The 54,508-nt window shown below is 74.5% G+C and carries 55 protein-coding genes (2 of these 55 cut by a window edge); 25 read left to right on the top strand and 30 right to left on the bottom strand.

What is annotated here, in order from left to right:
* Positions 1–1,515: the 5' portion of a N,N-dimethylformamidase beta subunit family domain-containing protein gene (locus tag AMK13_RS29720; RefSeq protein ID WP_074004850.1), read on the bottom strand. Its footprint begins 81 nt before the window's first position; 1,515 of the gene's 1,596 nt are visible here — the first part of the coding sequence; it begins with the start codon at positions 1,513–1,515; its stop codon lies beyond the left edge, outside the window.
* A 406-nt stretch (positions 1,516–1,921) separates the two neighbouring features.
* On the opposite strand from AMK13_RS29720, the gene AMK13_RS29715 reads away from it, so the two are divergent.
* Positions 1,922–3,823 carry an APC family permease gene (locus AMK13_RS29715; protein WP_074004849.1) on the top strand — a complete coding sequence of 634 codons (1,902 nt, stop codon included), beginning with the start codon at positions 1,922–1,924 and terminating at the stop codon, positions 3,821–3,823.
* A gap of 61 nt (positions 3,824–3,884) precedes the next feature.
* Here AMK13_RS29715 and AMK13_RS29710 read toward each other — a convergent pair whose 3' ends face one another.
* Positions 3,885–4,154: a GlsB/YeaQ/YmgE family stress response membrane protein gene (locus AMK13_RS29710; RefSeq protein WP_049651509.1), complete on the bottom strand. Its 270-nt coding sequence runs from the start codon at positions 4,152–4,154 to the stop codon at positions 3,885–3,887.
* 271 nt (positions 4,155–4,425) lie between these two features.
* Here AMK13_RS29710 and AMK13_RS29705 point away from each other — a divergent pair, with 271 nt between their 5' ends.
* Positions 4,426–4,791, top strand: coding sequence for a hypothetical protein (locus tag AMK13_RS29705; protein ID WP_049651510.1), 366 nt, complete (start codon positions 4,426–4,428; stop codon positions 4,789–4,791).
* A 60-nt stretch (positions 4,792–4,851) separates the two neighbouring features.
* Here AMK13_RS29705 and AMK13_RS29700 read toward each other — a convergent pair whose 3' ends face one another.
* Together AMK13_RS29700 and AMK13_RS29695 are read right to left on the bottom strand one after the other, a co-directional pair.
* Complete coding sequence (locus AMK13_RS29700; protein WP_198959464.1) at positions 4,852–5,652, bottom strand: HEAT repeat domain-containing protein; 801 nt, start codon at positions 5,650–5,652, stop codon at positions 4,852–4,854.
* Between the two features lie 96 nt (positions 5,653–5,748).
* Positions 5,749–6,459, bottom strand: a complete 711-nt coding sequence (locus AMK13_RS29695; protein ID WP_074004979.1) for a TetR/AcrR family transcriptional regulator — start codon at positions 6,457–6,459, stop codon at positions 5,749–5,751.
* A 140-nt stretch (positions 6,460–6,599) separates the two neighbouring features.
* Between AMK13_RS29695 and AMK13_RS29690 the strand changes: the two genes are divergently transcribed.
* Positions 6,600–7,799: an FAD-dependent monooxygenase gene (locus AMK13_RS29690; protein ID WP_074004848.1), complete on the top strand. Its 1,200-nt coding sequence runs from the start codon at positions 6,600–6,602 to the stop codon at positions 7,797–7,799.
* A 40-nt stretch (positions 7,800–7,839) separates the two neighbouring features.
* Here the strand turns inward: AMK13_RS29690 and AMK13_RS29685 are convergent, their stop codons facing one another.
* Entirely contained in the window at positions 7,840–9,828 is a 1,989-nt protein-coding gene (locus tag AMK13_RS29685) for a hypothetical protein (protein ID WP_158077758.1), read from the bottom strand.
* A gap of 93 nt (positions 9,829–9,921) precedes the next feature.
* Between AMK13_RS29685 and AMK13_RS29680 the strand changes: the two genes are divergently transcribed.
* From AMK13_RS29680 to AMK13_RS29670, 3 genes are all read left to right on the top strand, one after another.
* Entirely contained in the window at positions 9,922–10,986 is a 1,065-nt protein-coding gene (locus AMK13_RS29680) for a substrate-binding domain-containing protein (RefSeq protein ID WP_074004846.1), read from the top strand.
* 266 nt (positions 10,987–11,252) lie between these two features.
* Entirely contained in the window at positions 11,253–11,879 is a 627-nt protein-coding gene (locus AMK13_RS29675) for a CBS domain-containing protein (protein WP_241853098.1), read from the top strand.
* 162 nt (positions 11,880–12,041) lie between these two features.
* Entirely contained in the window at positions 12,042–12,692 is a 651-nt protein-coding gene (locus AMK13_RS29670) for a beta-glucanase (RefSeq protein ID WP_074004845.1), read from the top strand.
* A 40-nt stretch (positions 12,693–12,732) separates the two neighbouring features.
* Here the strand turns inward: AMK13_RS29670 and AMK13_RS29665 are convergent, their stop codons facing one another.
* A complete protein-coding gene (locus AMK13_RS29665; RefSeq protein ID WP_143204660.1) occupies positions 12,733–13,281 on the bottom strand; it encodes a hypothetical protein in 549 nt (182 codons plus the stop codon).
* Positions 13,282–13,433: 152 nt separating this feature from the next.
* On the opposite strand from AMK13_RS29665, the gene AMK13_RS29660 reads away from it, so the two are divergent.
* Positions 13,434–13,814, top strand: a complete 381-nt coding sequence (locus tag AMK13_RS29660) for an SHOCT domain-containing protein (protein ID WP_074004843.1) — start codon at positions 13,434–13,436, stop codon at positions 13,812–13,814.
* 117 nt (positions 13,815–13,931) lie between these two features.
* On the opposite strand, the gene AMK13_RS29655 is transcribed toward AMK13_RS29660, so the two are convergent.
* Positions 13,932–14,342: an organic hydroperoxide resistance protein gene (locus AMK13_RS29655; RefSeq protein ID WP_074004842.1), complete on the bottom strand. Its 411-nt coding sequence runs from the start codon at positions 14,340–14,342 to the stop codon at positions 13,932–13,934.
* Positions 14,343–14,589: 247 nt separating this feature from the next.
* Here AMK13_RS29655 and AMK13_RS29650 point away from each other — a divergent pair, with 247 nt between their 5' ends.
* From AMK13_RS29650 to AMK13_RS43065, 3 genes are all read left to right on the top strand, one after another.
* Positions 14,590–15,063, top strand: a complete 474-nt coding sequence (locus AMK13_RS29650) for a MarR family winged helix-turn-helix transcriptional regulator (protein WP_074004841.1) — start codon at positions 14,590–14,592, stop codon at positions 15,061–15,063.
* Between the two features lie 325 nt (positions 15,064–15,388).
* Positions 15,389–15,961, top strand: a complete 573-nt coding sequence (locus AMK13_RS29645; RefSeq protein WP_049658113.1) for an RNA polymerase sigma factor — start codon at positions 15,389–15,391, stop codon at positions 15,959–15,961.
* Complete coding sequence (locus AMK13_RS43065) at positions 15,958–16,797, top strand: hypothetical protein (protein ID WP_143204659.1); 840 nt, start codon at positions 15,958–15,960, stop codon at positions 16,795–16,797. Before AMK13_RS29645 ends, AMK13_RS43065 begins: the two co-directional genes overlap by 4 nt.
* Before the next feature lie 70 nt (positions 16,798–16,867).
* On the opposite strand, the gene AMK13_RS29635 is transcribed toward AMK13_RS43065, so the two are convergent.
* The 3 genes from AMK13_RS29635 to AMK13_RS29620 all read right to left on the bottom strand — a co-directional run bounded on the left by AMK13_RS29635 (position 16,868) and on the right by AMK13_RS29620 (position 20,097).
* Positions 16,868–17,536: a GAP family protein gene (locus tag AMK13_RS29635; RefSeq protein WP_074004840.1), complete on the bottom strand. Its 669-nt coding sequence runs from the start codon at positions 17,534–17,536 to the stop codon at positions 16,868–16,870.
* Between the two features lie 276 nt (positions 17,537–17,812).
* Complete coding sequence (gene argG, locus AMK13_RS29625) at positions 17,813–19,225, bottom strand: argininosuccinate synthase (protein ID WP_049652841.1); 1,413 nt, start codon at positions 19,223–19,225, stop codon at positions 17,813–17,815.
* Positions 19,226–19,437: 212 nt separating this feature from the next.
* On the bottom strand, positions 19,438–20,097 hold the full coding sequence (locus tag AMK13_RS29620) for a rhomboid-like protein (RefSeq protein ID WP_241853085.1): 660 nt from the start codon (positions 20,095–20,097) through the stop codon (positions 19,438–19,440).
* A gap of 241 nt (positions 20,098–20,338) precedes the next feature.
* On the opposite strand from AMK13_RS29620, the gene AMK13_RS29615 reads away from it, so the two are divergent.
* A complete protein-coding gene (locus AMK13_RS29615; RefSeq protein WP_074004839.1) occupies positions 20,339–21,160 on the top strand; it encodes a rhomboid-like protein in 822 nt (273 codons plus the stop codon).
* On the opposite strand, the gene AMK13_RS29610 is transcribed toward AMK13_RS29615, so the two are convergent.
* From AMK13_RS29610 to AMK13_RS29570, 9 genes are all read right to left on the bottom strand, one after another.
* Positions 21,121–22,008 carry a YhjD/YihY/BrkB family envelope integrity protein gene (locus AMK13_RS29610; protein WP_079272594.1) on the bottom strand — a complete coding sequence of 296 codons (888 nt, stop codon included), beginning with the start codon at positions 22,006–22,008 and terminating at the stop codon, positions 21,121–21,123. The genes AMK13_RS29615 and AMK13_RS29610 overlap by 40 nt on opposite strands.
* 271 nt (positions 22,009–22,279) lie before the next feature.
* Positions 22,280–22,660, bottom strand: a complete 381-nt coding sequence (locus AMK13_RS29605) for a VOC family protein (RefSeq protein WP_074004838.1) — start codon at positions 22,658–22,660, stop codon at positions 22,280–22,282.
* A gap of 101 nt (positions 22,661–22,761) precedes the next feature.
* Entirely contained in the window at positions 22,762–23,919 is a 1,158-nt protein-coding gene (locus tag AMK13_RS29600; protein WP_241853084.1) for a methyltransferase, read from the bottom strand.
* A 284-nt stretch (positions 23,920–24,203) separates the two neighbouring features.
* Positions 24,204–25,106 (bottom strand): STM4011 family radical SAM protein, encoded by a 903-nt coding sequence (locus tag AMK13_RS29595; RefSeq protein WP_074004975.1) that lies wholly within the window; start codon positions 25,104–25,106, stop codon positions 24,204–24,206.
* A gap of 11 nt (positions 25,107–25,117) precedes the next feature.
* Positions 25,118–26,452, bottom strand: coding sequence for an STM4012 family radical SAM protein (locus AMK13_RS29590; protein ID WP_074004837.1), 1,335 nt, complete (start codon positions 26,450–26,452; stop codon positions 25,118–25,120).
* A complete protein-coding gene (locus AMK13_RS29585) occupies positions 26,449–27,291 on the bottom strand; it encodes an STM4013/SEN3800 family hydrolase (RefSeq protein ID WP_107418892.1) in 843 nt (280 codons plus the stop codon). The genes AMK13_RS29590 and AMK13_RS29585 overlap by 4 nt, the downstream gene beginning before the upstream one ends.
* Before the next feature lie 29 nt (positions 27,292–27,320).
* Positions 27,321–28,445: an STM4014 family protein gene (locus AMK13_RS29580; protein WP_074004835.1), complete on the bottom strand. Its 1,125-nt coding sequence runs from the start codon at positions 28,443–28,445 to the stop codon at positions 27,321–27,323.
* A 16-nt stretch (positions 28,446–28,461) separates the two neighbouring features.
* On the bottom strand, positions 28,462–29,403 hold the full coding sequence (locus AMK13_RS29575) for an STM4015 family protein (RefSeq protein ID WP_049652830.1): 942 nt from the start codon (positions 29,401–29,403) through the stop codon (positions 28,462–28,464).
* 82 nt (positions 29,404–29,485) lie between these two features.
* On the bottom strand, positions 29,486–30,463 hold the full coding sequence (locus AMK13_RS29570; RefSeq protein ID WP_074004834.1) for an STM4015 family protein: 978 nt from the start codon (positions 30,461–30,463) through the stop codon (positions 29,486–29,488).
* Between the two features lie 201 nt (positions 30,464–30,664).
* Here AMK13_RS29570 and AMK13_RS29565 point away from each other — a divergent pair, with 201 nt between their 5' ends.
* The 4 genes from AMK13_RS29565 (at position 30,665) to AMK13_RS29550 (ending at position 34,365) form a co-directional block, all read left to right on the top strand.
* Entirely contained in the window at positions 30,665–30,991 is a 327-nt protein-coding gene (locus tag AMK13_RS29565; protein WP_074004833.1) for a hypothetical protein, read from the top strand.
* A gap of 128 nt (positions 30,992–31,119) precedes the next feature.
* Positions 31,120–32,238: a DUF6745 domain-containing protein gene (locus tag AMK13_RS29560; protein ID WP_241853083.1), complete on the top strand. Its 1,119-nt coding sequence runs from the start codon at positions 31,120–31,122 to the stop codon at positions 32,236–32,238.
* Positions 32,239–32,353: 115 nt separating this feature from the next.
* Positions 32,354–33,151, top strand: a complete 798-nt coding sequence (locus tag AMK13_RS29555; protein WP_074004832.1) for a MerR family transcriptional regulator — start codon at positions 32,354–32,356, stop codon at positions 33,149–33,151.
* Entirely contained in the window at positions 33,148–34,365 is a 1,218-nt protein-coding gene (locus AMK13_RS29550) for a glycosyltransferase (RefSeq protein ID WP_074004831.1), read from the top strand. Before AMK13_RS29555 ends, AMK13_RS29550 begins: the two co-directional genes overlap by 4 nt.
* 34 nt (positions 34,366–34,399) lie before the next feature.
* Here the strand turns inward: AMK13_RS29550 and AMK13_RS29545 are convergent, their stop codons facing one another.
* The 3 genes from AMK13_RS29545 to AMK13_RS29535 form a co-directional block, all read right to left on the bottom strand.
* Positions 34,400–35,038, bottom strand: coding sequence for a VC0807 family protein (locus AMK13_RS29545; protein ID WP_049653406.1), 639 nt, complete (start codon positions 35,036–35,038; stop codon positions 34,400–34,402).
* Positions 35,035–35,697, bottom strand: a complete 663-nt coding sequence (locus AMK13_RS29540) for a TetR/AcrR family transcriptional regulator (protein ID WP_074004830.1) — start codon at positions 35,695–35,697, stop codon at positions 35,035–35,037. The genes AMK13_RS29545 and AMK13_RS29540 overlap by 4 nt, the downstream gene beginning before the upstream one ends.
* A gap of 78 nt (positions 35,698–35,775) precedes the next feature.
* Entirely contained in the window at positions 35,776–36,549 is a 774-nt protein-coding gene (locus AMK13_RS29535) for a class I SAM-dependent methyltransferase (protein WP_074004829.1), read from the bottom strand.
* A gap of 311 nt (positions 36,550–36,860) precedes the next feature.
* Here AMK13_RS29535 and AMK13_RS29530 point away from each other — a divergent pair, with 311 nt between their 5' ends.
* The gene (locus AMK13_RS29530) at positions 36,861–37,058 is read left to right on the top strand and encodes a hypothetical protein (RefSeq protein WP_074004828.1); all 198 of its coding nucleotides are present in this window, start codon (positions 36,861–36,863) and stop codon (positions 37,056–37,058) included.
* Positions 37,059–37,330: 272 nt separating this feature from the next.
* Here the strand turns inward: AMK13_RS29530 and AMK13_RS29525 are convergent, their stop codons facing one another.
* Both AMK13_RS29525 and AMK13_RS29520 read right to left on the bottom strand, forming a co-directional pair.
* Positions 37,331–37,777: a tetratricopeptide repeat protein gene (locus AMK13_RS29525; RefSeq protein ID WP_074004973.1), complete on the bottom strand. Its 447-nt coding sequence runs from the start codon at positions 37,775–37,777 to the stop codon at positions 37,331–37,333.
* A 315-nt stretch (positions 37,778–38,092) separates the two neighbouring features.
* Positions 38,093–38,584 (bottom strand): GNAT family N-acetyltransferase, encoded by a 492-nt coding sequence (locus AMK13_RS29520; RefSeq protein ID WP_074004827.1) that lies wholly within the window; start codon positions 38,582–38,584, stop codon positions 38,093–38,095.
* Positions 38,585–38,682: 98 nt separating this feature from the next.
* Here AMK13_RS29520 and AMK13_RS29515 point away from each other — a divergent pair, with 98 nt between their 5' ends.
* Both AMK13_RS29515 and AMK13_RS29510 read left to right on the top strand, forming a co-directional pair.
* On the top strand, positions 38,683–39,612 hold the full coding sequence (locus AMK13_RS29515; protein ID WP_074004826.1) for a LysR family transcriptional regulator: 930 nt from the start codon (positions 38,683–38,685) through the stop codon (positions 39,610–39,612).
* 218 nt (positions 39,613–39,830) lie between these two features.
* Positions 39,831–40,220 carry a DUF4259 domain-containing protein gene (locus AMK13_RS29510; RefSeq protein WP_074004825.1) on the top strand — a complete coding sequence of 130 codons (390 nt, stop codon included), beginning with the start codon at positions 39,831–39,833 and terminating at the stop codon, positions 40,218–40,220.
* Positions 40,221–40,366: 146 nt separating this feature from the next.
* On the opposite strand, the gene AMK13_RS29505 is transcribed toward AMK13_RS29510, so the two are convergent.
* The 3 genes from AMK13_RS29505 to AMK13_RS29495 all read right to left on the bottom strand — a co-directional run bounded on the left by AMK13_RS29505 (position 40,367) and on the right by AMK13_RS29495 (position 43,135).
* Complete coding sequence (locus AMK13_RS29505; RefSeq protein ID WP_443333958.1) at positions 40,367–41,974, bottom strand: SulP family inorganic anion transporter; 1,608 nt, start codon at positions 41,972–41,974, stop codon at positions 40,367–40,369.
* The gene (locus tag AMK13_RS29500) at positions 41,971–42,573 is read right to left on the bottom strand and encodes a carbonic anhydrase (RefSeq protein ID WP_049653421.1); all 603 of its coding nucleotides are present in this window, start codon (positions 42,571–42,573) and stop codon (positions 41,971–41,973) included. Before AMK13_RS29500 ends, AMK13_RS29505 begins: the two co-directional genes overlap by 4 nt.
* Before the next feature lie 199 nt (positions 42,574–42,772).
* Positions 42,773–43,135: a hypothetical protein gene (locus AMK13_RS29495; RefSeq protein WP_074004824.1), complete on the bottom strand. Its 363-nt coding sequence runs from the start codon at positions 43,133–43,135 to the stop codon at positions 42,773–42,775.
* 266 nt (positions 43,136–43,401) lie between these two features.
* Here AMK13_RS29495 and AMK13_RS29490 point away from each other — a divergent pair, with 266 nt between their 5' ends.
* Positions 43,402–44,163, top strand: a complete 762-nt coding sequence (locus tag AMK13_RS29490; protein WP_074004823.1) for a class I SAM-dependent methyltransferase — start codon at positions 43,402–43,404, stop codon at positions 44,161–44,163.
* A 63-nt stretch (positions 44,164–44,226) separates the two neighbouring features.
* Here AMK13_RS29490 and AMK13_RS29485 read toward each other — a convergent pair whose 3' ends face one another.
* Complete coding sequence (locus AMK13_RS29485; RefSeq protein ID WP_198959463.1) at positions 44,227–45,828, bottom strand: ABC-F family ATP-binding cassette domain-containing protein; 1,602 nt, start codon at positions 45,826–45,828, stop codon at positions 44,227–44,229.
* Between the two features lie 258 nt (positions 45,829–46,086).
* Between AMK13_RS29485 and AMK13_RS29480 the strand changes: the two genes are divergently transcribed.
* A complete protein-coding gene (locus AMK13_RS29480; RefSeq protein WP_074004822.1) occupies positions 46,087–47,001 on the top strand; it encodes an ATP-grasp domain-containing protein in 915 nt (304 codons plus the stop codon).
* A 107-nt stretch (positions 47,002–47,108) separates the two neighbouring features.
* Here AMK13_RS29480 and AMK13_RS29475 read toward each other — a convergent pair whose 3' ends face one another.
* Positions 47,109–48,443 carry an NAD(P)/FAD-dependent oxidoreductase gene (locus AMK13_RS29475; RefSeq protein ID WP_074004821.1) on the bottom strand — a complete coding sequence of 445 codons (1,335 nt, stop codon included), beginning with the start codon at positions 48,441–48,443 and terminating at the stop codon, positions 47,109–47,111.
* 473 nt (positions 48,444–48,916) lie between these two features.
* Between AMK13_RS29475 and AMK13_RS29470 the strand changes: the two genes are divergently transcribed.
* The 4 genes from AMK13_RS29470 (at position 48,917) to AMK13_RS43750 (ending at position 53,571) form a co-directional block, all read left to right on the top strand.
* Complete coding sequence (locus AMK13_RS29470) at positions 48,917–50,080, top strand: magnesium and cobalt transport protein CorA (RefSeq protein ID WP_049654602.1); 1,164 nt, start codon at positions 48,917–48,919, stop codon at positions 50,078–50,080.
* Positions 50,081–50,551: 471 nt separating this feature from the next.
* A complete protein-coding gene (locus AMK13_RS29465; protein WP_074004970.1) occupies positions 50,552–51,373 on the top strand; it encodes an SDR family NAD(P)-dependent oxidoreductase in 822 nt (273 codons plus the stop codon).
* Between the two features lie 336 nt (positions 51,374–51,709).
* Entirely contained in the window at positions 51,710–53,275 is a 1,566-nt protein-coding gene (locus AMK13_RS29460; protein ID WP_143204658.1) for a hypothetical protein, read from the top strand.
* 134 nt (positions 53,276–53,409) lie between these two features.
* The gene (locus AMK13_RS43750) at positions 53,410–53,571 is read left to right on the top strand and encodes a hypothetical protein (RefSeq protein ID WP_158077757.1); all 162 of its coding nucleotides are present in this window, start codon (positions 53,410–53,412) and stop codon (positions 53,569–53,571) included.
* An 18-nt stretch (positions 53,572–53,589) separates the two neighbouring features.
* On the opposite strand, the gene AMK13_RS29455 is transcribed toward AMK13_RS43750, so the two are convergent.
* Entirely contained in the window at positions 53,590–53,946 is a 357-nt protein-coding gene (locus tag AMK13_RS29455) for a hypothetical protein (RefSeq protein ID WP_074004819.1), read from the bottom strand.
* 123 nt (positions 53,947–54,069) lie between these two features.
* Between AMK13_RS29455 and AMK13_RS29450 the strand changes: the two genes are divergently transcribed.
* Positions 54,070–54,508, top strand: the 5' portion of a protein-coding gene (locus tag AMK13_RS29450; protein WP_049654612.1) for a helix-turn-helix domain-containing protein. The gene runs 158 nt beyond the window's last position; 439 of the gene's 597 nt are visible here — the first part of the coding sequence; its start codon is at positions 54,070–54,072; the stop codon falls past the right edge of the window.

Raw genomic sequence — 54,508 nt, 5'->3', positions numbered from 1 at the left:
GACGTTCTCGGTGACCTGGCGGACCAGGTCCCCGGCGTGCGAGTCGATGCCGTGGTCGGCCCGGCCGCCGCCGGGGCCGCGGGCCTCCAGCGCCTCGACCCAGCGCATTGTCCCGGTGGCGAACACCCCGGCCCCGCTCGGCACGGTGTAGTAGGCGGTGTCGGAGTGGGAGCGCCGGCCGTCGCACACCACGGGGGAGTGGGCGATCACCTCGATCGGGCGCGGGGTGGGGAAGCCGGTGTGCACCCGGTCGTACTCCACCCCGACCAGGTGCGGGAACGAGGCCCCCGCCGCGACGCCCGTCCCCTCGTACGCCCAGTGCCCGGGCGAGGTGACCACGTACGGGGCGTCCACCGGGTAGCCGTCGTAGATGACGCCGAGCATCGAGCTCTCCGGGTCGGCGCCCGGGCCGGTCCGGAAGTCGGTGGTCGCCGGGGCGCCCGCCTGGTGGCCCGGGTCCTGCGCCCAGGCGTCCTTGTAGCAGACCACCGTGCGGTCCGGCCCGAGGTCGGACGGCTCGAACCGGATCCGGCGGTAGCAGCAGTTGGCGCCCAGGACCGCCAGGTTGGTCCCGGCGTCGCGGGCGGCGACCACGTTGGCCCGCTGCTCGGGCGACCAGTACTCGTCGTGGCCGAGCGACAGGACGGCGCTCGCCCCGGTCAGCAGGCCGGGTTCGCGGGCCACGTCGACGCCGGTGGTGTAGGCGAGCGGCAGGCCGAGCCGTTCGGCGAGGGCGACCAGCGGCGCCTCGTAGACCAGGAACAGCCCGGCGCCGTGGTCGTAGTCGTACGGCCGGTCGAAGACGACCTTCAGCGAGCGGGTGGCCAGGCCGCCGGTCGGGCCGTTGTAGAGGCTGTAGCCGCCCCACTCGTTGTAGGCCTGCCAGGTCGCCGGGGCGCTCATCACCACGGTCCGGCCCGCGGTGCTCGCCGAGCGGACGGTGAGCGGGACGTAGCGCCGCCCGGAGCCGTCCTCGGCGTCCAGGCGCAGCAGGTAGGCGCCCTCGGGCCAGCCGGCGGTGTCCACCGCGAGGGTGCGCTGCCAGCCGGTCAGGACGGTGCGGGTCGCCGGGGCCACGTGCGGTGCGGCCTGCTTGCCGCCGGGGACGTGCTCGCGGCGCCAGACCAGCCGGGCGCGGGCGCCGTCGTACCAGCCCATCCGGTAGGCGGAGACGGTGAACGCGGCGGCGGGGGTGGAGACGTGCAGGCCGAAGGGCTCGCCGGGCAGGACGCTGACCCGGTCGGCGAAGCCCTCGATGGCGCCGTCCGGGCCGGGGTCGGTGATCTCCCAGTCGGCGTTGCCGGGGCGGGAGCGCTCGCTCGTCGGGCCGGTGTGGCCGTCGGCGGCCGGGCCGGCGGTGCCGGGTGGCGTGGACGCCGGGGCGGCCGGCGCGCCCGCCGCCCCGGCGGACGGGTGCGCGGCGGGGGCCGCATCCGGGCGACGGGGGCCGCAGGAAGTGACGGCGGCCGCCATCAGGCCCAGGCCCAGGATCCTCCGCCGACTCGGCTCCGCCACCGCTTCCTCCGTTTTTCCTGTCCCTGCCCGGTCCGTGGGCGCGCCGACCCGGCCGGTGGCGCGCTGTGCGGCGCCGGCCCGGTGCGTCGGTGCGCGCGGACATCCTCGCGTGTTCCGCGAGGTCCGTGCAGCCTGGCACACCGGACCGGGCGCGGCCGCACCCGTCTCGGGACGGCCCGCGACCGGGGAGGGCCGTACGGGCGCACCCGGGCGTGTCGGCCCGCGCGGTTGACCGGCCCCGGCGGGCCGGTCCCCTAGCCTGACCAGGCCCGCCGTCCGGCGGCCACAGGGGGTCCGGAGCCGTACGAGGCCGGCCGAGTCGTGGACAGGGGTGCCCGTGGTGTCGTCGGGGTCGGCCGAAGCAGGGGCGGGGCCGGTCACCCGGCGCGGGCGGTTCCGGGAGTGGATGCTGGAAGGCCTGGCCGACCTGGCCAAACAGCACCCCGGCCCGCACGCCGAGGCGCCGCACGAGAAGGGCCAGCGCTGGTGGCGGGTCATGTGCCTGACCGGCCTGGACTACTTCTCCACGCTCGGCTACCAGCCCGGCATCGCCGCGCTCGCGGCCGGACTGGTCTCGCCGCTGGCGACCATCGTGCTGGTGGTCGTCACCCTGCTCGGCGCGCTGCCCGTCTACCGGAGGGTCGCCCAGGAGAGCCCGCACGGCCAGGGCTCGATCGCGATGCTGGAACGGCTGCTCTCCTTCTGGCAGGGCAAGCTCTTCGTGCTCACCCTGCTGGGCTTCGCGGCCACCGACTTCATGATCACCATCACCCTGTCCGCCGCCGACGCCAGCGCCCACCTGGTGGAGAACCCGCACCTGCACAGCGCCCTGACCGGCAAGCAGGTCATGCTGACCCTGATCATGATCGCGCTGCTCGGTGCCGTCTTCCTCAAGGGCTTCAGCGAGGCGATCGGCCTGGCGGTGGTGCTGGTCGCGGTGTACCTCTCGCTGAACGTCGTGGTGGTCGCCAACGGGCTGTGGCACGTGCTCAAGGCCCCGCACGTGTTCAGCGACTGGACGCACGCGCTGACCGTGGAGCACGGCAACGCGATCGCGATGATCGGCGTCGCGCTGATCGTCTTCCCGAAGCTGGCGCTCGGCCTGTCCGGCTTCGAGACCGGCGTCGCCGTGATGCCGCACATCGAGGGCGACCCGGACGACACCGAGGAGAAGCCCACCGGCCGGATCCGCGGCGCCCGCAAGCTGCTGACCACCGCCGCCGCGATCATGAGCGTGTTCCTGATCGCCACCAGCTTCATCACCACGCTGCTCATCCCGGCCGACCAGTTCAAGGCCGGCGGCCAGGCCAACGGGCGGGCGCTCGCCTACCTCGCCCACGAGTACCTGGGCAGCACCTTCGGCAGCGTCTACGACCTGTCCACGATCGCCATCCTCTGGTTCGCCGGGGCCTCCGCGATGGCCGGGCTGCTCAACCTGATGCCGCGCTACCTGCCCCGCTACGGCATGGCCCCGCACTGGGCCCGCGCGGTGCGGCCGACCGTCATCGTGCTCACCCTGATCGCCTTCCTGGTCACCTGGATCTTCGACGCCAACGTGGACGCCCAGGGCGGCGCCTACGCCACCGGCGTGCTGGTGCTGATCAGCTCCGCCGCCATCGCGGTGACCATCGCCGCCCACAAGGCCGGGCAGCGCCGTTGGCGCACCGGCTTCGCGGTGATCGCGGGGGTCTTCCTCTACACCACGGCGGTGAACATCGCCGAGCGGCCGGACGGGGTCAAGATCGGCGCCTGCTTCATCGCGGGCATCATGCTGCTCTCGTTCCTGTCCCGGCTCAAGCGGGCCTTCGAACTGCGCGTCACCGACGTGGTGCTGGACGACGTCGCGGACCGGTTCGTCCGGGACTACACCCACCGCCCGCTGCGGCTGATCGCCAACGAGCCGAACAGCCGGGACCTCGCCGAGTACCGCGACAAGATCCACCAGATCCGGCGGGACAACGACATCCCGGCCGAGGACGACCTGGTGTTCGTCGAGGTCACCGTGCTCGACCCGTCCGACTTCGAGGCCGTGCTGACGGTCCGCGGCGAGGTGCTGCACGACCGCTACCGGGTGCTGGCGCTGGGGAGCTCCAGCGTGCCCAACGCGCTGGCCGCGCTGCTGCTCGAGGTGCGCGACCTCACCGGGCAGCAGCCGCACATCTACTTCGAGTGGACCGAGGGCAACCCCTTCGCCCAGTTCCTGCGGTTCTTCCTGTTCGGACAGGGCGAGATCGCCCCCGTCACCCGCGAGGTGCTGCGCGAGGCCGAACCGGACCGGTCCCGCCGGCCGGCCGTCCACGTGGGCTGAGCGGGCGGCCCGGCCGGCTGGTCGGCCGGGCCGCCCGGGCCGGGTGCCGGGGGTCGGTCGGTCAGCGGTTCTGGTGGGACTTCGTCCACGCGGGCGCGACGAAGGCCACCAGGGCGACGGCGAAGGCCAGTTGCAGGATGTGCCGGATCCAGTCGATGCCCGAGGTGTGGCGGACGCCGATCCAGCCGGAGACGGCGTTGCCGAGCCAGGCCCCGGCCGCGCCGAGCAGCATGGTCAGCCACCAGGGGATCGACTGCGGTCCACGCAGGATCAGTTTGGCGAGCACGCCCAGCACGAAGCCGATGAGCAGAATCCACAGGAGCTGGAACATCGCAGTCCACCTTCCGGGCGCTCCCGGGGCCGACGGCCCGGTGCGCCGAATCGCCGATGACGCGGTTCGTCCCATGATCACCCGGATCCGGCGAACGGGCATGTCGACGGGAGAGTGCGCAGGTCAGCCGCGTACCGGTGGAGTGCTACCGGCGGGGAATAGGCGAGAACGCGCCGCAGGTCGGGCCGGAAAGTCGCTGTCCGTCATCGGCTCCGCACGGATAGGAATGGGCGGGACGCGGACGCGCCGCGTCACCGAGAGGAGCCGCCCCGTGATACGCCTTCGTTCCGCCGTCCTGACCCTGGGCTGTACCGCCGCCGCGCTGACCCTGACCATGGGGACGGCCCAGGCCGCGCCCGGTGACACCAGCACCAGCTGCTCCTCCTCGCTGACGCCGGGCGGCTTCGTGGACGTCCAGTGGTGGAACAGCGCCGGCTGCGGCTCCGGTTTCACCCCGAACACCAAGAAGATCATGCAGCTCACCGGCTACCCGGTCGGCACCGTGGTCAACGCCTGCGCCTCCACCTGGCCGCCGGCCGGCTGGACGATCGTCAGCACCTACTACGGCTCCGGCTGCAACTACTCGGCGGTGCCGAGCCTGGAGAAGAACTCCTGGCAGCTCAAGCGCGTCTCCTGACGGCGGCGCACAGGCCGGCGGAGTGCTGCTGCCCGTCCGGGGCGGGCCGCCGGCCGGGGCTCAGCTCTCCCTGACCGCCTCGACGGCCCCGCGGACCAGTGGGTCCGGATCGTCCGCCAGGCCGTCCAGCAGCTCGGCGACGCCCGGGGTCGACCAGCCGCCGACGGCCCAGACCAGGTCCGTCCGCACGCCCGGGTGCGGGTGGTCGGCCAGTCGGGCGAGCAGGTCCACCGGGCCGCGGCGGCGCAGCCCGAACCAGTGCAGGGCGGTGCGCAGTTCGTACGGGTCGCCGGGTTCGCCAGCCGCCGCGATCCGGGCCAGCAGCACCGGGACGGGCGGCGGCGGGCCGTCCAGCGGGTGCGGGTGGCGCTCGCGCAGCCGGCGGCTGCCGTACTCGCCGCGGATACGGCAGCCGAGACAGGTGCAGGGCCGGGTGCCGTGGGCGTCCGGGACGTAGCGCCAGCCGGTGGCCTGCGGCACGGCGCGGACCCGGTGCACCTCGCGGGCGCCCACCGCGCGCGGCAGGAACACCTCCCAGCCGCGCGGGTCGGGCAGGGCGCCGATCCGCCGGACCGCCTCGGCGGCCCGCACCGGCCGCTGGGCGTCCTGGGCGCGGTCGCGGTAGTGCCCGGTCAGGACCTCCTGCCCGTCGTCCAGTCGGAGGTGCACCGCGACCAGTGCGCCCTTGGGGCCGAACCGGGCCAGCTCGCGCAGCCACTGGTGGGTCAGCGTGTACGAGGGCAGCACGGGGAAGCAGTACACCCCGCGTGCGCCGCCCTGGCCCCGGCTGTCGGCGCGGATCCCGGCGCGGCGGATGCGCGGCGCGTTCGCCGCGGCGGTCAGGTGCACGAACATCGCCATGGGGCGCGATCCTAGCGAGCGGCCGGGTGGCCGGCCGAGCGGTTTTCCCGGGCCTCCGGTTCCTCGCCACCGGGCGTTCCGGGACGCTGCCGCGGGTCAGGCGCCGGCCGTGCGGCGGTCGATCAGGGCGGCCAGCCCGTCCAGGATGCGCTCCAGGCCGAACTCCAGCGCCTGGTCGCGGCCGTCGGGGTCGGCCATGGCGGCGGCGACGGCCGGGAAGCGGTCGGCGTTCTCCTGGACCACGGTGCCGAGGGCGGCGAGGAGTTCGGCCTCGGGGGTGTCGGCGGGGCCGGCGGCGCGGGACTGCGCGGCGATTCCGCGCACGTGCCCGGTGAGCAGGACGGCGGCGTCCATCCGTTCGGGGCCGGTCAGCCCGTGGCCGTCGAGCGCCGCCACCACCCGCTCCAGCCAGGCGAGTTCCCTCGGACCGAGCGCCCGCGCGCCGACGGTGGCGTCCAGCAGCCACGGGTGCCTGGCGAAGGACTCGGCCAAGTGGTGAGCCCAGGCGGTGAGTTGCTCCCGCCAGTCGGCACCCTCCGGTGCGTCCGGAGGCGCGTCGACGGCCGACTCGACCATCAGGGCGACGAGTTCGGCCTTGCCGGGGACGTACCGGTAGAGCGACATCTTGGTGAAGTCGAGCAGCCCGGCCACCTTCTGCATGGAGACCGCGCCGAGCCCCTCCGCGTCGGCGAGCTCGACCCCGGCCGCGGCGATCCGCTCCAGGCTGAGGGCCGGCTTCGGCCCGCGGGTGGGTTTGGGGGCCGGGCCCCAGAGCAGCCGCACCGTGTCGTTCGCCGCCTCGGCCATCATCCGCTCCCGTTCTGGGGTTCCGTTCGGGGCTTGCCACCTGGGGGGTTGCCCTTCCCGCTCAACTGTGTCTACCGTACACAGGAACAAACAGTGTCCGCCAGACACAGTTTCACGATCCTCGGACGGAGTGGATTCCCATGAGCACCAAGGTCCTGATCTCGGGCGCGAGCATCGCCGGCCCCGCACTCGCCCACTGGCTGGGCCGGTACGGCTTCGAGGTGACCGTGGTCGAGTTGGCCCCCGCGCTGCGCGACGGCGGCCAGGACGTCGACTTCCGCGGCCGCACCCACCTGACCGTGCTGGAGCGGATGGGTGTCCTGGAGGAGCTGCGCACGCTCGGCACCGGCGGCAGTCCGATGACCTTCGTCGGCCCCGACGGGCGCCAACTGCTGCACCTGCCCGCCGAGTTCGCCGGAGGTGACCTGGAGGTCCCGCGCGGGGAGCTGGCCCAGCTGCTCCACCGGCACAGCAGCGCCCGCGCCGAGTACGTCTTCGGCGACTCGATCACGGCGCTGGAGGAGACTCCGGACGGGGTCCGGGTCGCCTTCCGGCACGGGGCGCCGCGCGAGTTCGACCTGGTGATCGGCGCCGACGGGCTGCACTCCACCGTCCGTCGGCTCGCCTTCGGCCCCGAGCAGCGCTACGTCCGCCACCTCGGCTACTACGCGGCCACCTGGCAGCTGCCCAACGACCTCGGACTGCCCATCGGCGGGGTCGGCCTCAACGTCCCCGGCCGGCTGATGTCCGTCGGCGCCGACCACCGCGACCCGAGCCGGGCCGGTGCTTTCTGCCTCTTCGCCTCGCCCGAACTGCGCTACGACCGTCACGACCCGGCGCGGCAGAAGGAACTGGTCCGGGCCGCCTTCGCGGGCCTCGGCTGGCGGGTGCCGCAGCTGCTGGAGAGCCTGGACGCCGCCCCCGAGCCGTACTTCGACTCGATCAGTCGCGCCGACGTGCCCGCCTGGTCGACCGGTCGGATCGCCCTGATCGGCGACGCCGCCTGCGGCGCGACCATCGGCGGCATGGGCACCGGGACGGCGGTGGTGGCCGCGTACGTCCTGGCGGGCGAGCTGGCCCGCGCCCGCGGCGACCACCGGGCCGCCTTCGCGCGGTACGAGCACCTCCTGCGCGGCTACGCGCAGGGCTGCCAGAAGGGCGGCGACCGCACCGGTCCGTTCCTCGCGCCGCGCACGGCCACCGGGCTGCGGTTCCGCAACGCGCTGCTCAACCGGCGCTGGGCGCTGGAGAAGATGCTGGAGCTGGGCAAGCAGGTCAGCAGCGTCGAACTGCCCGACTACGAGCGGGAGCTGTCCCGTCGGCCGCGGGCCGTGGCCTGAACGGGAGCACTCGGGGTGGAAGGGAGACGGGGCGCGGGGCTCAGTGCGGTGGGTCGATCCGGGCGCCGTTGTCGAGCAGCGCCTCCACCTGGACGGCCGCGCGGGCGGGGCGTTCGACGGCCAGGGTGCGGTCCGGCGCGGGCCGGTCGGCGGACCAGCCCGAACCCTTGACGGTGAGCCGGGTGACCCGGCGGCTGCCCGCCGCGAGCACGAACTCCGTCCCGTGCGGGGAACGCCACCAGGTCCAGGCCACGGCGTCCCGCTCGAAGCGGCCGCAGGCCCGGCCCGGTCCGCCGCCGGTGCGCTGCGCGCCGCGGGCGCCCGGCAGGACGACGGCGGTGGCCGCACTGCCCGCGCCGTCCCAGCGGTCGGCGCGCAGGCAGACCCAGGAGGCCGAGCCCGCGTTCTGCGGCAGCGGCTGGACGGCGAAGGCCCAGAGGTTCAGCTGTTTGACGCCCGGTGTGCCGTCCGGAACGGCGCAGCCGGCCCGGGACCAGGCCAGCAGCGCGTCCTGGGCGGTCGCCTCGCGCGGCTCGCGGTCGGCCTGGGCGCGGTCGGCCTGGGCTCGGTCAGGTGGTGAGCCGTCCGGCTGGGGGCGCTCCGGTGGCGGGGCGTAGGTGAGGTGTGCGGGGATCAGGCCGCCCAGGTCGGCCAGCAGGAAGGCGGACCTCTCGGCCTTCTCGGCGACCACGGGGGACGAGTGCAGCTGGAGCAGGGTGGCGCCCTGGCAGTCGGCGGGCCCGCCGGCCGGGGCCGGGGAGGTGAGGCCGTCGGGGTGCTCCAACGGGTGGGCGGGGGTGTCGGGCCGGTCGATCCGGCGGGTCTCCGCGGAGTCCACCCAGGGCGCCAGCAGGTAGCGGACGGTGGCGCCCTGACGGCGCAGGACCACCGCGCCGGCCGTGGTCGGGTCCGCGTCGTCGGCCCGGGCGAGGTCCAGGTCTCCGCTGTCCCGACCGCCCTGACCGTTCTGGCTGTCGGTGTAGCGGGCGATCCGCTCGCCGTCGGAGAACACCACCACACCGGTGCCGTCCACCGTCCCGGCGAACAGCAGGTGCGGCGCGGGCGCGGCGGGCGGACCGGCGTCCGTACCCGGCTCGGCGTGGGTCCGGCTGCCGGGCCGGGCCCAGGCGGCCAGGGCGCGGCCGAGCAGCGCGCCGTCCTCGCGCCGCTCGCCACGGGCGGGCCAGGCGGTGAAGTCGACCCGGCTGGTGTGCTGCCAGGCGTCGGGGGCGACCCGGACCAGGTGGGACGGGTCGGGGTCGGCGCCCGCGAGCGGCACCGTCGTCGGACGGCCGGGCGCCGCCGGGTGCGAACCGCCCAGCACGCCCGCCGTGGTGGTGAGGCCGAGCACGCCGACCGCGAGCGCGGCCGTCAGCGTACGGCGCCGGCGCAGCAGGTCGGTGGGCTGCACCCGGACGGCGCAGGGGTCGAAGGCGGGCGGCAGCGGATCCGGACCGGACGGCACCTGCCCGGCCACGGCCACCGCCACCGCCGGGTGCGCCACCCCGGCCTGCCGCAGCACCTCGGCGGCCCGTTCGACGCCCAGCCCCTCGACCGTCCGCAGGGCGAAGGCCGCCCTGGCCGGGGCGGAGAGCGCGGCGAGCGCGTGGTCGAGTTCCGCGTCCCCCTCGCCGCCGTGCGGGGTGAACAGCCGCAGGCCCCAGACCCGGGGCGTGAGGAGACGGGCGGCCGGGCGCGGCCGGAGCGCGGCGCGCAGCACCCGCAGGCGCAGCGCGGCGTAGGCCGGGTCGTCCGGGGCGTCCGTGCCTTCCGGAGCGTCGGAGGGCCCGGGCGCGGACGGTCGGACGGCGGTTCGGTCCGTGCGGGCCCAGCGGGTGGGCAGAGCGCGCTGGACGGCGCAGTGGGCGGCGAGCACCCGGGTGTGCCGGTCGCGGTCGGCCGGCAGCGCCAGGTAGGCGAGCCGGACCAGCCGTCGGTAATGGCGCACCAGCGAGGCCTCCGCCAGGGCCACCGGGCGCGCCGCGACATCCCGGCGCAGCGCGGCCGTGCTCACCGTCCGTACTGCCAAGGGGCCCTCCCGGGAGCCGAACCGCTGTCGTGGTGGACGGTCCAACGAGTCGATCATGTGATGGTTGCGCCGTCCGGGGTGATCGGTGGGCATATGACGGACGTGCGGCGCGCCACCGCTGGAAGAACGTTCGGCGAGCGAGGGCGGCCCGCCCGGTGCCGACCAGCGGCGACGGCCGCCGCCGACCTGGTCGGCGTGGGCGCCCCGGCCGCCGACGCGCTCTTCAACCAGCTCGCGGCGGACTACAACGCCTCGCTCGCGGCGGCCGGGGACACCACCTCGCCCCGGCTCTACAGCTGGGACGCCCGGGGAACCAGCAGGATCACGCCCAAGACCGGGGCCTACGAGATCTTCCGGCCGACCAACACCCGGAGCGCCCTCAACGCCCTGGTGTTCAACAGCAGTGGAACGGTCGACTTCGCCAGGCTGAGCAGGCCGCCACAGCAGGGCGACCCGACCTGGATCGACTTCGTCCCGCTCGTGAGGGACGCGGTGACCTGGGCGGCCCCGGCGGGCGGCAACGCACCGAAGAACCTGACGAGCGCCGAGCTGCGGTGGATCTACTCCTGCGACATCACCAACTGGCGGCAGATCGACCCGAGCCTTCCGGACGCGACGATCAGGCCCGTGGTACCCGGTGTCCACGTCTCGGATCCCGCCACCCGTCGGTCGTCCTACCTCTCCGACGAGATGACCGCCTTCGCGGCCGCCGCCGTGAACGGCGATCCGGGCACCTTCTACGCGGGCCCGTGCGTGACCTCCGGCGTCGCCGAGGACCAGGGGGAGGACGCGGTCCTGCACGACCCGAACGCGATCGTCCCGTACTCGGTCGGCCGCTGGGTCGGACAGGTCACCGGCGGGCACCGGAAGCCGGGCGACGACCCGGGAGTGCTCGTGCCGCAGTCCCTGGACGGAACGGCGCCCACGGTCGACGGCGGGACCAACCCGGCCTTCCTGACGACCTGGCACGGCCGGACCCTCTACCTCGGGGTGCGGGACGGCGACTGGACGAGTGCCGACGCGCAGGGACGGGCGCTGCGGGCCGTGTTCGGTCGGAACGGCTGGTTCTGCACCTCCCCGGCGGCCGCGGCGGCCGTCCGGAGCCACGGGTTCCTGCGGGTGCCCGTCTTCGTCTGCGGGGCGACCACGCACGCCTGACGGCGTCGTTCCCGCGGCTGCCCCGGCCGGGGACGTGGTGCCGGGGCTTGGTCGGGGCGTGGTGTCGGGGCTTGGTCGGGGCGTGGTGTCGGGGCCGTGTCAGCAGGTCGGGGCACAAGGTCCCGCCCGTTCGGCCCCTTGGCCCCTGGCGGTCGCGGCCGTTACGGGCGATGCTGCCGGTACCGGCCGGGACGATCCGCGTCCGGTCGGACCAGCATTGTTGGACGAGGTGAACCGGCGTGCGTCATGCCACCGTCGAATCCGTGATGACCAGCCCCGTGGTCCTGGTCTCGCCCGAGACCGGATTCCGGGAGATCGTGACGCTGCTGAGCGAGTACGACATCACCGGCGTACCGGTGGTGGACCCGGAAGGGCGACCGCTCGGCGTGGTCTCGGAGGCCGACCTGCTGCGCACCCTGGCCGCGCAGGAGGACCCGGCCAGCCTGCTGCCCGCGCCCGAGTCGGCGCAGGCGGGCCCGGACGGCGAGGTGACCGCGGCCGACCTGATGACGGCGCAGCCGGTCTGCACCACGCCCGGCACCAGCGTGGTCGCGGCGGCCCGGCTGATGAGCCGGCACGGCCTGAAGCGGCTGCCGGTGCTGGACGAGGAGGGACGGGTCGTCGGCATGGTCAGCCGCGGCGACCTGCTGCGGGTCTTCCTGCGCGAGGACATGGTGATCCGGCGGGAGATCGTCGAGGAGGTGCTCGGCCGGATCGACGGGGTCAGCCCGGCGGAGATCGGGGTGGAGGTCACCCAGGGGCGGGTGGTGCTCAGCGGCACCGTGCCCGAGCAGCACCTGGTGCCGATCGTGCTCAACCTCTGCCGCTCGGTGGACGGGGTGGTTTCGGTGACCGACCGGCTCGGGGCCGGAGGCGCGGCTCCGGTCGGCTGACCTGCTCGGCGCCGACCCCTGACCGGCCGTACCGGTCCCGAATCGCACGTTCGTCCCGGACCCGAACGATCCACTTCGCATACTGCGGAGGGTATCGGGTAACTCACCCTGTGTGCCTGGCGGTGCGGACCGCCGGGACGCCAGCGCTCCGGGGAGGCGGCCGTGGCAGTCGTGTTCGACGCGGACTTCACTTCGACCAGGCAGTGGATCGCCGGGCGCAGCAGCGCCTATCCCCGGATGGGGCCGACCAACCGGAGCGACCACAAACTCGACTACCTCAGCCGCGACTACTGCCCCGACGGGCAGTTCACGGCGGTCAGGCGGCACAGTGGCGGGCTGTGGAGCTGTAGTCTGCTGACCACCGAGGGTAGTCCCGACGGATTCCAGCTCCGCGCCGGGGACGTGCTGTCGGCGAGCGTGACCCTGCCGGTCGAGCTCGGCGCCTGGCCGGCGATCTGGACCTGGCGGGACGGCGGCAACGAGGTGGACGTCTTCGAGTACCACCCCGACAACCCGGACCTGCTGGAGATCTCCAACCACGTCCGCGGCGGCTTCCGGTACTGGCACGGTGCGAGCGCCGGGATCGGGCCGGGGGCGACCTTCGGCCTGCGGGTGGTGCTCGGCGCGAACTCGGTGGACTGGTACGTGGAGGACGAGCTGGTCTACGCGGACCTGCACGGGGTCGGGGCCGCGTGGCACGCGTACCTGATCGTCAACATGTCGGTGGCGGACGGGACGTATCACGACCGGCCGCCGTACGGCGGGCCGGACCGGCTGAGCTGGGTGTGCCACAGCCTCCAGGTCGAGCGCTGAGGGAGGCGGGGCGGGCGAGGGCGGGCGGGGGCGCCCGGGGCTACGGTTCGTGGGGCGCGAAGGAGGCGGTGATCGGGCCGCGGGGGGCGTAACCGCCGCGTGCGTCGACCGGGGTGAGCAGGCCGCGGGGGCCCTGCGAGCCGTACGGGTTGTGCGAGCCGTACGGGTTGTGTGGGTCGTGTGGGCCGTGCGGGTTGGAACGCTGGAACCAGATCGCCCGGCGGTACGGGCCGATGTGGGCCGGGTCGGCCACGTACAGGTCGTCGCGCGGGGCGCGCTCGTTGCCCGGGGCGAGCGCCGCGTCCACGGCGCGGTCGGCGATCGCGCGCAGCAGTGCGGTGGCGGTGGCCTCGGCGGCGGCCGGTGCGATGGCGAGGGCGGTGAGCTCGGCCCAGAGCGCGGTGGCGACGTAGCCGATCGGGGAGTGGCCGAGCGCCGGGTGGGGGTGCGGGTCCGGGTGGCGCCGCAGCACCCCGGCGGCGACGAGCTGCTCGGGGGAGCGGTCGTCCTCCGGCGGGTGGAAGGCCATGGACGGCTGGTGAGCCGTGGGCCGCTGGGGGTGGAACGCGGGCGGCGGATGGTGGGTCACCAGCGGCACGCTACCCCGGTGGGGCCCGGGAACGGTTGCCGGAACGTTTTCTCAGCCCACCCTCACGCCGCTTTCACCACCGGCGGGAGCACGATGGTGGTAGGCGCTGCTCACCTCGGCGGGCCCCGACGGGGCCGGAGGAGGAGGTCCTGATGAGGTACTGGCACGGGCACGGCCACTACGTGGGTGGCTGGGGCATGGGGCTGATGGCGTTCGGGACGCTGATGTTCCTGGTGATCGTCGTCCTGCTCGCCGTGGCCCTGTTCCGCTGCGTAGCGCGCTCGCGGCAGCCGATCCCGCCCGGGCGGGCGGCACCCGGCGCCGGAGGAGCCGGGGTGGGCGGTCCGCACGGCTGGGGCCCGGTGGGGCAAGTGGGCCAAGGGAGTCAGGGAGGGCAGGGAGGTCAGGGAGGGCAGGGGGTGTCCCCGGAGCAGTTGCTCGCGGAGCGGTTCGCGCGGGGTGAGATCGACGCGGAGGAGTACCGGCACCGACTGGACACGTTGCGTTCGGCGAACGGGCCGGGAGGCGACTGAGCCCAGGGAGGACGGACCGGGCCCGCCGCATCGCGTGCGGCGGGCCCGGTCCGTCGGTGGGGCGGTCGGAGGGCGCTCGGGGTGCTCTTCCCCCGGGGCGCTCCTTCTCGGGGGTGCTTACTCGACGACCAGCTCGACCGGGATGTTGCCCCGGGTGGCACGGGAGTACGGGCACACCTGGTGCGCCTGCTTGACCAGCAGCTCGCCGGTCTCGCCCGCGAGGGACTCGGGCAGCTCGACGCGCAGCATGACGGCGAGGGCGAAGCCGGCCTCGTCCTTGCCGATGGACACCTCGGCGGTCACCGAGACCTCGCTGGTGTCCACCCGGGCCTGGCGGCCGACCAGGCCGAGGGCGCTGGCGAAGCAGGCGGCGTAGCCGGCGGCGAAGAGCTGCTCCGGGTTGGTGCCCTGGCCGCTGCCACCGAGCGCGGGCGGCATGGCCAGCGCGAGGTCCAGCTGTCCGTCGGAGCTGACGGCGCGGCCCTCCCGGCCGTTGGCGGTGGCGGCTGCGGTGTAGAGCGCGTCCATGGTGGCTTCCCCTTCGGGTCCTGGGTGTTCCTGCGGTCGGGTGTCCGGGCGGTCGCCGGCCCGGCGTGCTGGGCGGCGGCCGCTCGGTCGGTGCGGTGGTGCGGTGGTGCGGTGGTGCGGTGGTGCGGTGGTGCGGTGGTGCGGTGGTGCGGTGGTGCGGTGGTGCGGTGGTGCGTTGAGACAAGTAGAGCACGCAATTCAATTGTGCACAACTAAATGGCGCGATTGTGATCGGTACCATGGGTTCATGACGACTCACCCCGGCATGGCGGACGAGGAGCTGCTCCGCCTCGACCAGCAGATCTGCTTCTCGCTCAACGCGGCCTCCCGCGCCTTCGGCGGCGTGTACCGGGTGCTGCTGCGGGACCTCGGGCTGACCTATCCGCAGTACCTGGTCATGCTGGTGCTGTGGGAGGAGGGCGAGCTGCCCGTCAAGCGGATCGGCGAGCGGCTGCGGCTGGACTCCGGGACGCTCTCGCCGCTGCTCAAGCGCCTGGAGGCGGCCGGGCTGGTGTGCCGCGAGCGGAGCCCGGAGGACGAGCGGTCGGTCACCGTCCGCCTGACTCCCGAGGGGTCGGCGCTGCGCGAGCGGGCCGGGCAGGTTCCGCGTCGGCTGCTCGCGGCGACCGGGTTGCCGGTCGAGGATCTGGTCGCACTGCGCGGGCTGCTGGAACGGGTGACCGCCACGCTGGATGCGGCGGAGGTGGAGCCGGCGCCGTAGGGGGTTTGGCTCCTGAGGGAGTGGGGGCCGCTTTGCGGGGTGGGGTCCGCAGTGGTGCGGGGATGGCGCGGGTGGCGCCGTGGGGCTTGTCAAGCGACGCCCTCGTGCACTGTGATCTGGGTCACGTTGCGAGTCTTCCGGCTGGGTGCGCGCGGGCGAAGCGGCAGGTCAGCCGCACTGTTCAAAAGTGAACGGAAACGTTCGGCAATTGTCTGCCCGATCCGGTCAACATCGCGGACCTCCCGGACGGTTACACCACGAGCCCCAAGGGGCCGTCGGCGTGCCACCAGGCGGGCCGGCCAGCCGACCACGAAAGGGGGGTCGCGTGAGCACTCCCGGGCCGGGCGAGGAGCGGGGTCTGCGAGCCGACCCGCTCGGCGACCTGCCGAACGACTTCGAGGCCTTCTTCACCCGCGAGAACTCCGGCTACCTCCGCTACGCCCAGCAGCGCCTGCGGCACCGTGAGGACGCCCAGGACGCCGTGCAGAACGCGGGCACCACGCTCTACAAGAACTGGCGCCGGGCCCTGGCCAGCCCCGATCCGCAGGCCTTCGCCTTCAAGATCGTCAAGGACGCGGTGGTGGACGTCATGCGCGAGCGCCGGCGCACCGAACGCAAGCGACTGCGGGTGATCGCCCAGCGCCGCCCCGACACTAGCCAGGACGAGCTGAACGAACTCGCCGAGCTGGACGCCCTGGACTGGGCGATGGAGGAACTCGCGCGGGCCGCACCCGTCCAGGCCGACGTGGTCCGGCTGCGCCAGGCGGGGCTGTCGTACCACGACATCGGACGGTCCCTCGGCATCGCGCACACCACCGCCCGTACCTACTACAGCCTCGGGCGGCGTCACCTGGAGTACCTCCTGGAGCACCAGGACGACGGCGGGGCGCAGACATGAGGGTCGTGGACCTGCTGCGCGCGCACGCCGTCGAGCTGGAGCGGGAGTTCGACGACCACGATCCGGTGGACTTCACCCGCCGACTGGCCGAGCGGCTCGCCGCTGCCCGGCGGACCGCCCCGGCGCTGCGCGAACGCCCCGCCAGGCCGCCCGCCGGGGCCCGGCCACCGCACGCTCCGCTTTCGGGGCCGAGCCCGGGAGCGGCAGCGGGGGCGGGTTCAGGGCTCGGCGCGGGAGCGGGGGCCGGAGCCGGTCCCGGCCTGCGGTCGGGCTCCGGTTCGGGGGCGGGATCCGGCCCAGGCTCGGGGTCCGGTCCGGGGTCGGCCCCGGGGCAGCCCCGGTGGGCCGGGGGGCGGGCGGAGCTACGGCGCGATCTGCGGCACCTGTGCGCGGGGGTGGCGGGCGCGGTCGAGCCGGGGGAGCTGGCCCTGGACCTCGAACTCGCCGAGAAGACCGCCTTCCGGACCCTCGGCTGCCTGCTGTACGGCATGGGACGTGCGGCGGACGGCGTCTTCTGGTGGCGGATAGCCGCCCAGTACGGGGACCAGCTGGCCGTGCACTGCCTGGCCGTGCACTACACCGCCGAGGGCGAACGGTGCGACGCGGCCCGCTGGGCCGCCCAGGCCCAGGACCTCAGCGCCCCGGGCCGACTGCCGGAGCTGGCGCCCGACGTCCGGCCGGGCGGGGCGGCGGAGCTGGCGCGGGTGCTGGCGGAGCGCTACGACGGCGAGATCCTGCTGACGGTACGGGAGGCGGTGGCGGCGCGGCCGACGGCCGACCCCGGGCGGTTGGGGGTCCGGGCCGTGCGGGGGCGGGGGGTGGTACGGATCCGGTGACGGAGACGGGGTGGGTAGGGAAGCGGGCCGGCCCGAGGGGTGGGCCGGTCGGGGTCGGGTAGGTGGGGGCTTACGTGAGCCCGGAGACGGCGTCGCCCAGGTACTCGGCGCCGAGCAGCAGCGGGACGGTGATCATGATCGCCGCGCTGTGCGTGGCCGTCCAGGCGCGCCACTCGCCGAGGGTGCGTCGTGCCTGGACGCTTCCCCGGAGGTGTGCCGCGAGCGGCAGCAGGGTGCCCAGCGAACCGAGCAGCACCATCAGGGCGGCGGCCACCGCCTTCTCCCCGCCGCCGGTCGGCGCGGCGGCGATGGAGGCGGCGCCGCCGACGGCCGGGACCAGGGTCTTCGGGTGGGCGATGACCAGGACCACGGCGAGACCGGCGGACCGGGCGGCGGTCAGCCGGTCGATCGAGAGCAGCCAGGCCGGTGGCGCGGTCACCCGGCCGGGTCGCGGTCGTTCGCGCCACTGCCGGGCGGCCAGCAGGACGAGTACGGTGCCGAGGGCGAGCTTCAGCCAGGACGACCAGGTCGGTGTGGTGCGGGCGGGGTTCAACGAGGTGCCCGCGGTTACGACGGCGGCCGACACCGCGGCGAGGCCGAGCAGCCAGCCAGCCGTGAAGGCGACCCCGTTGGCCCGGCCGCGCGGTGAGGCGAGGACCAGCAGGACGGCGATCAGCGGCAGTGGGCTGAGCGCGACCGCCACTGCGGAGGCCAGCATCGGGCCGATCGCTTCACCCATCCCCGGACCTGCCTTCCCGTCGCCGGGCGCCGTCCGCCATTCAGCTCCCGTCGGGCGGGCGGCGCACGGCCGGTGCCGCCGTTCGGGTGAGGGCGGGGCCGAGCGCGGACGGGGAGCGGTGCCGGGGTGCCGGGGCGCCGGGGGGGGGGGGGGGGGGGGGGGGGGGGGGGGGGGGGGGGGGTGGGGGGGGGGGTGGGCGGAGCGGAGGCGCCGGGAGAGCGGCCGAGGGCCGCCGCACCGCTGGGGTGCGACGGCCCTCCGCGGGCGTGAGGTGCGTCAGTCGGTGCCGGACTCGAGCGCCGCGTGGTCGAGCGCGTTCGGGTCCTCCTCGTCACCGTTGCCGGCGGCGATGGGAGCCGCGCCGCCCGGGGCGAGCTCGCCGATCAGGCCGCTCCACGGCGCCAGCTGGCCGTGCACCGCGTACTGCTCCAGCTTGCTGCGCGAGTCGGCGATGTCGAGGTTGCGCATGGTCAGCTGGCCGATGCGGTCGTCGGGGACGAACGCGGCGTCGACGCTGCGCTCCATCGACAGCTTCTCGGGGTGGTAGCTGAAGTTGGGGCCCTGGGTGTCGATGACCGAGTAGTCCTGGCCGCGCCGCAGCCGCAGGGTGACGCTGCCGGTGACCGGGTGGCCGATCCACCGCTGGATGCTGTCCCGGAGCATCAGCGACTGCGGGTCGAACCAGCGGCCCTCGTACAGCAGCCGGCCGAGCCGCCGTCCCTGGGTGTGGTACGTGGCGATGGTGTCCTCGTTGTGGATGGCGTTGAGCAGCCGCTCGTAGGCGATGTGCAGCAGCGCCATGCCGGGGGCCTCGTAGATGCCGCGGCTCTTGGCCTCGATGATGCGGTTCTCGATCTGGTCCGACATGCCCAGACCGTGCCGGCCACCGATGGTGTTGGCCTCGTGGACCAGGTCGACGGCGCTGGCGAACTCCTGGCCGTTGATCCGGACCGGGCGGCCGAACTCGAACTCGACGGTGACGTCCTCGGTCTGGATCTCGACCGCCGGGTCCCAGAAGGCCACGCCCATGATCGGGCTGACGATCTCCAGGGAGGCGTCCAGGTACTCCAGCCGCTTGGCCTCGTGGGTGGCGCCCCAGATGTTGGCGTCGGTGGAGTAGGCCTTCTCGGCGGAGTCCCGGTACGGCAGGTCCCGCTCGGCGAGCCACTCGGACATCTCCTTGCGGCCGCCGAGCTGGTCGACGAACGCCTGGTCCAGCCACGGCTTGTAGATCCGCAGGTTGGGGTTGGCGAGCAGGCCGTAGCGGTAGAACCGCTCGATGTCGTTGCCCTTGTAGGTGGAGCCGTCGCCCCAGATGGAGACGCCGTCCTCCTGCATGGCGCGCACCAGCAGCGTGCCGGTCACGGCGCGGCCGAGCGGGGTGGTGTTGAAGTACGTCTGCCCGGCGGAGCGGATGTGGAAGGCGCCGCAGGCGAGGGCGGCCAGGCCCTCCTCGACCAGCGCGGCCCGGCAGTCCACCAGCCGGGCCTGCTCGGCGCCGTACGCGCGGCCCCGGGCCGGGACGTCGGCGAGGTTCGGCTCGTCGTACTGGCCGATGTCGGCCGTGTAGGCGTAGGGGAAGGCACCGTGTTCGCGCATCCACGCTACGGCGACGGAGGTGTCCAACCCACCGGAGAATGCGATGCCGATCCGTTCACCGACCGGCAGCTTGCTCAAGACCTTCGACATGGATGCACCCTTGACCCGCGTGAGCGGGCCCCTGATCTAGCGATGTGTGACGGAATTCGGCGTAATCGATCCGATGCCCGAACTCTGGCATAGATTTGCAGAGTAATGCAAGAGCATACGGAGACCCGGGTGGCGACGAAGGTTCTCCCGGCTGCTGCGCGTCGACCTGCCCGTTGGTCAACTTGCTTGACTGGACGGGTGGTTGGGGTGGATCAGGAGGCCGGTGCGGGCGCCCGGGTGCGCATCCAGACGGTGCGGGAGGCGAGGGCGCCCAGCCCGAGGGCGACGAGGTGGCCGGCGTCGGCCAGCTGCTGGTCCAGCGCCCAGGCGCCGGCGAGGGCCAGAGCGAGCGCCGGCAGGCCGTAACGGCGCAGCGGGCGCGGGCCGAGCGCGAGGAGGCAGGCGCCGGTGGCGACCAGGCCGTAACTGATGCCCACGTCCCGGGCGCGGGAGAGTGCGCCCGGGATGCGGGCGGTCAGCATCACCCACATGGCGCCCTCGGTGAGCAGCGTGGCGCCCAGGTGCCCGAAGACGAAGACCGCACCGGCCCGGGCCGGACCCCAGCGCCACTCGGCCAGGCCCAGGACGGCGGCGACCGCCGCGATGCCTGCCCAGGCCGGAACCCCGTCGACCACCAGGCCGCTGGTGAAGAGGGTCCACCACTTGCCCACTTCCATGTGATGGACGTTGCTGCTGTTGTGCCGGACGAACCGGGCCCGCTCGGCATGGCCCTGGCTCGCCAGCCAGGAGGCCGTCACCGTCAGCAGCAGGACGTACGCCGTGGTGAGGCGCAGGCGGACGGCGGCTCTCAGCGCCGGGTGCCGGGGAGCAGCGGTGCTGGTCGGTGTCCTCGTCGCGAGGCGATCGCTCATCGTGCCTGGTGCCCTTGCTCGGCGGTTCCCGGTACCGGCCCCGCCCGGTGCGTGGGGGGAAGGTCGCGACCGGGACGGTCCGAGCGCCAGCGTACGCGAGCGCCGTGGAGGTCGTCGGGGCCGGCGGCGGGGCGTGTGAGGTGGGCGGATTCCCGCGGGCTGCACAGGGACGGCGGGTGGCGGGTGGCGGCCGGGTCTGGCGGGGGCGAGGGTGAGGGGGAGGAGTGTCGAGGAGGCGCCGATGGCCGGCAGCACAGCCAGGGGCGCCAAGGCGCACCGGCGGCCCTGGTGGGCGCGTGCCGTACACGCGGTGTGGGCCTATGTCCGGCGCGCGCCGGGTACCTACACCTGGCTGGCGGTCCTGCTCGTCACCACGCAGGTGATCCGGCACGTCGATCCGGCGACCGCGGACCGCATCCTGGAGCGGCGCTCGACCAACCTCCACCACCTCCAGGTGTCGCCGGTGCGTGTCCTGGTCACCAGCGCCCTGTGGATCGCGGGCGGCGGCTGGCCGTTCTACTTCCTGCTGTACAACCTCTTCCACGTGCCCGCCGAACGATGGCTCGGCACGTTGCGCTGGATCTCGGTGGCGGCGCTCGCGCACGTCGGCGCCACCTACCTCAGCGAGGGCGTGCTCGGCTGGGCGATCCACCGGGGGCTGGCCTCGCCGAGGGCCCTCTACACCCTGGACTACGGCGTCAGTTACGCGCTGGCCGGCGTGGTCGCGGTCCTCACCTACCTGATCGTGCGGCCCTGGCGGTACCTGTACGCGGTGGGAGTGCTGGTGGTCTACGGGCTGGGCGTGCAGCAGAGCCGGGACTACACGAGCATCGGCCACTTCAGCGCGGCGCTGATCGGGTTCGCCTGCTACCCGCTGACCCGGGACCGCCCGGGCTCCTTCGACCCGGTCGCCTCGGTCCGTGCGGTCTGTCGGCGGGTGCGCTGGCGGTCGGGTCGTCCGACGCCGTCGGCGCGTTCGTCGGTGTGGCGGGTATGGCGGGTGACCGGTGCCGGGGCGGCTGGTCAGGTTCCGCGCCGTTCGGGGCCGGTCGGCCCCAGGTAGGCGCTGAGCGGCCTCTCCTGGGCCAGCACCGCGCCGGCCGTGATGGCGAAGGTGACGGCGATGCAGAAGGCGATCAGCCAGGACAGCACCATCAGCACCAGGCCCAGCGAGCCGTACTGGGCCAGTGAGCGGTTCAGTGCGATCGGCATGTAGATCCGGGCGGTCAGCGACATCGCGGTGGACGCGATGGCGGTGAGCAGCGCTCCCGGCACCAGGGACAACCAACGGATCCGTGCGCTCAACAGCAGACGGGCAGTCCACCACCAGACCAGGAAAGAGGCCGTGAAGGTCAGTGGCAGGCCCAGCCAGAGCCCGGCGCCGAAGCCGTTCCGCAGCACGCCCTGGAACAGCAGCACGACCACCCAGCAGGCGATCCACAGCAGCCACCGCCAGGCCGCGACCCTGGTGCCGGACTTCGGCAGCTGCCAGGCGTGTTCGCAGACCCGGGCGACCGCCCGACTGCAGCTCGTGCCGGACAGCAGTGCCATCAGCAGGCCGATGATCCCCGTGGTCTGCCGCAGGTCGCCGGGGCTGTACAGCGCCTGGCGCAGTTGCTCGGCGGAGGCGCCGGAGATGCCGAACAGCGAGCGCAGTGAGGAGTTCATCTGGTTCCGCACGCCCTCGGGGGCGAAGGCGGCCACGGCGAACAGGAGGGGGATGGAGGTCAGGAACAGCTGGGAGGCCATCCGGGTGGCGGAGTCCAGTAGGCCGGGGGAGAACAGGCGGGCGGTCAGCTCGGTGATCACCGGGAAGCGCCGCTCGGCCTCACTCCGTGCCCGCACGACCCGCATGCGGGCCAGGAGCAGCTGTTCCTTCCGGCGGCCGCGGGTGCCCCTCGGCAATCTCATCCCTCGGTCCTCCCGCATCCGGGCGGCGGTCCGCACCAGTCAAGGCGAGGCGGTGGCGGGCCGCCACCGGAGCGAGGCGTCCGGAGCGCCCGCGACCCGGGGGCCGCTCCATCGGCGTGGCCGTTCTTCGTGTTCGGGTGGGTCCAGCCTGGGATGGCCACCTGGCACCTGCTGCCGCTGCCCGGTCCGCTCCGTACGAGCGGGCCGGGCAGCGGCGCCGTGTCCGACGGGTGCGGTGCAGCGCTTGACGGGTGGGCCGGGTGCGGGACGGCTACTGGCCGACCCGCTGGGACACGCAGACGATGTTGCCTTCGCTGTCCTTGAACCAGGCCGCGCGCATACCCTCGCCCTCGGCGACCCCGTTGACGGTCTGCAGACCGGGGAAGTCGTACTCCTCGAAGGTGATGCCGCGGGCGCGGAGGCCGGCCATCTCGCCGTCGAGGTCGGCGACCTTGAAACTGGCGAGGGTGTGGGCGGCCTGTCCGCCGCTGGGAGTGCGGTAGACGGTGAACTGGGTGCCGCCACAGTCGCAGACGAACTCCTCCTCACCTTCCTCGGCGAGCTTGAGGCCGAGGGTGTCGGTGTAGAAGGCCTTGGCGCGGGCGAGATCGGTGGCGGGGATGACTGCTTGCAGCGGAGCGTCTCCAAGCATGGTGTTTCGCCTCCTCTCTGTCACCAGGCTAGGGACGTGCGGGCCGGGTCGCCCGGTGGGCGCAGGGCTGTTTCGGGCTGTGTGCGGCAGGTCGCCGGGAGTCATGCGGGGGCCAGCCTCCAGAGCGAGGTGACCTCCGCGGCGCGGGCGGTGTGGAGGAGGGGGTCGGCCCGGTCGGGGGTGGTGGCCCTCGGGTGGCGGGGGACGGTGTCGAGGCGCCCGGTGACGCGCAGCCCGGCTCCGGAGACGGCGCCGAGCAGATCGGCGCGGGAGCGCAGGCCGAGGTGTTCGGCGAGATCGGAGAGGACGAGCCAGCCCTCGCCGCCGGGCAGCAGACGGTCGGCCAGGCCGTCGAGGAAGCCGCGGAGCATGCGGCTGCCCGGGTCGTAGACGCCCTCGTCGAGCGCGGAGCCCGGCCGACCGGGCAGCCACGGGGGATTGCAGACGACGAGGGCGGCCCGGCCGCGGCCGGGAGGGTAGAGGCCGGTGCCGGCGGTCTCGATGCGGTCGGCGAGACCGAGCCGGTGGGCGTTGTCGCGGGCGCAGGCGAGGGCGCGCGGGTTGGCGTCGGTGACCAGGACCTCGTGCAGGCCGCGCCGGGCGAGGATCGCGGCGAGCACACCCGTGCCGGTGCCGAGGTCGTAGGCGGTGGGGTGGTCATGGGCGGCCGGCGGCAGCGGCGCCCGGGCGACGAGGTCGACGTACTCGCCGCGGACGGGTGAGAAGACCCCGTAGTGCGGGTGGATGCGGGCGCCGAGGGCCGGGACCTCGACGCCTCTGGTGCGCCACTGGTGGGCGCCGATCACACCCAGGAGTTCGCGCAGGGACACGATTCTGTTGTCAAGGAGCGGTCCGTAGGCCGCCCGGCAGGCCTCGCGGACGTCGGGCGCCCGGTGGAGTCGGACGTGGTGATCCGCGCCGAGCGGTACCAGCAGCATGCCCAGGACGCGCGCGAGGCGGGCGCGCTCCCGGCGGTGCTGCCGGAAGGCCTCGGCCGGGGAGCCGGGGGCGGATCGGGGCCGGCGCCGCTCGGCGCGGCGGCGCATGGCGTGCAGGAGGCGGAGCGCGCCGGGGTAGTCGCCCTGCCAGAGCAGGGCGGTGCCCTCGCAGGCCGACCGGTAGGCGGCCTCGGCGCGCAGGGTGTCGTCGGCGGCGATCAGGCGGCGCGGCAGGGGCGTGCCGTTCTCGCTGTGCCAGGGTGCGGGCAGGACGGAGGTGGTGGGCAGGGTGACGATTCTTGGCCGGTGGGTGTCGGACACCAGGGGTTCCTCGTGGTCGAACGTGCAAGGGGACACGAAGAGCACTTCGACGAGGAGGCGAGCAGCAGGCGCGTCGGGCCGTGGCGCCGCCGGGACGGCGGGCGCGGGCGTCAGGCCGGGTGCGGCTCGCGCGTCGAAGCGCGAGCCGGGGTGTCACCGAGCACGAGGCCCGGCACGACGGCGAGCCGTATGCCACTGATCATCTGCGGGCCTCCCTTCCGAACCAGCTGGTCCTGCGCGGTTGTTCGTACGCTTTCACACAGAGTGGCCGACTGGCAACCGATTTATGACCGGCCCCCGGACCAGCCGTGCGGCACGCGCTCCAGCACACCTGCGCCGAACAGCTCGTACAGCGGCAGTGTCTCCAGGTGGACGTAGCCGATGTGGCAGTCGCAGACCGGCAACGGGCAGGCTCGCGGCAGCAGTTGCGCGCGGTAGCTGCCGTCGTAGAGGTTGCCGAGGACGTCCCGGACGAAGTGGCAGCGGCGCACGGTGCCGTCGCCGTCCACCGACAGCACGGACTCCCCGGTGCGGCACGGCAGCCCGGCGCTGGGGTGGGCGTGCCGGCTGTAGCCGAAGTGCGGGTCGACGGCGGCCCATTGGGCGGCCTCGGCGTCGGTGTAGGCGAGGCCCTCGGCGGCGTTGACCCACAGGTAGACGCCTTCGGGGAGCTCGGCGCGCAGCCGGCGGGCCTCGGCGAGGTGCTCGGGTTGGCCGACGACGCCGACGCTGTAGCGCACGCCGAGTGCGTCCAACTCCTGGCACTTGGCGAGGAAGCGCTCGCGGGTGACCTGGCCGGGATGGAAGGTGACCCAGAAGGCGAGGGTGTCGAGGTCCGCCTCGGCGAGCCAGCCCGTGCGGCAGCTGAGGTTGGTCTGGATCGCGACCCGGCGGACGTGCGGCAGGCGGCTCAGCTCGACCAGCGCGCGGCGGTACCAGGACCGCACCAGCCCCTCGCCCCAGGGCGTGAACAGCAGCGACAGGGTGTCGCCGGTGCCCGCGCGTCCGGCGGCCCAGCCGGTGAAGCGCTCCAACGCGGCCCGGTCGGAGCGCAGTTGCTCCGGGCTGTCGCGCCGCTTGGCGAACGGGCAGTACGGGCAGTCGTAGTCGCAGGATGCGAGCGGGCCGCGGTAGAGCAGGGTGAGGCTCCGCGCCCCGTCCTCCGGCAGCGGTGAGGCGGAAGGCATGCCGAGGAAGGTCATTTCGCCTCGTACGCCGCCATCAGGGCCCGGACCTCGGGCGAGAACAGCATCGGCCCGGCGGCGTCCGAGTGCGCCAGCCCCTCCGGGCTGAGCCGCAGGAACTCCGCGTCGCCGTCGTCGAGCCATCCGCGCTCCGCGAACTCGGCCAGCTCCGCCGGGAAGTCCTCGGCCGGTGAACCGCCGAACCGGGCGCGGTAGTCCGCCAAGGGCAGGCCCTCGGCCTGGAGCAGCGACTGCACCAGGTGCCGCCGGCGCGGCTCCGCGCCGTCCATCCGGTGGCCCACCTCGGCACGGTGGAAGTCCTCGGTGGCGACGTAGTCGTCGATGATGCCGCGCACCTCGGTGGCGTTCACCGCGTAGTCGAAGGAGTAGTGCAGCTGGGAGGTGTAGGAGCGGGCGCCGCAGCCCAGGCCGACCATGCCGTCGGTCTGGCAGGCGTACTCGCCCGCGCCGGCCTGCGGGGAGGCGGCGCGGCGGAACATCCGCATCGACACCTGCTGGTAGCCGTGGGCGAGCAGGTGGTCGCGGCCGGCCCGGTAGAGCGCGAGCCGGCGCGCGTCCCAGGCGGCCCGGCTCTCCTGCTCGCCGCGCCGGGCCAGGCCGGTCAGCGGGCGGACGTACAGCGGGTAGAGGTACAGCTCCTCGGGCTGCCAGGCGAGCGCGGTGTCCAACGAGCGGAGCCAGCTCGCCTCGGTCTGGCCGTCGATGCCGTAGATGAGGTCGATGTTGAGCACCGGGAACCCGGCCGCGCGGATCCGGCCGAGGGCGGCCTCCACCTCGGACCGCTTCTGCGGGCGGACGGCGGAGCGCGCCTCGGCGTCGTCGAAGGACTGCACGCCCAGGCTCAGCCGGGTGGTGCCCCGGGCGGCCAGCACCTCCAGCCGGTCGGCGGTCGCGGTGGCGGGCGATGCCTCCACCGAGAGGGGTATCGCCCGCAGGTCGGCGCCCATCCGCCGCTCGGCGATGTCGCACAGCCGCTCCAGCTCACCGGCCGTCAGATAGGTGGGCGTGCCGCCGCCGAACGCGGCCAGCGCGAACCGGGCGCCCCCGTCCAGCGCCGCGCGCACCGCCGTGGCCTGGCGCTCCAGGGCGTCCAGGTAGGCCGTGGTCAGGCCCTCGGGGCTGCCGATCCGGGTGAACAGGTTGCAGAAGCCGCAGCGGACCTCGCAGAACGGGATGTGCAGGTAGAGCGAGAGCGCGTGCTGCGCCTCGCCGGCCCACAGCTCGCGCAGCGGCGGGCGCTCGGGCAGCGGGCGGTAGGCCGTCTTGTGCGGGTACGCGTAGACGTACGACTGGTACGGCGAGTCCGGGCGCGGGGGTGCGGTGGTCATGCGCGCTCCTCGGAGGTCGTGGCGGCGTCTGCCGCTCGGGCGGGGAGGGTGAAGTGCGCGTACGGGACCGACCAGACCACCTCGTGGCCGATCCGGTGGCCGGTGTAGCCGTCCTCGCCGTAGGCGGTGCCGTGGTCGGAGCAGACGATCGCGAAGCAGGGGCGGCGGGCGCTCATCGCGGCGAACAGCCGGCCGATGTGCGTGTCCACGTACTCCAGGGCCGCGGCGTGGGTGGCCCGGGAGTCCCCGTGCTCGCGGGTGGCTCCGGGCAGGTGGAACCAGTTCGGCTGGTGCAGCGCCGAGACGTTCAGGAAGAGGAACAGCGGCTGGTCGGCGGACTGTTCGGCGGCGACCCGCTCGGCCCGGGCGACCTGCTCCTCGAAGGACGTCGGCGAGGCCACGCCCAACTCGGGCGCCCAGTGGCTCTCCTGGAAGAGGCCCGGCAGCACCGAGCCCAGCGGGCCCTGCTTGTTGAAGAACCCGACACCGCCGATGCACACCGTGCAGTACCCGGCCGCGGCCAGGGCCGTCGGCAGGTCGGGGGCGTCGAAGACCCAGGTGCGCGGGGCGGTGCTCTCGGAACCGGCGAAGCGGGCCGCGAACAGCCGCGGGTGCGGGCCGTCCGGGGAGGCGGGCGTCGGCAGGAAGCCGGCCAGGATCGCCTGGTGGGAGGCGTAGGTGAAGCTGCCGGGCGCGTGCCGGTGCTCCCAGCGGCCGCCCGGGAGGACGGCGGCGAGGTTCGGGATGCGGCCGGCGGCGGCCAGCTCCTCGGCGACGTCGAGGCGGAGCGTGTCGAGGGTGACGAGCAGCAGGTCGTGGCTGCCCACGACGGCGTTCATGTCGGGGGACGGGAGGGTGGTCGGGTGGTTCATCGAGCGGGTTCCGTGATCTGGTGGTCCGTCGCCGCGGGCGACGACGGGGAGGGGGCGGTCAGCGCGGCCAGTTGGGCGCCGTAGGTGTCGAGGCCCTCGGCGGGGCCGCCGGGCAGGCCGGTGAGATTGGGGAGCAGGTCGCCGAAGGCGTTCACCTCGCCGACCAGGGCGCGCCGCCAGCCGGTCGTGGGCAGCACGTCGACGCCGACCATCGGTGAGCCGGGGAAGCAGGCCGCCGCGCGCTCGGCCGTCTCCAGCAGGCCCGGCCAGGCCGGCCCGGCGGCCTCCCGGGCCTGGTCGAGGCTGCCGCGGGCGCCGCCGAGGTGCAGGTTGGTCATCGGCTGGCCGCTGGTGCGCACCACGGCGTGGGTGGCGCGGCCGGAGACCACCACGACCCGTAGGTCCGCCGAGCGCCCGGACTGCGAGGCCTTCGGGATCCACTGCTCGACGTGCAGCCCGTCCGGTGCCAGGGCGTCGACGATCGCGGCGACCTCCCGCTCGCCGCGGTAGCGGCGCACCCGCAGCGAGTTGTGGAGCCGGCCGTCGGCCAGCTCCACCGAGGTGGTGGCCTGCAGCTGCCCGCGCGGTCCGAACTCCAGGGCCATCACCCCGGAGGCGGAGGAGCCGTGCGCCGGCTTGACGAAGACCCGGTGCAGGCCGGCCTCGGCGAGGCGCCCGCGCAGGTGCTCCCAGCCGGTGACCTCGCCGCCGAGCGCCCTGGGCACCGGCACCCCGGCCCCGGCGAGCAGCGCGTGGGTACGGCGCTTGTCGAACATCACGGCGATCTCCTCCGGATCGCCGAGCAGCCGTACGCCGGGTCGGGCGGCCAGCCCGCGCAGCGCGGCCATGACCCCCGCGTACCAGACGGCCGTGCCCTCGACCCTGGTCGGGGCGTAGCCGGGGCCGAGCGCCTGGCCGCGCAGCAGCCGGTCGACCTCCGGCTCCTCGCCGGGCGACTCGATGCGCAGCAGACCGCCTTCGGGCAGCCGGTACCGGCCGCGCAGCACGTCCAGCCAGGGCAGGACGGCGGGCTCGGGCAGCCCGGCGGCCCGGGCGGCGGCCGCGAAGAGCGTCACCCGTCGGTGCCCCGGGTTGCCCAGGACGGTCAGTCGCACGGTCATCGCCTCCGCCGCCCGTCTACTCGGAGACCGAGACGTAGCGGTCGTCCTCGTCGTCCGGGTCGTCACCCTCGGCCTCGTCGAGGTCGAGCCCGACCCCGGGCAGGGCCTCGGACAGACGCTCCTGCATCGCGTCGCTCAGGTAGTGGTGGTGCAGGTCGAGGGAGTTCAGGTGGGTGAGGGGCTGGCCCTCCAGCAGGGCGGTGGCGCCCTCGTCCGTCAGCACGCCCATGGAGAGGTCGAGCGACTCCAACCGGGCCACTATCGGGGCGTGGGCGAGGGCGGCGGCGATCTCGTCCTGGAACTCGCTGTTGGACAGCCCGAGGTGGCGCAGCTCCGGCAGCCGGGAGCCGTCCAGGAACGGCGCCAGGTCGTCCATCGTGGCGTCACCGCCGTACTCGTCCACGCCGAGCCAGAGGTCCAGACGTTCCAGTGCGGGCAGCTCGGAGGCGGCCACCGCGCGCACCACGGTGGCCGGCAGTCCGCCGGACTCGAAGCGCAGGCTGGTCAGGGCGTCGTGACGGACCGGATCCAGGCCGAGGTCCGTACCGCCGCGCACGGCCAGCGACTTCAGCGCGGGGAAGGCGGCCAGCAGCGGGGTGACGTCGTCCATCACCAGCCAGGAGACCTCGCACTCGTCGTAGGTCACCTCGGCGAGGAACAGCGCCTCCAGGGCGGGCAGGCGCCCGGCTTCGGCCGTGAGGGCCTCGATCACCGGGCCGACGGAGCCGTAGCCCTCGGCCCCGTTCCACCAGGGACCGATCACCAGGGCACGGACGCTCGCCGGATCGACGTCCTGGAGGAAGGACTGCCAGAGCTGGGCGAAGTCCTGCTCGGAGCGGTACGCGAGGGCGAGCCGCCAGGCGACGCTGTCGGCGGCGGGCCGCGGCCGGGTGTCGTCGGGGGCGAACTCGTGGATCGGCAGCTCGTGGAAGCGTTCGATGTGGCGGGAGATGGACATGTCGGATCCTGGTCGGTCGGGGTGGGCGAGTACGCGGGCGGTCGGGCTGTCGGGCGATCAGGCGGGCGCGGGGCGTTGACGACTACTCGGCCACGGCCACGTAGCGCCACTGGTCGTCGGGCTTGCCGGGCTCGGAGAGGTCGACCTCGACACCGGCCAGGGCCTGACGCAGGCGCTGCTGCATCTCCTCGGTGAGGTAGTGGTGGTGCAGGTCGAGGGAGCGCAGGTGGGTGAGGGGCTGGCCCTCCAGCAGTGCGGTGGCGCCTTGGTCGGTCAGCACACCCATGGAGAGCCTGAGCGACTCCAGCCGGGCGACGACGGGCGCGTGTGCCACGGCGGCCGCGATGTCGTCCTGGAACTCGCTGTTCTGGAGGCCGAGGTGGCGCAGCCTGGGGAAGCGGGTGCCGTCCAGGAACAGCGCGACGTCGGCCATCGTCGCGTCGCCGCCGTAGTTGTCCACGCCCAGCCAGAGCTCCAGCCGCTCCAGGGCGGGGAAGTCACAGCCGGCCACCGAGCGCACGACCGAGCCCGGCAGGCCGCCGGCCTCGAAGCGCAGCGCCTCGAGCGCCTCGTGCCGCAGCGGCTTCAGGGCCAGACCGCCCTTGCCGTCCCAGTCCTGCGAGGCCCCGCGGACCACCAGCTCGGCCAGCCGCGGGAAGGCCGTCAGCAGCGGCGTGATGTCGCACTGCTGGATCCAGGAGATCTCGCACTCCTCGAAGGTGATGTCGCCGACGAACAGGGCGCGCAGGGCGGGCAGCCGGCCGGCGGCGGCGACGATCGCCTCCATCGGCTCCTGGAAGCCCTCCGGCTCCTCCGGGGACCACTGGCCGATCACCAGGGCGGTGACCCGCTCGGTGTCGACGGCGCCGAGGAACTGCTCCCAGCGTTCGGCGAACGTCGCCTCGGACTCGTAGTCGAGCTTGACCCGCCAGGCGGCCGAGGCCGCGTCCGGCAGTTCGAGGGCGCCCGATCCGCCCTTCTCCTCGGCCTCCTCCAAGGCCTCCACGAAGTCGAAGACGGGAAGGCCGTGGAACCGCTCGATGTGGTCGTTGACAGTCATGCGCTGCTCCTCTGGGGTCTGGGCCGAACAACTGTCTACCAGCCGGGACTGACAATCCGGCGGCCGGGTCGCCGCCCGGGCGCGTTGTCAGACCCTTGCTCTATGTTCGGGTCCTGGCTCCGGAGAGTGACCGCGGCGGACGCGGCGGAGCCATGGGTTCCGGCGTCCGCCGGAGCCCCTCCGTACGGCGAGGGAGGACTGATGTACCGCCAGGGCGATGTGCTGATCGTGCCGGTAGAGGAGGGCGCGGTGCCGCCGAGGGTGGTGGAGCTGGCCGTGCAGCCCCGGGACGCGCGGGGCCGGATGGTGCTCGCGCTCGGCGAGGTCACCGGGCACGCGCACGCCGTTGTCGGCCCCGGCGTGCTGCGCCGGGAGACCGGGCCGTTCGGCGCGGGCTGGCTGCACCTGCCCGAGGGCGGCCGGGTGGTGCACGAGGAGCACGCGGCGATACCGCTGCCCAAGGGCTGGTACCGGGTGGTCCGCCAGCGCGAGTACGTGCCGGGTGCGGTGCGGATGGTCGCGGACTGACGACCGCTCCGCCCGCCGTACGGGGGTCGGCGGGCGGGTGCGGACACGAGGGTGGAGCGCGGCCGTGGCCGCGGCACGGAACGGGAACGGACGGCCGGGCGGGGAGCCCGGCCGGGAACGGAGCAGGGATGGAGACGGTGATCCACGACGAGGTCCACGGCGACCGGGCGCAGGCGCGGGAGCTGCCCGGGCCGGTCGAGGTGACGGCCCGCTGGCGGTCGGCCGCGGCGGCCACCGGAGCGGGCGACCGGGCGGCGGCCGAGCGCGCCGTCCGGGCCGCCTACCGGGCGGCCGGGCTGCCCGAGCCCACGGCGATCCGGTGGTTCGGCTCGCCGCTCGCCGCGACCGGGGCGGCGCTGGAGCTGCGGGCCGCCGGGGCGGAGAGCGTGCGCGAGGCCGTGCGCACCAAGCCCTGGGAGGAGGCCAGGCGGCGGGCCGTCGAGCAGGTCGGCGCCGCCGGGTGGGCGGGCCACTGGGCGCTCACCGGGGGCGAGCTCGGCCCGGTCACCACCCCGCTCGCCGACCGGCTGCGCAACGCGGTGCTCGACCGGCTCGCCCCCGAGGCCGACCGGGAGGCCGACGCCGCGGTGGCCGAGGAGGCCCGGGCCCGTCGCACCACCGTCCGGCTCGCCCTGCTGGACGCCGTGCGCGGCCAGCACGACGCGCCGTGGTTCGCCGCCTTCGAGGCCGCCGGGGCGAGCGCCGACGCCGTCGCACCACTGGCCGAACTGGCCCGGGAGGTCGGCTGGTGGTGGCCGTACCGGGACGTGGCCCTGCTCAGCGAACGGCCGACCGGCCTGCACCGCGACGAGGCCGGGCGGCTCGACCGGGCGGACGGGCCCGCCCTGGAGTACGCCGACGGCTTCGCCCTGCACGCCTGGCGCGGCATGCCCGTCCCGCCGGAGTTCCTGGCCGGCCTGGCCGAGGTGACGGCCGAGCGGATCCGCACCGAGGAGAACGCCGAGCTGCGCCGCGTCCTGCTGGAGCACTACGGCTACGAGCGCTACCTGGCCGACTCCGGCGCCGAGCCCGTCCACCGGGACGAGACCGGCGTGCTCTGGCGGATCGTCCTGCCCGACGACGAGCCGGTGGTGATGGTCGAGGTGGTCAACTCCACGCCCGAGCCGGACGGCACCCACCGCACCTACTGGCTGCGCGTCCCCCCGAGCACCCGCACCGCGCGAGCCGGGGTCGCCTGGACCTTCGGCATACCCGAGACCGCCTACCACCCGCAGCGCGAGACCTGACCGAGGACGCCGTCCGGCATCCGGAGCAGGCCCCTGAGCTGCGCGTGTTGACCCTTACCCCACGTCAGGCCGCACGGTGGGGGCGCAGCGAACGCACGGATGATCGGAGGGACGCATGAGCTGGTCGGTGGGCCAGGTCTCCGGCTTCGCCGGGGTCACGATCCGGACCCTGCACTACTACGACCGGTCCGGGCTGCTCACGCCCAGTGAGCGAAGCCCGGCCGGCTACCGGCTCTACAACGGCGCGGACCTCGCCAGGCTCCAGCAGATCCTGTTCTACCGGGAACTCGGCTTCCCGCTCGACGAGATCGCCGACATCCTGGCGGACTCGCAGGCCAACGCCCTCGACCACCTGCTGGCGAGACGACACGCCCTCACCGAGCAGATCGCCCGGCTGCAGAAGCTGGTCGACGTCGCCGAGCGGGCCATCGAGGTCCAGCGCACCGGGGTCGAGCTGAGTCCGGAGGAGCGCTTCGAGGTCTTCGGGGACGTCGTCTTCGACCTCAGCTACGCGGCCGACGCCCACGTCAAGTGGGGCGAGCGGGACAGCCACCAGGAGGCCCTGGCCCGCGCCGCCACCCACTCCAAGGAGGACTGGCGGCAGCTGATGGCGGAGGCCGCGGAGTGGCGCGGCCGACTGCTGGAGGCCTTCGACCGGGCACTGCCGGTCGACCACCGGACGGTGCTGGACCTCGCCGAGCAGCACCGGCAGCACATCACCCGGTGGTTCACGCCCTGCCCGCCGGAGATGCACTGCCGGATCGCCGACGACTACGAGGCGGACGCCCGCGCCTTCGCCCTCGTCGTCCCGCCGGCCGAGCAGCGCCCGGGGTTGGCCGGCTACCTGCGTGCGGCGATCGGCGCCAACGCCGAGCGGCGCAGCGGGAGCGACCCCGAGGAGGAGGCTCGATGAGAATCCTCGTCACGGCCGCCGGATCGCACGGCGACGTCGCCCCCTACACCGGTCTCGGGGCGTACCTGCGCGGTGCGGGGCACGAGGTCGCGCTCGCGGCGCCCGAGACCTTCCGCGAGCTGGTGGCCGGCAGCGGCCTCGACTTCCGCCCGCTCCCGGTCGATCCGCGCGGGGCGGGCACCGGTCCGACGGGCGGGCGCTCCGAACTGCTCGCGCGGGCCGCGGCGTTCATCGGGAAACTGGGTGACGGGCTCGCGGACGCCGCCGCGCCCGGAGCCGATCTACTCCTGCTGAGCACCACCACCGCGCCGCTGGGCTGGCACCTCGCGGAGGCGATGGGCGTCCCCAGTATCGGGGTCTACCTGCAACCCACGCTGCCGACGCGGGAGTTCCCGCCGGTCGTCGGGGGCGGCCGCTCGCTGGGGAGCTGGGGCAACCGGGCGGCGGGAGCGCTCGGCCAACGGGTCGTCGACCGTCTGCACGCCGGGGCCGCACACCGGCTGCGGTCGCGGCTGGGCCTCCCGGCGCTCTCCCAGACCGCGCGCCGGCGGGCCGTGGAGCGGGCGCACTGGCCGGTGCTGCACGGCTTCAGCCCGACCCTCGTACCGCGCCCGGCCGACTGGCGGCAGGGGCTGCGGGTGGTCGGCAACTGGTGGCCGTACGTGGCGGAGGACTACGGCCTCCCGGCCGAGGTCGAGGACTTCCTGCGGGCCGGGCCGCCGCCGGTGTTCATCGGCTTCGGCAGCATGGCGGCGGGGCAGGGCGAGCGGCTGAGCGCCCTGACGGTGGAGGCCCTGCGGCGGGCGGGAGCCCGGGGCGTGGTGCAGGCCGGCTGGGCCGGGATCGCCGGGGAGGGCGACGACGTGCTGACGGTCGGCGAACTGCCGCACGCCCGGCTCTTCCCGCGCATGGCGGCGGTCGTGCACCACGCGGGTGCGGGCACGGCGGCTGCGACGCTGCGCGCGGGCGTGCCGAGCGTCCCGGTCCCGGTGACGGCGGACCAGCCGTTCTGGGCCGACCGGCTCCGCCGGCTCGGTGCCGCCACCGCTCCCGTCCGGTTCGCCGACCTGACCGCCGACCGGCTGGCGCAGGCCATCCGTCAGGCCGTCGAGGAGCGGCGACTGCGGGAACGGGCGCAGGAGGCGGCCCGCGCCCTGGCGAAGGAGGACGGCGCGGGCCGGGTCGCGGAGGCGGTGGTGGCCTTGGGCGGGTAGTGGAGGAAGCGCGGACGGCCTGGCCCCGTTCCGGTCAGGCCCGCAGGCCGTGGCGCCTGGTGTACCGGAGGTGGAAGACGAGCAGCGGCGCGGCGATCACCGGCCAGCACAGGTTCATGGCCGCCGGGGCGGTGTCGATGGGAAGGAGGTACGCGAAGGCCAGTTGGGCAAGGGCGTTGAGCAGGCTGGCCGCGCCCCAGACCGCGGTGAGCACCCGGACGCCGTGACGGAACGCGGAGTCCTGCTCCCAGCGTCCCTCCCAGGCACGCAGCCCGTCCTCGCCCGCCTTGGCCTGCACGAAGGAGCGGAAGACCACCATCAGCGCCGGGCGCCCGTAGCCGACGGAGGCCAGCAGCCAGATCCCGAGGAGCCCGCCGAGCATGCCCGTCCAGGCCTCGCGGATCAGCAGGGTGCGGGCGTCCCCGGTGAGAATCGAGAGCACCAGACCGAGGGCGATCATGCTGAGGATCAGCAGGGCCAGGAAGTCGACGCGGCGGGTTCGGACCAGCCGTACCACCACGGTGACCGCGGGTACGGCGGCGGACCACAGCAGGGCCCACCACTGGTCCGCGCCTGCCGAGCGCAGCCCGTAGTAGACGGCGAGAGGAAGGACGAGATCGATCAGCAGGGGTAAGAGGAGGGCGGTTCGGCGCGGGGCGGCGTGGAGGGTCACTTCGTCTCCTCGGTCCCGGCCCCGGCCTCGGTCCCCGTCGCGAGGGCGAAGAGGGTGACCAGCTCGCGCCCGTAGGCGCGGACGTCGAAGTCGTCCCCGGCGGACAGGCGGTTGGCGGCCGCATCGATCGAGGCACGGATCGCCAGGGCCATCGCCTCGGGGTCGAACGGCCGGAAGTCACCGCTGAGCTGTCCGTCCCGCAGGTGTCGGACCAGCAGCGAGACGGGGGTGTCGAAGCCGGCGGAGCTGACCAGCGGGCTGCCGTCCTCCCGGCGGGCGTTGGCGAGGACGTCCACCAGCGCCCGTACCTCGACCGGGTGTTCCGCCAGGAACTCCAGGTTCGCCTCGATGTAGGCGGCCAGCTGCGCGGCGGGCGCGGGCCGGGCATGGATGCGCGGCTGCATGAAGGCCTGCGCCGACTCCTGGACGGAGTCGACGAGGGCCTGGAAGAGGTCCTCCTTGTCCTGGAAGTGGTACGAGATCAGCCGCACGCTGGAGAGCTTCGCCCGCTTGGCGATCTGCGCGAACGAGGCCCGGGCGTAGCCGAGTTCGGCGACGGTCCCGATCGCGGCGGCGACGATCTGGGCGCGTCGGGCATCAGTGGTGACGCTCCGGCCGGAGGCGGGGGCGTCAGGAGAGGAGTCAGGATTTACTCGCATGAGTAAAAATTAACATGGATCGGCAAAAGTGGAGGCGCAAAAGGGCCCTGCCACGGCAGGCCGTTGCGTCCGCGCAGGTCAGGGCGTCCGGGCGATCAGGACGGGCTGGAAGAAGCCGGTGTCGGCGGGCTGCTCCCAGCGGATGCCGGCCAGGCCGGCCTCGGCGGCGAAGGCGCTCAGCTCGTCCTGGGTGAGCGCCCAGTACGTGGAGCGGCGGACTGCGACCCGCCACTCGTCGGCCTCGTCCGGCAGCAGCCGGAAGAGCTCCAGGTCGTACCGCTCGCCGTCCTCGTGCCACTGCCAGAGCTGGAAGAGGACCGACCGTCGGCCGCCGTGCTCGGCGGTCTGCGGCGGAGTGGAGGCGGGCCGGGTGCGGCGCAGCTCGTCGTACGGGCGGGTGGTGACCAGGAGCAGTCCGCCCGGGCGCAGGACCCGTCGCATCTCACCGAGCGCGGCGCGGACGTCCTCGGCCGTGAGCAGGTGAGGCAGCGCGTTGTCGGCGCAGACGACGACGTCGAACCGGCCGTCCGGGAAGGGGAGTTCTCGCATGTCGGCGGCGGCGGTGGGCAGCCGGAGGCCGCGCTCGGCGGCCTCTGCGGTGGCGCGGGCGGCGGCGACCGGGCTGAGGTCGGTGCCGGTGACGCGGTGGCCGAGGGCGGCCAGGCCGATCGCCTGGGTGCCGATGCCGCAGGCGCAGTCCAGCACCTCGGCGGGGCCGTCGCCGAGAGCCGCGCGGACCACGGCGTCCAGCGCGGAGCCCTGACGGGCGAGCGAGGCGTTCCAGTCGGCGTAGAGGAGGTGGTAGTCGTCGGCGAAATCGTCGTAGAAGCGGCCGAGGGCGGACTGGCTCATGGTGTCAGGACCTCCAGGGGGCGTCGGCGGGAGCGGCAACGGTCCGCCGCGGCGCCATCATGGCGCGGCCGTACCGGCGGTGAGTACCCGTTTTTCGGGGCCGTCACGGAACCGCCGAGAGGCGGGGAGCGGGGAACGGGGGCCGCTGGACGGCCGGCCGATCCACCGGCAGGACGGCGCCTACGCTGCGGTGATGCGGACCGATGCGGACGAGTGCGCCTTCGGCCAGCTGGTCGTCGACGCCCAGGTCGAGGCCGTGTCCGTGGACGGTTGGGACTTCTCCTGGCTGGGAGGCCCCGGGCGGGCTACCGGTGGTGCCAGTCGGGCGGCTGGGCACGGCGGCAGGGAGTCTGGACGTCCAGACCGGTGACGGCGACGTGCTCGCGGGCACCGGGCGGCTGGACGGGCGCCCGTCCGTGCTCGTCGCCACCGAGCCCTGGTCGCCGAACCCGGACCGCGCCACGTGGTTGCTGAACCCGCTGGGCGCGGGGGCTGCCGAGCATGCGTAGCGGGAGGGCGTTCAGTGTGCTGATGAGCTGACCGCGCAGCAGGAAGCGTCGGACCGTGAGCCGGTGGGGCCAGCCGACGCCGGGCCCACCGGGCCCGGGTGCCAGGCGAGATCGGGCGGCGGCCGGCCCAGGTCCGAGGAGCTGCCGACGGCGTCGGCCGGGCGCGTAGCGGCCGCTGCGGGGCTCGGACCGGGCTCGACGTCGTCGTGGTTCCTGCCCGGCCCCGGGCGGTCAGGGGTGGGGTTCCGGGTGGCTCGCCCGGTGGCAGGCTGTCAGGAGGTGACGGCGCCCGGGCGGTTCAGGTCGGCCCGAGTCCTCAGGAACCCGAGGTACTTGGGGTCGTCCTCCTCGAAGATCTCGGGCCCGCCTCCCATGAAGGCCCTGATCAGCTCGTCCGCGGCGCGGTCGTGGTCGCCCAGCTCGAAGGCGGTCTGACCCAACCGTAGGTGGACGTACGGATTGCCGAGTCCGTCGGGGCACTGGACCGCGTTGTGGAAGCACTTGTAGGCCCTGTCGTGGACGCCCAGTCGGACGTGCACGTCTCCGATCGCGACGTAGATCCAGGTCGCGGCCGCCCATGTGCGGTGGTCGCCCGGCAGCAGCCGAAGGGCTTCGAGGTAGCGCTGCTTGGCCTCGGCGAACTCTCCCAGTCCGACCAGCGCATCACCCTCCTGGCACAGGGCCCTGATCTCCGTACGAATCCCGTCGGGCAACTCCATGGCCGTCCCCCCGTCCTGAGGTGCTTCGCGCGCACCGGGCGCGTCACGTTCCTCGATGCTCCCGAACCCCGGGCCGTGATCGTACCGGTGGGCTGCCGGGCCGCTGCCACGGCCGCCGCCGCTGCCGAAGGGCCCGCCGCTGCCGAAGGTCCCGTCGCCGCCGACGACGGCACCGCTGGGCCACGAGTCACCGCCGTCACGACCGTGGTGACCACCGTCCATGCCGACCTCCTCCGTTCACGCGTCCGTCCGCACCGCGGGCGCGGGCGCGGGCGCAGGCGCGGGCGCGGGCGGTACGGACGGGCGGCACGGGCCTCAGCCCAGTTCCATCAGTATGTCGGCGCGGGCGTAGTAGTCGGCCACCGGGAGCCGGTCGCGGGTGATTCTGACGAACCCGGCGTCCTCGTAGAGGTGGACGGCGGGGGCCAGCCTGCTGTTGGTGCCGAGGAACAGCCTGGTCCCGCCGAGTTCGCGGGCCCGGTCGATCGCGGCGGCCACGAGCAGGCGGCCGATGCCACGCCCCTGCGCGTCGGGGTCCACGGCCATCTTCGCCAGCTCGAACACGGCGTCGGGGTGGGCCAGGAGCGCCACGCAGCCCACGACGGTTCCGCTGTCCGGCTCGCGGGCCAGGAGCACGTCGCCGCCCGGGTCGACGATGCGGCCGAACGGATCCCCGAGCACGGCCCGGTCCGCCTCCTCCAGGGTGAACAGTCGCGCGATCCATTCCTCGTTCAGCGTGCGGAACGCCTCGGCGTCGCTCGGCGAGGCGATCGAGGAGACCACGGGCGGGGTTGAGGCGTACGGCACGGGGCGGGTTCCTTCCCTGGATGGCACCACGTCAGCCTGCGGCCGTGCCCACCCAGGTGTCCAATACGTACGCCGGCCGCCATCCATAGGCTGGAGATATGGATCAGCGAATCGAGCTCCGGCACCTGCGGTACTTCCTGGCGCTGGCCGAGGAGTTGCACTTCGGTCGTGCCGCGCGGCTGCTGCACATCGCCCAGCCGGCCCTGTCCCAGCAGATCAGGCAGTTGGAGAGGATCGTCGGTGTCGAGCTGTTCCGGCGGACCTCCCGGAGCGTCCGCCTCACGGACGCCGGGGTGACGTTCCGGCCGCGGGCGAGGGACATCCTGGGCCGGCTGGCCGCCGATCTGGACGAGGCCGGCCGGGTCGGCCGCGGCGAGGCGGGCCGCCTGGACGTCGCCTTCATCACCTCCGCCACCGCGATCGTCAGTGAACGGCTCCGCGCCTTCTCACTCCGCCGCCCGGACGTCCAGGTCAGGCTGCATGACGGCTTCACCGTCGACGTCCTGACAGCCCTGGAACGCGGCACGGCCGACATCGGGATCGTCCGGGACGCCGAGGAGCGCGACGACATCGACCTCGCGCTCCTGGCGACGGAACGGTTCGTCGCGGTCGTCCCCGCCGACCACCCCGCCGCGCGGGGGGAGCGGGTGCAACCGGCGGCGCTGGCCGCCGACCCCCTGATCCTCTTCCCGCGCTCGGCGGGGGCCCGCGCCTTCGACGTGAACACCCGGCCGATCCGGGACACCGGCAACGAGGTCAGGGTCGCGCAGGAGTGCTCGAACTGGCACACCATCACCATGCTGGTCGCCGCCGGCCTGGGTGTCACCATCGCCCCCCACAGCGTCACCACGCTGCTTCCCGAGGGCGCCCGGAGCCTCGAACTCGACGGGCCCTCCGCCGTGAGCCGGGTCTTCCTGGCCACCCGCCGGGGAGACGACCGCCCCCTCGTGCGGGCCTTCGTCGCGGTGTCCGAATCCGTGGCGGGCCGGGGTGAGCGGTCGAACGACGGGGGAGCGTGGGCCCGTTGAGCGGTCCGGCCCCTCGGCCGCCGGAAGGCCCTGTCGGTGTCTCCGGAGCCGGAGCCGGAGCCCGAGCAGTCGCCCGAGCCCGAGCCCGAGCCGTCGCCCGAGCCGGAGCCAGAACCGTCGCCTGAGCCGTCGCCGCGACCGGACGGGCCGCCCGGCGGTGTCAGTGCCGCCTGCTTCGATGGCGGGGACAGACGGCGGCACCCTTCAGAGGAGACCTCGTGGGCACGTGGGGCAGTGGGAACTTCGAGAGCGACACGGCGCTGGACCACCTGTCGGTCCTCATCGACCGGCTCGTCACCGAGGTCGCCGAGGCGATGGCCGGCGATCCCGTCGAGCTCGAACCGGACGAGTACTGGGGCGTCGCCGTGCCGTGCAATCTGGAGCTGCTGTACGTCATGGCGCGGGCCGGCCACGGTGTCCACCAGCTGCCGGAAACCGACGTGATCACGGGCTGGAAGGCGGCGTTCATGGCCGTCTGGGAGCGGACCGTCGACGACCTGGAACCCTCCCCGGGCTACAAGGACGATCGCCGGTCGGTACTGAACCGCACGTTCGACCAGCTGGCCGAGGTCACCGCCGGGGTCGGGGCGGAGGAGTCCGGACGGTAGCGGAACGCCCGGCCGGCGCCGGCCGGGACACCGCGACGGTCGACGGTCGGCTCGGTGAACCGCCGCGGGCTGCTCCGCGAGGGCGCGTCGGCGGGTGGGCGGGGCGCTCCGTGAACCGCCCCGCCCACCCGCCGTCCGTCCGACCGTCAGGCGCTCATGACCAGTGGCGGCTTCAGCCGCACGTCGGTGCTGCCGCGTGCGGTGTGCTGGTCGGCCCAGGTGAGCAGGGCGCTGCGGCAGGCGTGGTCGAGGTGGCGCAGTTCGCTCCAGTCGAGGTCGACCGCGCGGTCCGTCGGCAGCGACTCCAGCGTGTCCAGCAGGCGGGGCAGCCGCAGGAAGGTGGCGTTGCCGCTCAGCCGGACCTGCAGCGGTCGACCGTCACCGTCGTCGGTGAGATCGATGTGCAACCGGGAGGTCTGCCAGGCGCTCTTGGCGACGGCGAGGGCCACCCCGAGCAGTACGCCCTCGAAGAGGTTGGTGACGACGATCGCGCCGGCGGTGGCGGTCAGCACCACGACCTCGCCGCGGTGTGCCCGCCACAGGGCCGCGCCCTGCCGCAGCGGGATCAGCTTGCCGCCGGCGTGGATGAGGACGCCGCCGAGGACGGCGAGCGGGATCAGCCCCAGGACGGCGGGCAGCAGCGCGGCGAACAGCAGCAGCCAGACACCGTGCAGGACGCGGGAGGTCCTGGTCCGGGCGCCGGCCTGGACGTTGGCGGCGCTGCGGACGATCACGGCGGTCATCGGCAGCGCGCCGAGCAGCCCGCACAGGGCGTTGCCGACGCCCTGGGAGGTGAGCTCCCGGTCGTAGTCGGTGCGGCGTCCGTCGTGCATCTGGTCGACCGCGGCGGCGCTGAACAGGCTCTCGGCGGAGGCGATGACGGCGAACGCGAGCACGGTGCCGAGGCCCGCCGCGCTCGCGACGGCCCCGAAGCCGTCCGCGGTCGGGACGGCGACGGCGCCGAGCAGGCCGTCCACGTCCACCCTGGGGACGTCCAGGTCGAACAGCGCGGTCGCACCGGCGGCGAGGGCGACCGCCGCCAGCGGGGCGGGCACCGCGCGGACGGGGCCGGGCAGCTTCTTCCAGCACATCAGCAGGGCCACCGTGGCGGCGGTCATGAGGACGGCGGTCATCGCGGCCCGGCCGGTCAGCCAGTCGCCGAGCAGCGCGGGGAGCCCGGCCACCTTGGCGGGGCCGGTGCCCGGCGCGGACCGGCCCGAGACGGCGTACAGCTGGCCGAGGATCAGGATGAGACCGATCCCGGCGAGCATGCCGTGGACGACCGACAGGGAGATCGCGCGGAACCAGCGGCCCATCCGCAGCAGGCCCATCGTGACCTGGAGGACCCCGGCGGTGAGGACGAGGGGCCCCAGGGAGGCGAGCCCGAACTGCTGGACGGCGTCGTAGACGAGAACGGTCAGTCCGGCGGCCGGCCCGCTGACCTGGAGGCTGCTGCCGGGGAGCAGGCCGACGACCAGGCCGCCGACGATGCCGGTGATCAGGCCGCGTTCGGCCGGCACGCCGGAGGCGACGGCGACGCCCACGCAGAGCGGGACGGCCACCAGGAAGACGACCAGCGAGGCGGGCAGGTCCTGGCGCCAGTGCGCGAAGGGGCCGCGCGGCGCGGACGCGGCGGAAGGGTCGGAGCCGTCGGGAACCCGGTTGCGGCCACGGGACCCGGAGCCGTCGGGAACCCGGTTGCGGCCACGGAGCCCGGAGCGGTCGGGGATGCGGTTGCGGTAGGGCGTGTTCACAGCGGCAGGAACCCCCGGTCCGAGCCGGCCAGGACGGTGCCGGTGTGCACCTCGTAGTACCAGCCGTGCAGGCGCAGGGTGCCCTCCGCCAGGCGGCGGGTCACGCCCGGGTAGGTGTGCAGCCGGTCGAGCTGGGCGAGCACGTTGCGCTGCACCGGCCCCGCGACGTCCGCCTCCTGGTCGTGGGCCGGAACGGGGGCGAGGTGGCGGGTGGGCGGAGCGGCGTGCTCGAGCCAGGTCCGCACGGCGGGGACGGGGGCCAGGTCCTCGGCCCGGACGAGGGCACCGATGGCCCCGCAGTGGGAGTGCCCGCAGACGATGATGTCGGGGACCCTGAGGATGTCGACGGCGTACTCGATGGTGGCCGCCTCACCGCTGGGGGCGGTGGTGTCGTAGGCGGGGACGATGTTCCCGGCGGTGCGCAGCTCGAACAGCTGCCCGGGGCGGGATCCGGTGATCAGGGCCGGTACCACGCGGGAGTCGGAGCAGGTGATGAACAGGGCTTCGGGGGCCTGCCCGGCCGAGAGCCGGCCGAGGTCGTGGCCGCTGGTGGCGAGCCGGTGCGGGAAGACGCGGGCGTGCGTCACGAGGGACTGCATGAGAGGTCTCCTTCTGCCCGCCCGGGTGGTGCCGGGCGGGGAGCTGCTGTCGTGGGGCAGCGGCGGGCTGACGCGGGTGCGGCGGAGCGGTGCGCCGGTCCGGGCCGCGGATCGCCGGCCGAGGGCATGGCGGGGCCGCGCGTGCCCGTACCGGGCGCGCGCCGGATCGCGTGCGGGGAGCGTCAGCTCGCGGGAGCTGTCAGCAGCGGAACACCTGGAGGCGCGCGAGCGCGGCCGGTCTCGACCCGTTCGCTTCCGGTACCGGCCCGGTGGGCACCGTGGCGGGTGTGGCCGCGACGCCGGTGCCGACCGGGGCGAGGAGGGCCGTGCGGACGGCCGTGCCGCCGCACGCGCGGTGGCGGACCGCGGCCCGGCCGGTCAGGGACTCCGCGGCGTGGTGGGCCTTGCAGGTCGGGTCCCCCTCGGCAGCTGCCGCGGGTTTCGGCAGCGGCTCGGCGGCGTACGCCTGGGCACCGGTCCCGAGGACGGCGAACAGGGCCGAGACGAGCGCGGCGAAGAGAAGGGCGAGCCGCTTGCCGCGCGAGATGCGCCGTGCCGTCACCGCCGCCTCCCCTCGGGTCCGTTGCCGATCACCGTTGTCCCCCAGCGTACCGACGGTGTGTAACCACGACGTTAGCTCCGGGCTCCGCCGAGGTGAGATTTCCCCAACATCGCGTGAAGGTTCTGTCGGGGCCAATCGAGCCTCGTCCACAGGAATATGAGGATCCGTCATCAATTTTCGGAAGCCGCGGCCGATGCAGTAGCCGGCGGCGCCTCGGCCGAGGGAATCCGCTGGCCGGGCGGTGGACCCGCCGTCATGATGCGGACATGCGTACCTTCGAAGAGCTGATCGCCGAGGCGGAGTCCGTGTCCGTGGACGGCTGGGACTTCTCCTGGCTGGAGGGCCGGGCGACCGAGGAGCGGCCCTCCTGGGGCTACCAGCGGCTGCTGGCCGGGCGGCTGGGGGCGGCGACGGCGGCGCTGGACGTCCAGACCGGCGGGGGCGAGGTGCTCGCGGGCGCCGTACGGCTGGGCGGGCGGCCGCCCGTGCTCGCGGCCACCGAGTCCTGGCCGCCCAACCTGGCCCGCGCCACGCGGCTGCTGCACCCGCTGGGCGCGGTGGTGGTCGCGGACCCGGACGAGCCGCCGCTGCCGTTCGCCGACGGGGCCTTCGACCTGGTCAGCAGCCGGCACCCGGTGCGGGCCTGGTGGACGGAGATCGCCCGGGTGCTGCGCCCCGGTGGCACGTACTTCGCCCAGCACGTCGGCCCGGCGTCGGTCTTCGAGCTGGTCGAGTACTTCCTCGGGCCGCAGCCGGAGGCACGGGAGGGCCGCCGCCCCGAGGTGGAGGGTGCCGAGGCGCGGGCGGCCGGGCTGGAGGTGGTGGACCTGCGGTCCGAGCGGCTGCGGACCGAGTTCCGGGACATCGGCGCGGTGGTGTACTTCCTGCGCAAGGTGGTCTGGATGGTCCCGGGGTTCACCGTCGAGGCCCACCGGGACCGGCTGCGCGAGCTGGACAGGCGGATCCGCGCCGACGGGCCGTTCGTCGCCCACTCGGCGCGCTTCCTGATCGAGGCGCGCAAGCCGTAGCCGGGCCGGGCCGGCCCGCCCGCCCGCCCGCCGGGAGGAAGCCCGGCGGGCGGGCACCAACCCTCAGGACCGCGTGACCAGGTCCAGGTAGGTGTCGTGCCAGAGGTCCTCGTCGCCGTCCGGGAGGAGGAGCACGCGGTCCGGCCGGAGCGCCTCGATGGCGTCCGGGTCGTGGGTGACCATCACGATCGCGCCGGGGTAGCCGCCGACCGCGGCCAGGACCTCCGTGCGGGAGGCCGGGTCGAGGTTGTTGGTCGGCTCGTCGAGCAGCAGCACGTTGGCGCCGCAGTGCACCAGGGCGGCCAGGGCGAGCCGGGTCTTCTCGCCGCCGGACAGCACCCCGGCCGGCTTGTCGGCGTCGTCGCCGCGGAAGAGGAACGCGCCCAGCACGTGCCGCAGTTCGCCGTCGGTCAGGCCGGGCGCGGCCGCGGCGAGGTTGTCGCGCACGCTGAGCGCCGGGTCGAGGGTGTCGTGCTCCTGGGCGAAGTAGCCGAGCCGCAGGCCGGTGCCGGGGACGACGCGGCCGGCGTCCGGGGCCTCCCGGCCGGCCAGGACGCGCAGCAGGGTGGTCTTGCCGGCTCCGTTCGGGCCGAGCACGACCAGCCGGCTGCCGCGGTCCACGGCGAGGTCCAGGCCGGTCAGCACCGGCCGGCCGCCGTAGGACTTGGCGAGGCTGATCGCGCCCAGCGGCATCCGGCCGCACGGGGCGGGCTCGGGCAGCCGGATCCGGGCGGTGCGCTCGGCCTGCCGGACGGGTTCGAGCTCGGCGAGCATCCGGTCGGCCCGGCGGGCCATGCTGCGGGCGGTGGTCGCGGTGGCGACGTTGGCCCGCATCCGGTCGGCCTGGGTGTGCAGGGCGGCGGCCTTGCGCTCGGCGTTGGCGCGCTCCCGGGTGCGGCGGCGCTCGTCGGCGGCGCGCTGGGCCAGGTAGGTCTGCCAGCCGGTGTTGTGGACGTCGATCGTGGCGCGCTGCGGGTCCAGGTGGAAGACCCGGTTGACGGTCTCCTCGAGCAGTCCGAGGTCGTGGCTGATCAGGACCAGTCCGCCGCGGTGGGTGGCGAGGAAGCCGCGCAGCCAGGCGACGGAGTCGGCGTCCAGGTGGTTGGTCGGCTCGTCCAGCAGCAGGGTGCCGTGGTCGGCGAACAGGATGCGGGCCAGTTCGACCCGGCGGCGCTGACCGCCGGAGAGCGTGCCGACGGGGGAGTCCATCACCCGGGTGGGCAGGCCGATCCCGGCCGCGATCCGGGCCGCCTCGGCCTCGGCGGCGTAGCCGCCCCGGGACTGGAACCCGGCCTCGGCCCGGACGTACGCGTCCATCGCCCGGCGCTCCTCGGCGGGCGACCCGGCCCGGGCCATCGCGGCCTCGGCGGCGCGCACGGCGCGGACGGCGGCGTCCAGGCCGCGGGCGGACAGGACGCGGTCGGTGACGGTGGCCGACGGGTCGGCGGCGCGGGAGTCCTGCGGGAGGTAGCCGACGGCCCCGGTCCGGGTGACCGTGCCGGCGGCGGGCGCGAGCTGCCCGGCCAGGGTGGCGAGCAGGGTGGTCTTGCCGGCGCCGTTGCGGCCGACCAGGCCGATCCGGTCGCCGGGGGCGATGTGCAGGGTGACGTCGGACAGCAGCAGGCGGGCGCCGACGCGCACGTCGACACCACGGGTGGTGATCATGGGATAACGCTCCGAAAAAGCTTGCGGACACACGGGTGGCGTGGAAGTGGGTCCGCGAGCTAGGAAATTCGGGGCGTAGACATGTCGGGCAGGCTATCGGGCGGGCGGAGCGGGCGCATCCGAATTATCCGGGCGACGAAGCGGACGGCTCGGAGCGGGGCGGCACGGTTGCGGATACCCGGTTTCGGCCACCCCGCCGGGCCGATGGCGCACGAGGCCGCCTTGTCGTGGCCACGCCGCACTCGCTTGCATGTCCGCATGCCCCGACGCGATCTCGTACTCCTGACCGATCACAGCTCGACCGAAGGCAGTCGGCAGGTGCTCGCCGCCGCCGCCCGGACGCTGACCGGCCGGGAACCCGTACAGCTGGACGCCCGGCACTTCCTGACCGGCGGCAGCGGCCAGATCAAGGCCGACGACGCGGGCGGGTTCCGACTGGAGGCGGGCGGCCGGACGGTGACCGCCGAGACGGTGATCGTCTACGAGATCCCGCCGCACCGGCGCCGCGCGTTCGAGGGCTTCCAGCGGCGGCTGCGCGGATTCGGCGCCCGCTCGCTCGGCACCGACGCCCAGGCATGGCGGGCGGCCACCGAGAAGGACCTCACCGTCGCCCGCTTCGTCCGGGACGGCGTGCCGCACATGCCCAGCATCGCGCTCCGCGAGCCGAGCCCGGAGGCCGCCGCCGAGGCCTTCGCGGAACTCGGCGGCGACGTCTGGGCCCGGCCCTGCGTCGGGATGGGCGGCGACGACGTCTTCCACGTCACGACCCGCGCCCAGCTGGACGCCGCCGCGCGGCACTACGCGCGGGCGCCCTGGCTGCTCGCCCGTGACGCCCGCAACATCCTCCCGGACGGGCGCCGCCACCAGTACCGGGTGGTGGTGCTGCACGGGCGTGTGGTCCGGGTCGTCGAGCACGTCCAGGCGGACCCGGACGCGCCCTGCAACGAGAGCCGGGGGGCCGTCTCCACCGTGCTCGACTACGCCGAACTGCCGGACGGGCTCGCGGAGTCGGCCGTCGCGGCGGCCGCCTCCCTGGGGCTCGACCTGGCCGGGGTGGACCTCGCGGCCGAGAGCGGCGGCGTGGTCTTCGAGGTCAACGTCCACCCCGCCTTCGGCCTGCGCGGCCTGGAGCAGGTGGCGCTGCCGTACGTCGCCGCGCACCTCGGGGCGTAGCGCTCCGGAGCGCTACGCACCTCGGGATGCAGCGCTCCGGAGCGCCGCGCCGGCGCCGCGCCCCCCAAGCCCGGAGCGCCGCGCCGGCCCCTCGTTCCCGTGCCCCCTCAGGCCCGCAGGACCGCCGCGAGCACCGACGGCCGGAACAGCAGCGACGGCGGCGCCACCAGCGACATCACCTCGTGGAACGCCGCGGTGACCGCCGGGTCCCGGGTGCTGGCGGCCAGCACCTTGTCGAAGAACCGGTGCTGGAGCCCGACCAGGGCCCCGGAGGGCGCGCCGGCGGTGGCGCGGAAGCGGGCGTCCTCGGCGCAGGAGATCATCCACGGCACCGCGGAGGCCGCGGCGACGGCGCGCCGCGCGGCCCGGGCCGCGGCGTGCCCGATGCCGCCGTGCCGCTTCGCGGAGCGGCGCAGCTCCCGGGCGCAGAACAGGGCGACGGTGACGCCCTGGCCGTACACCGGGTTGAAGGTGCTCGCGGCGTCGCCGACCACCACCAGCCCGTCCGGGCCGCCGCGCTCGTAGTGCCGGCGCACGCCCGGGCCGGGGAGGAACCCCCGGACCTCGCCCGCCGGTTCGGCGCCCTGCAGCACCTCGTGCAGGAGGGGGTCGCGCAGCTGTCCCAGGTGCTCGGTGAACCCCTCCGGGCCGGCCGCCGGTTCGGCGCCGCGCATCCCGGCGAGGCTGACGATCCAGCGGTCGCCCTCGACCGGCAGCAGGACGCCCATCCGCTGCGCGTCCGGGGCCTTGGTCTGGAGGTAGACCGCCTGGTCGCCGAGGTCGGACCCGGCCGGGCGGTGGAAGATCCGGGAGGCGTACGCGACGCCCGCGTCCACCCGCTCCTCGGGCACCGGCGGGCAGCCCAGTTCGGCCAGCCACTTCGGCACCGAGGTCGAGCGCCCGGCCGCGTCCACCACCAACTCGGCCGGTATCTCCCGGACCTCGCCGCGCTCCGGGCCGCGCTCGCGGACCTTCACCCCGGTCACCGCCGTCGCCGAGCCGAGCAGCCCGACCACGTCCGTCCCCTCCAGGAACTCGATCGCGGGGTGGGCGCGGACCCGGTCCAGCACGAACGCGTCGAGCAGCGGCCGGGTGCAGGAGAGGAAGGCCATCTGCGCCGGGTACTCGGCCAGCCACCCCGCGGAGCACAGCCACCTGACGTCCGAGGCGGCCACCCGCTGCGCGCCCGCGTCCATCAGCTGCTGCTTGATGCCGGGCATCATCTCGTCCAGCAGCTGGTGCCCGGCCTCCAGCACCAGGTGGGCGTGCCGGCCCTGCGGCACCCCGGCCCGGAACTCCGTCCCCGCCGGGTACCGGTCGCGCTCCACCACGACGATCCGCTCGGCGATCCCGCGCAGCGCCCAGGCGGCCGCCAGCCCCGCGAGTCCGCCGCCGACCACCACCGCAGTACCCCGCCCCGGGGCCTTCTTCGAAGAAGTCATGACACGTAGCGTAGTGGCGTGGTCGCCGATTCGTGACGGCTTCGCTGTGGACGAACAACCCTGCCCGGCGGGGCCGTTGAGAGGGAGCGGGGCCGGCGCCGGGCGCTCCGTGGAACACCGGTGCGGGCGGTGGACGCGTGCCCGGCCCGGGGCCCTGGTCGGAGGCCGGGGCGTACGGGTACTAGACTCGGCGGGGTTGTGCTGGCGCCCCTCCCGGTGCGTGAGCGCGCGGAGCCGAGGAGGTGAGAGCCGTGGAGTGCAGTAGTACGGGTCGAAGTCGGCCCCGCCCCCGGTTGTCCCGCACCACTCGCAGCCCCCGGCACACCTCCTCCCGTACGGCTCCCGCGCGGCACTGACCTCGTCCTCCCGGCGAGGCGCCGCCGGTCGCGCCGTGCGCGTGGCGGCCGGCCGGGCGCCTCCGGTCCGCCGTGTTCCCGTACGGCGGCCGGGCATCCCCCGTGGAGGTCTCCGCCATGTCCGACTGGCGTGTGCGCGCCGTGCGCGCGAGCAAGCGTCCGTTCTCCCGTTCCGTCGTCCGGCCCTCGGACACCCAGCCGGCGCCCGAGCACTCGATGGACCCGCGCCCCGACCAGCCCGTCGAACCGGTGACGCTGGAGCGTTCCGTCGTGGACGCGGCGGTCTACCGCGACGGCCGCCGGATAGACGCGCCCACCGACCTCGCCGACATCTACCGCACGCTGCCCGACCGGCCCGGCACGATGGCCTGGATCGGCCTGTTCCGCCCCGCCGAGGCGCAGCTGCTGGAGGCCGCCGACCGGTTCGACCTGCACGAGCTGGCCGTCGAGGACGCCATCGTCGCCCACCAGCGGCCGAAGCTGGAGCGCTACGGCGACACCCTGTTCGTCGTGCTGCGCGCCGCCCGCTACCTGGACGAGGCGGAGGAGGTCGACTTCGGCGAGATCCACCTCTTCGTCGGTCCCGACTTCGTGCTCACCGTCCGGCACTCCCAGGCCCCGGACCTGTCGGCGGTGCGCCGCCGCCTGGAGGACGACCCGGAGCTGCTGGCGCTCGGCCCCGAGGCGGTGCTGTACGCGGTGCTGGACGCCGTGGTGGACGGTTACGCGCCGGTGATCGCCGGCCTCCAGCACGACATCGACGAGATCGAGACCGAGGTGTTCGGGGGCGACCCGCAGGTCTCCCGCCGCATCTACGAGCTGTCCCGCGAGGTGATCGAGTTCCAGCGGGCCACCCGCCCGCTGCTGGAGATCATGAAGAGCCTGGAGGCGGGCTTCGGCAAGTACGGCACCGACGAGGAGCTCCAGCGCTACCTGCGCGACGTCGCCGACCACGCCACCTACGCCGCCGAGCGGGTGGACGGCTTCCGGCAGATGCTCCAGAACATCCTGACCGTCAACGCGACGCTGGTCTCGCAGCGGCAGAACGAGGAGATGAAGCAGCTCGCCGAGGCGGGGCACGTGCAGAACGACGAGATCAAGAAGATCTCCTCCTGGGCGGCCATCCTCTTCGCGCCGACCCTGATCGGCACGGTGTACGGGATGAACTTCGAGACGATGCCGGAGCTCCAGTGGGCCTTCGGCTACCCGTTCGCGATCGGGTTGATGGCACTGGTGTGCACCGGGCTGTACCTGGTGTTCAAGAAGCGGAACTGGCTGTAGGCCGGAGCTCCGGGCGCCCCGGGCCCCAGGGGCGGTGACCGCGCGGCGGGGCCGCGTCAGGGATTCGTCAGGGCGTCGGCGCGGCGCTTGCCCGGGTGGGGGAGCGTCGGTTGGATGAGGAGCATGAACCGCCCGGTACGCCATCACGACCGTCCGCCGCATAGGCGGCCGACGGTCCGCGCTGCCGTGGCCGTCATCGCCGTGCGCTGATCCGCGCCTCCCCGCCGGAGGGCACGGTGCGCGCCGTACCCCGTCCCGGCGCCGTCGCGGCGCGGGCGGGGGCGGGGGCGGGCGCGCGCGGGCCTCGTCCGGGGGCCGTCGCGATCCGTAGAAGGCGCTCGGCGTTCCTCTTCTCCTCATTCCATCGGGCCAGTTGAGCCCGCACCCCCGGTCCGGTCAGGGCCGGCGGTGCCACGCACCCTGGGAACGGTCATGTCCGACTCCGTCCTGTCCATCTCCGCCGTGTCCGCAATGTCCGGCACCGTGCTGTCCGGCCACACCGCCCTGGTCACCGGGGCCTCCTCCGGGATCGGCTGGGAGACCGCCCGGCTGCTCGCCGGGCTGGGCGCCACCGTGCTGGTGCACGCCAGGACCGCCGCCGAGGCCGAGGCGGCCGTCGAGCGCCTGGTCGCCGCGGGCGCCCGGCGGGACCAACTCGTCGAACTGGCAGCCGACTTCACCCACCTCGCGGAGATCGCCGCGCTGGCCGGCACGGTCGTCAAGCACTACCCGGCGCTGGACCTGCTGGTGAACAACGCCGCGGCGATGGCACCCGAGCGCTGCACCCTCACCGAGGACGGCAACGAGGTCTCGCTCCAGGTCAACTTCCTGGCCGCGCACCTGCTGGCGCGGCTGCTGCGGGCGCCGCTCTCGGCGGCCGGCGACGCCCGGATCGTCAACGTCTCCTCCTCGCTGCACCGCACCGCCTCGATGAACTGGGCGGACCCGCACCGGACGAAGAGGTACTCGCGGGTCGCCGTGTACGCCCAGTCGCAGCTCGCGCTCACCATGGCGACCGCCGAGATGGCACCGGCCGGCTCCGGCATCACGGCCGTCAGCCTCAACCCGGGCCAGTGCGCCACCGCGCTGCTGCCGCTGTACGGGCGCACGGGCGCGCCGGCCGCGGAGGGGGCGGCGGCCGTGGTCCGGCTCTGCCTGCCGGGCGTGGCGGTCGCCAACGGCGCCTACTACGACGGCGGTTCGGTCGCGCAGACGGCGCTGGTCGCCCAGGAGGAGCGTTCGTTGAAGCGGCTGGCGAGGCTTGCCGACCAGCTGGTCGGCCGGGCGGCCTGAACCGGGCCGACCCGACGTCCACGAGGAGGACCGCCGTGTCCGAGCGCGCCCGTAAGAAGAGGGCCCGTCGGAAGGAGGGCGCGAATCGCGGCGGCAGGGCCGGCCAGGGCTGAGCCGCCCGGCCCTCGCCGGAGGGTGACGGCTGCCGGGCACCGGGAGGGCGCGCCAAGAGCGCGTCAAGAACGGTGCCCGGCGGCGTCAAGGAGGTGTCAGGGAGCACCTCGTCGCCGGTGACGCGGCACTAGCGTCGCGCGGCGGAAGTGGAGAAACGGTTCTGTGCTTTGGTTCCGGCCGGGGCGTCGGCAGACCGTGCGACGGGGGAAGGGACGGGTGGTCATGACGACCTCCATGGAGCACCGGGCGAGCGCCCCGCGGGAGGACGACCCTGCCGGGGAGGGCCGCGCCGGGGAAGGCCGGGGCCGGGAGGAACGGGCCGAGGAGGGCCGAGCCGGGAAGGCGCCGGGTGCCCCGACCCGCCTGGGCCGGGCCGTCCGCAGGACGGGCAGCCGGTCCTACTGGACCACCCCGCGCCTGGTCCGCGGCCTCACCGCACTGAGCCTGGCCGCCCTGCTCGCCCTCGGCGCCACCGCCACCGCCGTGCTCGGCGGAGCCCGCGACGGCACCGACACCATCGGCCACCGGGCCGCCCCGCAGGCCACCCGCGCCGCCGACCTCTACTTCGCGCTCAGCGACATGGACGCCCAGGCCGCCAACCTGCTGCTGGTCGGCGCCGACCCCGACTACACCGCGCTGCGCCGGCAGACCCTGGACGCCTACGAGCAGCGCCGCGCCCAGGCCGACGACGACCTCCAGCAGGCTGCCCAGGCCGCCGCCGACGATCCGGCCGGGCAGCGCGCCGTCCAGCTGGTGCTCGGCCGACTGGGCGGCTACGAGGCCCTGGTGGCCCAGGCCCGGCTGCTGGAGGAGCAGGCCAAGGCACCGGCCGGACAACCCTCCCCGGCCGCCCTGGACACCTACCGGCAGGCCACCGACCTGCTGCGCCAACAGCTGCTGCCCGCCGCCGACCAGGTCACCGCCGCCAACGAGGCCACCGTCGAGCAGGTGTACTCCGGGCAGCGCCGGGCGCTCGGCGGCGGCTGGTGGTGGCTGCTCGCCGTCGGCCTGCTCGCGCTGGCCGCGCTGCTGGGCCTCCAGCGCGCCCTCGCCGTGCGCTACCGGCGGGTCCTCAGCCCGGCGTTGGCCGCCGTCACCGTGCTGACCGGCGTGGCGCTGGTGACCGCGCTCGCCCTGGCGGGCCGTGCGGACGACCGCCTGGTGACGGCCAAGAGCAACGCCTACGACTCGGTGATCGCGCTCAGCCGGGCCCGCGCCGTGGCGTACGACATGAACGCCGACGAGAGCCGCTACCTCACCGACCCGAGCCGCGCCGCCGCCTACGAGCAGGGCTTCCTCGACAAGGCGCAGGCGATCGTCCGCCTCGACGGGGCGGCACTGTCGGACTACGGCGCCCGGCTGGCCGACGCCGCCGCCCGGCACCGCGCGGACCGTACGGCGGTCCCCTTCGGCGGCTACCTGGGGAGCGAGCTGCACAACATCACCTTCGCGGGCGAGCAGGACGCCGCTGAGCGGGTGCTGGACGCCTTCCAGCAGTACCAGCGGACCGACCGCGGGATCCGCGAGCTGCGCGACGCCGGGAGGCTGAAGGAGGCGGTCACGCTCAACACCGGGCTGTCGAAGGGCCAGTCCGACTACGACTTCGGGCAGTTGGGCACCGCGATCGGGGACACCATCGCGATCAACGCGGGTGCGATGGACCGGGCGGTCGCCGCGACCGACGACGACCTCGACGGCACCACGGCGGTGCTGGCCGGCGGGGCGCTGCTGCTGGCGCTCGGCCTCACCGCGTTCGGGGTGCGGGCCAGGCTGCGCGAGTACCGGTAGCGGGCCGCGCTTCCCACCCCCCGTTGCTCACCGTTGCTCACCGCTCGGTGACAACTCGGCCTCGGTCCAAGGACGTTCGGTGCCGCCATGGGGCCGGCGGGGGAGTCTCCCCGGCGACGGGGGAGGAGGCCCGGATGCGGGCGATCGCGGGGATGATGACGGCGGCCGTGGCGGCCGGGCTGCTGTTGGGCGGGGCGGTGGGCCTGGTGCTGTTCGTCGTCACGGACTGGTCCGAGCCGATCGTGCGGTCGCTGTACGAGCAGGGGCCGTTCTTCTGGTTCCTCGGCACGCCGTAGCTGTTCGGACCCGTGGGGCTAGCCGGGCAGCAGCCGCTGGTACTCGGCCTCCGGGTCCAGTTGGCGCCGGTACTCGACGTGCAGCCGGACGGTGCCGTCCGCTCCGGCCAGGCGGTCGAGCGGGCCCTGCCAGGCCGGCAGCGGGCGGGGCTGCGGCCACTGCTGGGCGAGGACGGCCAGCGGGGCGCCGTCGGCGGCGTGCACCACCCAGGTGGCGAGGCCGCCGCCGATCAGCGGGAGCCGGGGCCGGGGGAGCCCGAGGGTGGTGAGCGCCGCCGGGGCGTCCAGGCCGTCGGGGAGCGTGACGGTCCCGGCGTGCGGGGCGTCGGCGTCGTCGCCGGCCGCGACGCTGTCCCGGGTGAGGTGGATGCGCATGACGCGAGGATAGGCGTCGGGGCCGTGGACGCGCCCGGGGGCGTGACCCGCAGGGGTGGCGGAGGGGTCCTCACCCGTGTGCCGGATTGACAAGGGTCCTTGCCGTACCGGCAAATGGCAGGCATGGCCGACGAAGAGTTCGAGAACGTCCTCACCACGGTGGGCCCGCGGCTGCGGGCGCTGCGCAGGGAGCGCGGCACCACGCTCGCCAAACTGGCGGCCGCCACCGGCATTTCGCTCAGCACGCTGTCCCGGCTGGAGTCCGGGCAGCGCAAGCCGACGCTGGAGCTGCTGCTGCCGCTGGCCCGGGAGTACCGGGTGCCGCTGGACGAACTGGTCGGCGCCCCGGCCACCGGAGACCCGCGGATCCACCCGCGCCCGGTGACCAGGAACGGCCAGACCATCGTCCCGCTCACCCGCCACCTGGGAGGCCTGCACGCCTACAAGCACATCGTGCCGCCCGGCCGGAACGCCGGGCCGGACCTGGAGCTGAAGGTCCACGAGGGGTACGAGTGGCTGTACGTGCTGTCCGGACGGCTGCGGCTGGTGCTCGGCACCCACG

Source organism: Streptomyces sp. CB02056, assembly GCF_001905545.1.
Lineage (GTDB): Bacteria > Actinomycetota > Actinomycetes > Streptomycetales > Streptomycetaceae > Kitasatospora.
This window is presented reverse-complemented; position numbering and strand designations above follow the sequence as displayed.

Bases quoted from the DNA above. Each gene is read 5' to 3' on its own strand.
- AMK13_RS29715 (WP_074004849.1), top strand. From the start codon at position 1,922: ATGCTGGAAGGCCTGGCCGACCTGGCCAAACAGCACCCCGGCCCGCAC.
- AMK13_RS29710 (WP_049651509.1), bottom strand. From the start codon at position 4,154: ATGTTCCAGCTCCTGTGGATTCTGCTCATCGGCTTCGTGCTGGGCGTG.
- AMK13_RS29700 (WP_198959464.1), bottom strand. From the start codon at position 5,652: ATGGCGATGTTCGTGCACCTGACCGCCGCGGCGAACGCGCCGCGCATC.
- AMK13_RS29695 (WP_074004979.1), bottom strand. From the start codon at position 6,459: ATGGCCGAGGCGGCGAACGACACGGTGCGGCTGCTCTGGGGCCCGGCC.
- AMK13_RS29690 (WP_074004848.1), top strand. From the start codon at position 6,600: ATGAGCACCAAGGTCCTGATCTCGGGCGCGAGCATCGCCGGCCCCGCA.
- AMK13_RS29680 (WP_074004846.1), top strand. From the start codon at position 9,922: ATGACGGACGTGCGGCGCGCCACCGCTGGAAGAACGTTCGGCGAGCGA.
- AMK13_RS29675 (WP_241853098.1), top strand. From the start codon at position 11,253: ATGACCAGCCCCGTGGTCCTGGTCTCGCCCGAGACCGGATTCCGGGAG.
- AMK13_RS29660 (WP_074004843.1), top strand. From the start codon at position 13,434: ATGAGGTACTGGCACGGGCACGGCCACTACGTGGGTGGCTGGGGCATG.
- AMK13_RS29655 (WP_074004842.1), bottom strand. From the start codon at position 14,342: ATGGACGCGCTCTACACCGCAGCCGCCACCGCCAACGGCCGGGAGGGC.
- AMK13_RS29650 (WP_074004841.1), top strand. From the start codon at position 14,590: ATGACGACTCACCCCGGCATGGCGGACGAGGAGCTGCTCCGCCTCGAC.
- AMK13_RS43065 (WP_143204659.1), top strand. From the start codon at position 15,958: ATGAGGGTCGTGGACCTGCTGCGCGCGCACGCCGTCGAGCTGGAGCGG.
- AMK13_RS29635 (WP_074004840.1), bottom strand. From the start codon at position 17,536: ATGGGTGAAGCGATCGGCCCGATGCTGGCCTCCGCAGTGGCGGTCGCG.
- argG (WP_049652841.1), bottom strand. From the start codon at position 19,225: ATGTCGAAGGTCTTGAGCAAGCTGCCGGTCGGTGAACGGATCGGCATC.
- AMK13_RS29620 (WP_241853085.1), bottom strand. From the start codon at position 20,097: ATGAGCGATCGCCTCGCGACGAGGACACCGACCAGCACCGCTGCTCCC.
- AMK13_RS29615 (WP_074004839.1), top strand. From the start codon at position 20,339: ATGGCCGGCAGCACAGCCAGGGGCGCCAAGGCGCACCGGCGGCCCTGG.
- AMK13_RS29610 (WP_079272594.1), bottom strand. From the start codon at position 22,008: ATGAGATTGCCGAGGGGCACCCGCGGCCGCCGGAAGGAACAGCTGCTC.
- AMK13_RS29605 (WP_074004838.1), bottom strand. From the start codon at position 22,660: ATGCTTGGAGACGCTCCGCTGCAAGCAGTCATCCCCGCCACCGATCTC.
- AMK13_RS29595 (WP_074004975.1), bottom strand. From the start codon at position 25,106: ATGCCTTCCGCCTCACCGCTGCCGGAGGACGGGGCGCGGAGCCTCACC.
- AMK13_RS29590 (WP_074004837.1), bottom strand. From the start codon at position 26,452: ATGACCACCGCACCCCCGCGCCCGGACTCGCCGTACCAGTCGTACGTC.
- AMK13_RS29585 (WP_107418892.1), bottom strand. From the start codon at position 27,291: ATGAACGCCGTCGTGGGCAGCCACGACCTGCTGCTCGTCACCCTCGAC.
- AMK13_RS29580 (WP_074004835.1), bottom strand. From the start codon at position 28,445: ATGACCGTGCGACTGACCGTCCTGGGCAACCCGGGGCACCGACGGGTG.
- AMK13_RS29575 (WP_049652830.1), bottom strand. From the start codon at position 29,403: ATGTCCATCTCCCGCCACATCGAACGCTTCCACGAGCTGCCGATCCAC.
- AMK13_RS29570 (WP_074004834.1), bottom strand. From the start codon at position 30,463: ATGACTGTCAACGACCACATCGAGCGGTTCCACGGCCTTCCCGTCTTC.
- AMK13_RS29565 (WP_074004833.1), top strand. From the start codon at position 30,665: ATGTACCGCCAGGGCGATGTGCTGATCGTGCCGGTAGAGGAGGGCGCG.
- AMK13_RS29560 (WP_241853083.1), top strand. From the start codon at position 31,120: ATGGAGACGGTGATCCACGACGAGGTCCACGGCGACCGGGCGCAGGCG.
- AMK13_RS29555 (WP_074004832.1), top strand. From the start codon at position 32,354: ATGAGCTGGTCGGTGGGCCAGGTCTCCGGCTTCGCCGGGGTCACGATC.
- AMK13_RS29550 (WP_074004831.1), top strand. From the start codon at position 33,148: ATGAGAATCCTCGTCACGGCCGCCGGATCGCACGGCGACGTCGCCCCC.
- AMK13_RS29540 (WP_074004830.1), bottom strand. From the start codon at position 35,697: ATGCGAGTAAATCCTGACTCCTCTCCTGACGCCCCCGCCTCCGGCCGG.
- AMK13_RS29535 (WP_074004829.1), bottom strand. From the start codon at position 36,549: ATGAGCCAGTCCGCCCTCGGCCGCTTCTACGACGATTTCGCCGACGAC.
- AMK13_RS29525 (WP_074004973.1), bottom strand. From the start codon at position 37,777: ATGGAGTTGCCCGACGGGATTCGTACGGAGATCAGGGCCCTGTGCCAG.
- AMK13_RS29515 (WP_074004826.1), top strand. From the start codon at position 38,683: ATGGATCAGCGAATCGAGCTCCGGCACCTGCGGTACTTCCTGGCGCTG.
- AMK13_RS29500 (WP_049653421.1), bottom strand. From the start codon at position 42,573: ATGCAGTCCCTCGTGACGCACGCCCGCGTCTTCCCGCACCGGCTCGCC.
- AMK13_RS29490 (WP_074004823.1), top strand. From the start codon at position 43,402: ATGCGTACCTTCGAAGAGCTGATCGCCGAGGCGGAGTCCGTGTCCGTG.
- AMK13_RS29485 (WP_198959463.1), bottom strand. From the start codon at position 45,828: ATGATCACCACCCGTGGTGTCGACGTGCGCGTCGGCGCCCGCCTGCTG.
- AMK13_RS29480 (WP_074004822.1), top strand. From the start codon at position 46,087: ATGCCCCGACGCGATCTCGTACTCCTGACCGATCACAGCTCGACCGAA.
- AMK13_RS29475 (WP_074004821.1), bottom strand. From the start codon at position 48,443: ATGACTTCTTCGAAGAAGGCCCCGGGGCGGGGTACTGCGGTGGTGGTC.
- AMK13_RS29470 (WP_049654602.1), top strand. From the start codon at position 48,917: ATGTCCGACTGGCGTGTGCGCGCCGTGCGCGCGAGCAAGCGTCCGTTC.
- AMK13_RS29465 (WP_074004970.1), top strand. From the start codon at position 50,552: ATGTCCGGCACCGTGCTGTCCGGCCACACCGCCCTGGTCACCGGGGCC.
- AMK13_RS29460 (WP_143204658.1), top strand. From the start codon at position 51,710: ATGACGACCTCCATGGAGCACCGGGCGAGCGCCCCGCGGGAGGACGAC.
- AMK13_RS43750 (WP_158077757.1), top strand. From the start codon at position 53,410: ATGCGGGCGATCGCGGGGATGATGACGGCGGCCGTGGCGGCCGGGCTG.
- AMK13_RS29455 (WP_074004819.1), bottom strand. From the start codon at position 53,946: ATGCGCATCCACCTCACCCGGGACAGCGTCGCGGCCGGCGACGACGCC.